At 59.9% G+C, this 45,927-nt stretch carries 44 protein-coding genes, 1 tRNA gene and 1 pseudogene (1 of these 46 only partly in view); 28 read left to right on the top strand and 18 right to left on the bottom strand.

What is annotated here, in order from left to right; genetic code table 11:
- The first annotated feature begins 526 nt into the window (after nt 1–526).
- The 6 genes from HMCN_RS0101240 to HMCN_RS17045 all read left to right on the top strand — a co-directional run bounded on the left by HMCN_RS0101240 (nt 527) and on the right by HMCN_RS17045 (nt 5,429).
- A complete protein-coding gene (locus tag HMCN_RS0101240; protein ID WP_025915660.1) occupies nt 527–1,720 on the top strand; it encodes a nitronate monooxygenase family protein in 1,194 nt (397 codons plus the stop codon).
- A gap of 169 nt (nt 1,721–1,889) precedes the next feature.
- On the top strand, nt 1,890–2,885 hold the full coding sequence (locus HMCN_RS0101235) for a peptidase U32 family protein (protein WP_051566665.1): 996 nt from the start codon (nt 1,890–1,892) through the stop codon (nt 2,883–2,885).
- Between the two features lie 34 nt (nt 2,886–2,919).
- The gene (locus tag HMCN_RS0101230) at nt 2,920–3,810 is read left to right on the top strand and encodes a U32 family peptidase (protein ID WP_025915658.1); all 891 of its coding nucleotides are present in this window, start codon (nt 2,920–2,922) and stop codon (nt 3,808–3,810) included.
- Between the two features lie 85 nt (nt 3,811–3,895).
- Nucleotides 3,896–4,513 carry a hemolysin III family protein gene (locus tag HMCN_RS0101225; RefSeq protein ID WP_025915657.1) on the top strand — a complete coding sequence of 206 codons (618 nt, stop codon included), beginning with the start codon at nt 3,896–3,898 and terminating at the stop codon, nt 4,511–4,513.
- 15 nt (nt 4,514–4,528) lie between these two features.
- Entirely contained in the window at nt 4,529–4,999 is a 471-nt protein-coding gene (locus HMCN_RS0101220; RefSeq protein WP_025915656.1) for an SCP2 sterol-binding domain-containing protein, read from the top strand.
- A gap of 46 nt (nt 5,000–5,045) precedes the next feature.
- Entirely contained in the window at nt 5,046–5,429 is a 384-nt protein-coding gene (locus HMCN_RS17045) for a putative zinc-binding protein (RefSeq protein WP_035625234.1), read from the top strand.
- Here HMCN_RS17045 and HMCN_RS17040 read toward each other — a convergent pair.
- From HMCN_RS17040 to HMCN_RS0101180, 7 genes are all read right to left on the bottom strand, one after another.
- Nucleotides 5,426–6,169 (bottom strand): anaerobic ribonucleoside-triphosphate reductase activating protein, encoded by a 744-nt coding sequence (locus HMCN_RS17040; RefSeq protein ID WP_081801358.1) that lies wholly within the window; start codon nt 6,167–6,169, stop codon nt 5,426–5,428. The genes HMCN_RS17045 and HMCN_RS17040 overlap by 4 nt on opposite strands.
- Nucleotides 6,123–6,317 carry an anaerobic ribonucleoside-triphosphate reductase gene (gene nrdD / locus HMCN_RS0101205; protein WP_025915655.1) on the bottom strand — a complete coding sequence of 65 codons (195 nt, stop codon included), beginning with the start codon at nt 6,315–6,317 and terminating at the stop codon, nt 6,123–6,125. Before nrdD ends, HMCN_RS17040 begins: the two co-directional genes overlap by 47 nt.
- Nucleotides 6,318–6,452: 135 nt before the next feature.
- Entirely contained in the window at nt 6,453–8,495 is a 2,043-nt protein-coding gene (locus HMCN_RS0101200; RefSeq protein ID WP_025915654.1) for a ribonucleoside triphosphate reductase, read from the bottom strand.
- Between the two features lie 231 nt (nt 8,496–8,726).
- Nucleotides 8,727–9,107 (bottom strand): SirB2 family protein, encoded by a 381-nt coding sequence (locus tag HMCN_RS0101195; RefSeq protein ID WP_025915653.1) that lies wholly within the window; start codon nt 9,105–9,107, stop codon nt 8,727–8,729.
- Between the two features lie 119 nt (nt 9,108–9,226).
- Complete coding sequence (locus tag HMCN_RS0101190; RefSeq protein ID WP_025915652.1) at nt 9,227–9,670, bottom strand: universal stress protein; 444 nt, start codon at nt 9,668–9,670, stop codon at nt 9,227–9,229.
- Nucleotides 9,671–9,875: 205 nt separating this feature from the next.
- Nucleotides 9,876–10,139, bottom strand: coding sequence for a DUF2249 domain-containing protein (locus tag HMCN_RS0101185; RefSeq protein ID WP_025915651.1), 264 nt, complete (start codon nt 10,137–10,139; stop codon nt 9,876–9,878).
- Between the two features lie 81 nt (nt 10,140–10,220).
- Complete coding sequence (locus tag HMCN_RS0101180) at nt 10,221–12,500, bottom strand: nitric-oxide reductase large subunit (RefSeq protein WP_025915650.1); 2,280 nt, start codon at nt 12,498–12,500, stop codon at nt 10,221–10,223.
- Nucleotides 12,501–12,865: 365 nt separating this feature from the next.
- On the opposite strand from HMCN_RS0101180, the gene HMCN_RS0101175 reads away from it, so the two are divergent.
- The gene (locus tag HMCN_RS0101175) at nt 12,866–13,339 is read left to right on the top strand and encodes an Rrf2 family transcriptional regulator (protein ID WP_025915649.1); all 474 of its coding nucleotides are present in this window, start codon (nt 12,866–12,868) and stop codon (nt 13,337–13,339) included.
- A gap of 114 nt (nt 13,340–13,453) precedes the next feature.
- Here the strand turns inward: HMCN_RS0101175 and HMCN_RS0101170 are convergent, their stop codons facing one another.
- Nucleotides 13,454–15,766, bottom strand: coding sequence for an NADP-dependent malic enzyme (locus HMCN_RS0101170; RefSeq protein ID WP_025915648.1), 2,313 nt, complete (start codon nt 15,764–15,766; stop codon nt 13,454–13,456).
- Nucleotides 15,767–16,219: 453 nt separating this feature from the next.
- Between HMCN_RS0101170 and thiL the strand changes: the two genes are divergently transcribed.
- The 3 genes from thiL to HMCN_RS0101155 are packed head-to-tail and all read left to right on the top strand — an operon-like array spanning nt 16,220 to nt 18,237.
- Nucleotides 16,220–17,188 (top strand): thiamine-phosphate kinase, encoded by a 969-nt coding sequence (gene thiL / locus HMCN_RS0101165; RefSeq protein ID WP_025915647.1) that lies wholly within the window; start codon nt 16,220–16,222, stop codon nt 17,186–17,188.
- Entirely contained in the window at nt 17,185–17,709 is a 525-nt protein-coding gene (locus HMCN_RS0101160) for a phosphatidylglycerophosphatase A (RefSeq protein ID WP_025915646.1), read from the top strand. The genes thiL and HMCN_RS0101160 overlap by 4 nt, the downstream gene beginning before the upstream one ends.
- A 39-nt stretch (nt 17,710–17,748) precedes the next feature.
- Complete coding sequence (locus HMCN_RS0101155) at nt 17,749–18,237, top strand: CinA family protein (protein WP_025915645.1); 489 nt, start codon at nt 17,749–17,751, stop codon at nt 18,235–18,237.
- A 75-nt stretch (nt 18,238–18,312) separates the two neighbouring features.
- On the opposite strand, the gene HMCN_RS0101150 is transcribed toward HMCN_RS0101155, so the two are convergent.
- Nucleotides 18,313–19,755 carry an aspartate aminotransferase family protein gene (locus HMCN_RS0101150; protein WP_035625231.1) on the bottom strand — a complete coding sequence of 481 codons (1,443 nt, stop codon included), beginning with the start codon at nt 19,753–19,755 and terminating at the stop codon, nt 18,313–18,315.
- 37 nt (nt 19,756–19,792) lie between these two features.
- Complete coding sequence (pyrF, locus tag HMCN_RS0101145; protein WP_025915643.1) at nt 19,793–20,608, bottom strand: orotidine-5'-phosphate decarboxylase; 816 nt, start codon at nt 20,606–20,608, stop codon at nt 19,793–19,795.
- Between the two features lie 193 nt (nt 20,609–20,801).
- Here pyrF and HMCN_RS0101135 point away from each other — a divergent pair, with 193 nt between their 5' ends.
- Genes HMCN_RS0101135 through HMCN_RS0101125 form a run of 3 tightly spaced genes read left to right on the top strand, consistent with a single transcriptional unit; the run spans nt 20,802 to nt 22,700 of the window.
- The gene (locus HMCN_RS0101135) at nt 20,802–21,395 is read left to right on the top strand and encodes a LemA family protein (protein WP_025915642.1); all 594 of its coding nucleotides are present in this window, start codon (nt 20,802–20,804) and stop codon (nt 21,393–21,395) included.
- Nucleotide 21,396: 1 nt separating this feature from the next.
- Complete coding sequence (locus HMCN_RS0101130; RefSeq protein WP_025915641.1) at nt 21,397–22,188, top strand: YgcG family protein; 792 nt, start codon at nt 21,397–21,399, stop codon at nt 22,186–22,188.
- Complete coding sequence (locus HMCN_RS0101125) at nt 22,188–22,700, top strand: TPM domain-containing protein (RefSeq protein WP_035625228.1); 513 nt, start codon at nt 22,188–22,190, stop codon at nt 22,698–22,700. The genes HMCN_RS0101130 and HMCN_RS0101125 overlap by 1 nt, the downstream gene beginning before the upstream one ends.
- A 93-nt stretch (nt 22,701–22,793) precedes the next feature.
- On the opposite strand, the gene dacB is transcribed toward HMCN_RS0101125, so the two are convergent.
- Nucleotides 22,794–24,224 (bottom strand): D-alanyl-D-alanine carboxypeptidase/D-alanyl-D-alanine-endopeptidase, encoded by a 1,431-nt coding sequence (gene dacB / locus HMCN_RS0101120; RefSeq protein ID WP_025915639.1) that lies wholly within the window; start codon nt 24,222–24,224, stop codon nt 22,794–22,796.
- A 79-nt stretch (nt 24,225–24,303) separates the two neighbouring features.
- Nucleotides 24,304–24,966 (bottom strand): tRNA-uridine aminocarboxypropyltransferase, encoded by a 663-nt coding sequence (locus HMCN_RS0101115; RefSeq protein ID WP_025915638.1) that lies wholly within the window; start codon nt 24,964–24,966, stop codon nt 24,304–24,306.
- Between the two features lie 217 nt (nt 24,967–25,183).
- Between HMCN_RS0101115 and HMCN_RS0101110 the strand changes: the two genes are divergently transcribed.
- A complete protein-coding gene (locus HMCN_RS0101110) occupies nt 25,184–25,705 on the top strand; it encodes a hypothetical protein (RefSeq protein WP_025915637.1) in 522 nt (173 codons plus the stop codon).
- Between the two features lie 226 nt (nt 25,706–25,931).
- On the opposite strand, the gene HMCN_RS0101105 is transcribed toward HMCN_RS0101110, so the two are convergent.
- Both HMCN_RS0101105 and HMCN_RS19715 read right to left on the bottom strand, forming a co-directional pair.
- Entirely contained in the window at nt 25,932–26,450 is a 519-nt protein-coding gene (locus HMCN_RS0101105) for a glycine zipper family protein (protein ID WP_025915636.1), read from the bottom strand.
- A gap of 14 nt (nt 26,451–26,464) precedes the next feature.
- On the bottom strand, nt 26,465–26,836 hold the full coding sequence (locus HMCN_RS19715; RefSeq protein ID WP_081801360.1) for a hypothetical protein: 372 nt from the start codon (nt 26,834–26,836) through the stop codon (nt 26,465–26,467).
- A gap of 304 nt (nt 26,837–27,140) precedes the next feature.
- On the opposite strand from HMCN_RS19715, the gene HMCN_RS0101100 reads away from it, so the two are divergent.
- The 7 genes and pseudogenes from HMCN_RS0101100 to HMCN_RS17035 all read left to right on the top strand — a co-directional run bounded on the left by HMCN_RS0101100 (nt 27,141) and on the right by HMCN_RS17035 (nt 33,370).
- Nucleotides 27,141–27,716, top strand: a complete 576-nt coding sequence (locus HMCN_RS0101100) for a chromate transporter (protein WP_025915635.1) — start codon at nt 27,141–27,143, stop codon at nt 27,714–27,716.
- Nucleotides 27,713–28,297, top strand: a complete 585-nt coding sequence (locus HMCN_RS0101095; RefSeq protein ID WP_025915634.1) for a chromate transporter — start codon at nt 27,713–27,715, stop codon at nt 28,295–28,297. The genes HMCN_RS0101100 and HMCN_RS0101095 overlap by 4 nt, the downstream gene beginning before the upstream one ends.
- Nucleotides 28,298–28,533: 236 nt before the next feature.
- Nucleotides 28,534–28,824: a co-chaperone GroES gene (gene groES / locus HMCN_RS0101090; protein ID WP_025915633.1), complete on the top strand. Its 291-nt coding sequence runs from the start codon at nt 28,534–28,536 to the stop codon at nt 28,822–28,824.
- A 107-nt stretch (nt 28,825–28,931) separates the two neighbouring features.
- On the top strand, nt 28,932–30,587 hold the full coding sequence (gene groL / locus HMCN_RS0101085) for a chaperonin GroEL (protein WP_025915632.1): 1,656 nt from the start codon (nt 28,932–28,934) through the stop codon (nt 30,585–30,587).
- A gap of 252 nt (nt 30,588–30,839) precedes the next feature.
- Entirely contained in the window at nt 30,840–31,889 is a 1,050-nt protein-coding gene (locus HMCN_RS0101080; protein WP_025915631.1) for a methionine ABC transporter ATP-binding protein, read from the top strand.
- A complete protein-coding gene (locus tag HMCN_RS0101075; RefSeq protein WP_025915630.1) occupies nt 31,879–32,532 on the top strand; it encodes a methionine ABC transporter permease in 654 nt (217 codons plus the stop codon). Before HMCN_RS0101080 ends, HMCN_RS0101075 begins: the two co-directional genes overlap by 11 nt.
- Before the next feature lie 36 nt (nt 32,533–32,568).
- A pseudogene (locus HMCN_RS17035) lies at nt 32,569–33,370 on the top strand (MetQ/NlpA family ABC transporter substrate-binding protein).
- Between the two features lie 236 nt (nt 33,371–33,606).
- On the opposite strand, the gene mutY reads toward HMCN_RS17035, so the two are convergent.
- The 3 genes from mutY to mutM are packed head-to-tail and all read right to left on the bottom strand — an operon-like array spanning nt 33,607 to nt 37,570.
- Nucleotides 33,607–34,749, bottom strand: coding sequence for an A/G-specific adenine glycosylase (mutY, locus tag HMCN_RS0101065; RefSeq protein WP_025915629.1), 1,143 nt, complete (start codon nt 34,747–34,749; stop codon nt 33,607–33,609).
- Nucleotides 34,750–34,762: 13 nt separating this feature from the next.
- On the bottom strand, nt 34,763–36,700 hold the full coding sequence (locus HMCN_RS0101060) for a dynamin family protein (RefSeq protein WP_025915628.1): 1,938 nt from the start codon (nt 36,698–36,700) through the stop codon (nt 34,763–34,765).
- Nucleotides 36,701–36,748: 48 nt separating this feature from the next.
- Nucleotides 36,749–37,570 (bottom strand): bifunctional DNA-formamidopyrimidine glycosylase/DNA-(apurinic or apyrimidinic site) lyase, encoded by an 822-nt coding sequence (gene mutM, locus HMCN_RS0101055; protein WP_025915627.1) that lies wholly within the window; start codon nt 37,568–37,570, stop codon nt 36,749–36,751.
- A gap of 121 nt (nt 37,571–37,691) precedes the next feature.
- Between mutM and HMCN_RS0101050 the strand changes: the two genes are divergently transcribed.
- The 7 genes from HMCN_RS0101050 (at nt 37,692) to pth (ending at nt 43,916) form a co-directional block, all read left to right on the top strand.
- On the top strand, nt 37,692–39,518 hold the full coding sequence (locus tag HMCN_RS0101050; protein WP_025915626.1) for a tetratricopeptide repeat protein: 1,827 nt from the start codon (nt 37,692–37,694) through the stop codon (nt 39,516–39,518).
- A 107-nt stretch (nt 39,519–39,625) separates the two neighbouring features.
- Nucleotides 39,626–40,261: an outer membrane lipoprotein LolB gene (locus HMCN_RS0101045; protein WP_025915625.1), complete on the top strand. Its 636-nt coding sequence runs from the start codon at nt 39,626–39,628 to the stop codon at nt 40,259–40,261.
- Nucleotides 40,258–41,130 carry a 4-(cytidine 5'-diphospho)-2-C-methyl-D-erythritol kinase gene (ispE, locus tag HMCN_RS0101040; RefSeq protein ID WP_025915624.1) on the top strand — a complete coding sequence of 291 codons (873 nt, stop codon included), beginning with the start codon at nt 40,258–40,260 and terminating at the stop codon, nt 41,128–41,130. Before HMCN_RS0101045 ends, ispE begins: the two co-directional genes overlap by 4 nt.
- A gap of 92 nt (nt 41,131–41,222) precedes the next feature.
- Nucleotides 41,223–41,299, top strand: a tRNA-Gln gene (locus HMCN_RS0101035).
- Between the two features lie 112 nt (nt 41,300–41,411).
- Entirely contained in the window at nt 41,412–42,362 is a 951-nt protein-coding gene (locus tag HMCN_RS0101030; RefSeq protein WP_025915623.1) for a ribose-phosphate pyrophosphokinase, read from the top strand.
- A 158-nt stretch (nt 42,363–42,520) separates the two neighbouring features.
- Nucleotides 42,521–43,114 carry a 50S ribosomal protein L25/general stress protein Ctc gene (locus HMCN_RS0101025; RefSeq protein ID WP_025915622.1) on the top strand — a complete coding sequence of 198 codons (594 nt, stop codon included), beginning with the start codon at nt 42,521–42,523 and terminating at the stop codon, nt 43,112–43,114.
- Nucleotides 43,115–43,328: 214 nt separating this feature from the next.
- Nucleotides 43,329–43,916, top strand: a complete 588-nt coding sequence (gene pth / locus HMCN_RS0101020) for an aminoacyl-tRNA hydrolase (RefSeq protein WP_025915621.1) — start codon at nt 43,329–43,331, stop codon at nt 43,914–43,916.
- 54 nt (nt 43,917–43,970) lie between these two features.
- Here pth and mgtA read toward each other — a convergent pair whose 3' ends face one another.
- Nucleotides 43,971–45,927, bottom strand: the 3' portion of a protein-coding gene (gene mgtA / locus HMCN_RS0101015) for a magnesium-translocating P-type ATPase (protein ID WP_025915620.1). The gene runs 755 nt beyond the window's last position; the window shows 1,957 of its 2,712 coding nt (coding positions 756–2,712); its start codon lies beyond the right edge, outside the window — the gene reads right to left on this strand; its stop codon occupies nt 43,971–43,973.

Raw genomic sequence — 45,927 nt, 5'->3', positions numbered from 1 at the left:
CCTGCTCCCAATCGCCCTGATCGACGCTGCGCTCGGCTACCGCAAACAGTTCATCGCACCGTTTATGATCAGTGCCCAAGTAATCGCTAATCGTTTTCATGACACGCACCCAAATGGACGATGGAACATTCTCACATCAAGCCCCACACCACATCATTGATCTACATTAAGGAATCACAGGGCAATGGTAGTTTAAAGTGGCAGGATAAATACAGAATTCCTCCGTTGCATCACCGCTCTGCCGCGCATCTTGCCTAACATAAACCAGGTGTATTTTGCAAATCGCCTTTAAATCATGTGCAAATCACATCGGTTTTAATGATACTCCCAGAAATTAATTTACATTGGAAGCTGTCAGGATAGACGAAACACGTCGAGTGCGGCCACCGGTGTCAGTGCGATGGAATTGTCATTCTAGTTTTAAGCGGTTACGGCGAGAACAGTCCGCCTTGCCGGGCATCGGTCTTTACGAAGCAGCCGTGCCAGCTCACATCATTCGTTCGGACCGGCGACAACAAGGAACATTGTGCTGCAGATTGCATTACCGTCACTAAAACTCAAAGATAAGCTGCTGTTGCCGATCGTCCAGGGAGGCATGGGTGTCGGCATCTCGGCGCACAGATTAGCCGGTACCGTAGCAAAATTCGGAGCAGTCGGCACTATCTCCAGCGTAGATCTGCGCCGCCACCACCCGGACTTGATGGCGCAAACACACCGTTCGCGCGACAAGGAATTGATCGATAGCATCAATCTGATTGCGCTGGATCGCGAAATCAAGGCGGCGCGCGCACTGGCCGGCAGCTGCGGCATGCTCGCCGTCAACGTCATGCGTGCGGTGTCAGAATATGCATCCTCAGTTCGCCAGGCATGCGCCAGCGGCATCGATGCAATCGTAGTTGGCGCTGGTTTGCCGCTGGATTTGCCGGAACTGACCGCCAATTATCCGAAAGTTGCGCTGATTCCGATTCTGTCCGACGTGCGCGGCATCGCGTTGATATTGAAAAAATGGATGCGCAAAAACCGTTTGCCCGACGCCATCGTGATTGAAAATCCGCGTTATGCAGGCGGACATCTGGGCGCGGCAAATCCGGAAGATGTATCCGATCCGCATTTCGCATTCCCTACCGTGCTTGAAGGCACGCTGGAGCTATTCAAGCAGCTTGGCCTTGAACGCGAACGGATTCCGCTGATTGCCGCCGGCGGCATCAATAGCCACCAGGAAGTACGCGAACTATTCGCGCTGGGCGCGAGTGCGATCCAGCTCGGCACGCCATTTGCGGTAACAGCAGAAGGCGACGCCCATCCCAACTTCAAAAAGGTCCTGGTAGAAGCCAGGCCGGAAGATATCGTGACCTTCATCAGCAACACCGGATTACCGGCGCGCGCGGTACGCACACCGTGGCTCGCGAACTATCTGGACAAGGAAGCCAAGCTGAAGAACATCGCCAAGGCCAAACCCTGCACGGTGGGCTTCGATTGCCTGCTCCAATGCGGCTGGCGCGACGGCATTGCCAAGGCGGGCCAGTTCTGCATCGACACCCAGCTCGCTTTCGCCATGAACGGCGACATCAAACGCGGCCTGTTTTTCCGTGGATCCGAGGAATTGCCATTCGGCAATGCGATCAGGTCGGTACGGGAATTGATTCAATACATGCTGACAGGCCACAGCCCGATCGAACCGCAGAGACAATCGCTGGAACAGCATCTGCTGCCGATATGATAAAAGGTAACGGATGACCGACTTACTGCAAACCCTCAAACCGGACGATTCAGCATGACTCGAATCGTGCCGTCACTATGCATTCACCGCCACTGATAATTTAACCATGACGAATACACCCGTTGATATCTTGTCCGAAACCGAAGCGGCGACCGCTGCCCTGGAAAAAATGGAATTGGTTTGCCCTGCCGGCAGTCTGCCGGCGCTGAAAGCCGCAGTCGACCACGGCGCCGATTGCGTCTACCTGGGGTTTCGCGATACCACCAATGCGCGCAACTTTGCCGGCCTGAATTTCGACGATGCCGCCATCGCCACCGGCATACGCTACGCCCATGAGCGTGGCTGCAAGGTGTTGCTGGCCCTGAATACCTATCCGCAGGCTTCGGGTTGGCAGCAATGGCGCACTGCGATTGACCGCGCCGCCGATGCCGGAGTGGATGCGGTGATTCTGGCCGATCCGGGATTGATGCAATACGCGGTCAAGCATCATCCGAATCTGCGGCTGCATCTCTCGGTGCAGGGCTCGGCCACCAATTTTGAAGCGATCAATTTTTATCACCAGCACTTCGGCATCGCACGCGCGGTGCTGCCGCGGGTGCTGTCGCTGGCGCAAGTGGAACAGGTCAGCAAGAAAACCCCGGTCGAAATCGAAGTGTTCGGTTTCGGCAGCCTATGCGTGATGGTGGAAGGCCGTTGCGCGCTGTCGTCTTATGTCACCGGCGAAGCACCGAACACGCACGGCGTGTGTTCGCCGGCCAAGTCGGTGCGCTGGCAACAAACGCCACAGGGACTGGAATCGCGCCTGAATGGCGTTCTTATTGACCGCTACGCCGATGGCGAAAACGCCGGCTATCCGACCTTGTGCAAGGGCCGCTTCGATGTCCGCGATGAGAACTATTATGCGATTGAAGAACCAACCAGCCTGAACACGCTGGAATTATTGCCGCAATTGATGCGCATGGGCGTAAGCGCGATCAAGATCGAAGGGCGCCAACGCAGCCCTGCCTATACTGCACAAGTCACCAAGGTCTGGCGCGAAGCGATCGACAGCTGCCGCGAAAACCTGCACCGCTATTCGGTCAAGCCGGCCTGGATGACGGACCTGGACAAGGTGGCCGAAGGGCAGCAACACACCTTGGGGGCGTACCACCGCCCATGGAAATAACTGCACAAACAAGCGCACAACAGGAGAATGCATTTTGAAACTCGCTTTAGGTCCGATACTGTATTACTGGCCTCGCGATGCGGTATTCAAGTTCTATGAAACCATCGCCAATTCCGCCGTCGATATCGTCTATCTGGGGGAAGTGGTGTGCTCGCGCCGCCACGAATTACGCCTGTCGGATTGGCTCACCATTGCCGAAAGCCTGCGCGCTGCCGGCAAGGAAGTGGTGTTGTCAACGCTGGTACTGATCGAGTCCGGCTCCGACACCGCCACCCTGCGCAAGATTACCGAAAACGGCAGCTTCACGGTCGAGGCCAACGACATGGGTGCGGTTCATTGCCTGACCGCCCAAACGCCCTTCGTTGCCGGGCAACACCTGAATTTATACAACGCCCCGTCGCTGGAACTGGTGGCCGGCCTGGGCGCCAAACGTTGGGTGATGCCGCTTGAAATGAACCGCGATGACCTGGCGCAGATGCAGGCCGGCCGGCCGGCCGGGCTGGAAACCGAAGTCTTCGCTTACGGCCGGATGCCGCTGGCATTCTCGGCGCGCTGCTTTACCGCGCGCCACCACAATCTGCCGAAAGACAATTGCCAGTTCGTCTGCATGAATTATGCAGACGGGTTGATGCTGCAAACCCGTGAAAGCAAGGATTTCCTGGTGCTCAACGGCATCCAGACCCAATCCGCGCTGGTCTACAATCTGATCAATGAACTCGCTCAGATGCGGGATCTGGGCGTGGATGTGGTACGGATCAGTCCACAGTCGCAGCACACCGGGGAAATCATCAATTTGTTCCATACTGTGCTCGCGCAGCAGGCATCCGCAGCCGATGCGATGGAATCAATGCGTGCCATAATGCCGGACCAACCCTGCAATGGCTACTGGTACGGAAAACCGGGCCTGGAGCAACTGGTTGCGTGATGCCGGATGAATGAACCAATGGGCTCTGCCCGAAATCACAGCCGGATGCACCGATGCGTGCGCAGCAGATTTCGAGAGGAATACCATGTATTACGGTGAGAGATTCAACAGCATCAGCCATCTGGCCGGGGCAATCCTGGCCGCGATCGGCACGACATTCCTGATTGTGCTGGCCGCGCGCCTGGGCGACCCGTGGAAGGTCGTCAGTTTCAGCATTTATGGCGCGATGCTACTGACGCTGTATATCGGCTCCACCCTGTACCACAGCGTGCGCGGGACGGCCAAGGATGTACTGCGCAAGCTCGACCATTGCGCGATTTACCTGCTGATTGCCGGCAGTTACACCCCTTTTGTGCTGGTGACGCTGCGCGGCCCTTGGGGCTGGTCCCTGTTCGGCGTAGTATGGGGCCTGGCCTTGCTGGGGATTGCGCAGGAAATCTGGTTCGCCAAAGGGGCGCGTCTGCTGTCGCTGGCAATTTACGTCTTGATGGGATGGCTGGCGCTGGTTGCGATCGCGCCGCTGGTATCGGCGCTGACACCGGCAGGATTTGCCTGGCTGGCGGCGGGCGGGTTGCTGTACACAATAGGCATCATCTTTTACGTGCGCGATGAAAAAATGCGCCACGGGCATGGCATCTGGCACCTGTTTGTGCTGTGTGGCAGCGCCTGCCATTATTTTGCCGTATTGCTCTACGTAGTATAAATCGAGGGAATATTCATGAATCAAAGCCGTTATGTGATACCAAAACCAGTCGGAAAATTGCTGTCGCTGTTGCCAGCTTACCCTGGCTCGCTACTATTCGTCACGGCGCTGAACATGGCGTTGCTGAAGAACCTGCCGGCCGATGTGCGCGCCTCGCTGGCCGACAAGAAATTGCGCATCACCGTCAACGATGCGCACTTGTCGTTCGACTTCAAATGGATGCAGAAAAGCTTTACCGCCTGCCGCAACATGGGCGAAGCCGATCTGACAATCAGCGCCAGCGCGCACGATTTCCTGTTGCTGGCACAACGCCAGGAAGATCCCGACACGCTGTTCTTCAGCCGCCGGCTGTCGATGGAAGGCGACACCGAACTGGGCTTGCTGGTGAAAAACACCATCGATGCGATCGAGCTGCCGGTTTTTCATCTGGGGCAAATCTCGCCCGAAAGCGTGCTGGCGCGCATGAAGGCAAAACTGAAAGTGTAGCAACAGCAGTGAAGGTTTTTAGAATGCCGGAAGCAGGGGTTTTCTCATGAGTACGAAGGATGCCGCGAAAAAGGCAGATCTACCGCTGGTTTACTCCTGCTCCGGCTGTTCGAGCGCAGCGCAACTGGCCAACCACGTCGCCTTGCAGCTCGACCGGCGCGGCGTGGCCGAAATGTCCTGCATCGCCGGCATCGGCGGCGACGTGCCGTATCTGCTGAAAATTGCACAATCGGGACGGCGCATCATCGCGCTCGACGGCTGCGCGCTGGCCTGCGCCAAAAATTGTCTGTCGCGGCACGACATTGCGCCGGACAGTTATCACCAACTGCAGCAATACGGCGTCAAGAAACGCCTGCATGAAGACTTCGATCCGCAGCAGGCCGAAGACGTGATCGCCCGCGTGACGGCCGACCTGAAGCCGCAACCCTAACTACGTCGCACGCTAAAGTGCGGAAACAGTTGCGCCACCTGGCGCAACAGCGTTTCACCCGGATATCCGGCCATTGCAGCCGCAGCCAGCGCATCGTCCTGACTGCCCTGCGCACGAAACACCTGCAACACATACTTCTGCGCGCCCATCTGCGCCAGGCTCTGCGCCAGCGCCAGCACCTCGGCCTCCGGCAGCAGGACCGGGTGGATGGTGGTGCGAAACTCGTAATCGACGCCGCTGGCCAGAATCGCTTCGGCCGCAGCCTGCGCCTGACTGCCGCTGCCGGCAATCTGCGTGATCCGGTCGTACTGGGCAAACGCTGCCTTGATATCGAGCCCGACCCAGTCCAGCAGCGGCAGTATCTCCACCAGCCGTTTCGGATAGGTGCCGGCAGTGTGCAAGCCGACCTCGAACCCCAGTGCGCGCACAGCGCCGATGGCGTCAGTTAGCGCGGCATCGATGGTCGGCTCGCCGCCGCTAAACACCACCGCATCGATCAGTCCGATGCGCCGCCGCAGCCAATCCAGCACCTGCGGCCATGGGACCGGGCTGTTCGCCAGGCGCGGCTGCAAATGCGGGTTATGGCAATAGCCGCAGCGCCACGGGCAGCCTTGCACAAAAATCACCGCTGCCAGTTTGCCCGGATAATCGGTGGCAGTGAACGGCGTTATGCCGCCCACTTTCAACGACCGTTCAGTGGGCAAGCCGGGCGCAGTCTTCATTGAAATAGGTGCGTTCATGGAACTCCCCTTTTTTACCGATGTTGAAGGACGACACCGGGCGGTGGTAGCCCATCACGCGAGTCCAGATTTCACAAGGCTGGCGTTCTGCATCGGTGAGGGTGATTGTTTGGCTGGCAAGGAAAGCCTGATTGCTGCGGTCGGTCATGGTTGTGTTCCTGGTGGGTTGAAAACAGTTACGCTGATATCTGCGATGCGGCCAAAATACTCCCAATTGAATATTGAAAATATGCCGTTTACCGCTTGTTTTTAATGCGGCTATTAAAATACTACTTGCAGTATATTATTCACATGCAAGCATTGCGCTTTCCGCACGCTGCTTGCGCGCGATGATGTCTGCATCGCATTTCGGGCAAAACGCGTGGCTGCCAGCCAAATAGCCATGTTTCGGGCAGATCGAAAAGGTCGGCGTGACGGTGATGTACGGCATCGAGAAACGGCTGAGTGCGCGCTTGACCAGTGTGCGGCAAGCGTTGGCGCTCGACAGCGGCTCGGTCATGTACAGATGCAGCACGGTGCCGCCGGTGTATTTGCGCTGCAGCGCATCCTGTCGCTCCATCGCCTCGAACGGATCGTCGGTGAAGCCGACCGGCAGTTGCGACGAATTAGTGTAGTACGGCATGTCGTCGGTGCCGGCCTGCAGGATGCCGGGGTAGCGCTTGCGGTCTTCCTTGCCGAACCGGTAGGTGGTGCCTTCGGCCGGGGTCGCTTCCAGGTTGTACATATTGCCGGTTTGTTCCTGAAACTCCAGCATCCGGGCCCGTACATGGTCGAGCAGGCGCAGCGCAAACGCATTGCCCCATTCGCTGGCGATGTCGTGCGCGCCATCGCTGAAGTTGCGGATCATTTCATTGATGCCGTTGACGCCGAGCGTGGAAAAATGGTTGCGCAAGGTGCCCAGATAGCGCTTGGTATACGGGAACAAGCCATTGTCCATATAGCGCTGGATCACTTTGCGCTTGATTTCCAGGCTGGTCTTGCCCAGTTCCAGCAATTCATCGATGCGCTGCAGCAGCGCTGCTTCATCGCCTTTGCACAGATGGCCCAAGCGGGCGCAATTGATCGTCACCACGCCGAGCGATCCGGTTTGCTCGGCCGAACCGAACAAGCCGTTGCCGCGCTTGAGCAACTCGCGCAAGTCCAACTGCAAGCGGCAGCACATCGAGCGGATCATGCTCGGCTTCAGCTCCGAATTGATGAAATTTTGGAAGTAAGGCAAGCCGTAGCGCGCAGTCATCTCGAACAGCAGATTGGCGTTCGGACTGTCCCAGTCGAAATCCGGCGTGATGTTGTAGGTCGGAATCGGGAAGGTAAACACCCGCCCCTTGGCGTCGCCGGCCATCATGACTTCGATGTAGGCGCGGTTGAGCATGTCCATCTCGAGCTGCAGATCGCCGTACGCGAACGGCATCTCTTCGCCGCCGATGACCGGTACCTGGGCCCGCAAGTCCTCCGGGCACACCCAGTCGAAGGTCAGGTTGGTAAACGGGGTCTGGGTGCCCCAGCGCGACGGCACGTTCAGGTTGTAGATCAGCTCCTGAATGTATTGCTTGACGCTGGCGTAGTCGAGTCGATCATGGCGCACATACGGCGCCATATAGGTATCGAATGAGCTGAAGGCCTGCGCGCCGGCCCACTCATTTTGCAGCGTACCGAGGAAATTGACGATTTGCCCGACTGCGCTCGACATGTGTTTCGGCGGCCCGGATTCGACCTTGCCCGGCACCCCGTTCAAGCCTTCATTGAGCAAGGTGCGCAGCGACCAGCCGGCGCAATAGCCGGACAGCATGTCGAGATCGTGGATGTGCAGATCGGCGTTGCGATGGGCGTCGCCCACGGCCGGCGGGTAGACATGGCTGAGCCAGTAATTGGCGATCACCTTGCCCGAGACATTCAGGATCAGGCCGCCCAACGAATAACCCTGATTGGCATTGGCGTTGACGCGCCAGTCGCGCTGCTCCAGGTATTCGTTGATCGAACTCTCGACATCGACCAGCGTCTTGCGGTCGGTGCGCAAGGTACTGTGCTGCTCGCGGTAGACGATGTAGGCGCGCAGCGTCTTGCGATGCCCGGCGTCGAACAGCACCGTCTCGACCGCATCCTGAATCTGCTCGATATGCGGCGCGGCGCCATCCAGCGCAATCTTTTGCAGTACCGCTTGCTGCGTCAGGCGCTCGGCCTCATCGCAACCGAATTCGCCGCTGGCTTGCCCGGCGCGCAACAGTGCAGATGCGATTTTGCCGGAATCGAACGGTTTTATACTGCTGTCACGCTTGATGACCTGAGTCAGAAATGAAATTGATTGCGCTGCCGTCTTTGCTGCCATTTCGCCCCCTTAAAACACAACATATTGTGGTTTAAAGAAGAATAATAACTAAATACAGATAGGTAAACCGGATTGAAGTGTTTTTTTGAATACCTTGATTTGGAATAATTTTCTGCCATACCGGTACTTTCCCGCAATGGATCGCGCGATAACCGCCGTCCCGGATCAGGTACAACAAGGAGTTTTTTTACCGCAACCGAGCGGCGGATGAATTAGCGAAACGCTGCGGCACTACCCGACAATCGTTGCCTGCCGGGTCACCGCCACGCCCGCGATGTACGCGAACACCAGCAGTGCGCTGATGAAGGCGGTCACCCGAACCGTCTTGGTTTTGCCGCGTTTCAACGCGATGGTGCCGAGTCCGATATAGGCAAGCAATGCGATGACCTTGGCGGTCAGCCAGTTCTGCACGAACGGATACTGGCCGCTCCAGAACACCATGATCAGTGCGCTGGCAAGCAGCAAGGTATCGATAACATGCGGCACGACCCTGACCCAGCGCCGCTGCAGTGCAGGCGACTGCCGCAGCATCCAGAACCCGCGCAACAGGAACAGGCTGCCGCTGAGCGCGGCGCAAGTGACATGGAGGTGTTTCAGAGCAAGATAACTCATGGGGGGTGATTTCGATTTTGCCGTCTTCGGAGGAATTTTTGCGCGCAGAAATAGCGCATGGTGGGTACGCGATGTTCACAGGCAGGCCCTGTGCGACAGGGCTTTTCTGCCGTATTCCGTCAATCCTGGCGGAATACCAGAACCGGAATCGTCGAATGCGCCAGTACTTTTTGCGTTTCGCTGCCGACAAACAACCGGCTCAGACCTTTGCGCCCATGCGATGCCATGAAAATGATGTCGCAATTGTAGTTATTGGCAACACTGATGATCTCTTCGAAAGGGCTGAACGATTGCCGCACGCATATTTCGCACGGGATATTCGCTGCTTGCGCCGCATCCGCTATTTTCTGCACGTGCGTTTGCGCCATTTCCCGCATTTTCGCTTCATAGCTTTGCGCGTCCACGGTAATCGAACCATCGGTCAGCGGGGCATACGGATAGGGCTCGGCGACCGACAGGCCGACAATTTTTCCGCCATTGGACTGCGCAAATTCGACTGCCGCCTTAATCGCCTTGTCAGCCAAAGGGGAGCCATCGGTTGGCACCAGAATCGACTTGAACATTTTTCACCTTTTCCGTGATGACATCGGTTATGTAGGCCGCATCTGCCGGCCTGAAATCCGCCAAGCGATGTGCCGCCAAAGATGCCTTCCTGCAGCGCAATCGTATGAAAGACTGCGCGCGCAGGAGCAATCGGCTACGCATCGCCAAGCGAATCCACTATAGCAGCAAAGAGTAGCCATTTTCAAATCCAGGCAGACTGTTGAATCAGCCCGTTACCTGAAAATCGATGACGATTTCACCCGGTTCGCGCGATACGTAGGCAATCTTGACGCCTGCGCCGTAATGCCCGTTGATTTGCGCCAGCAGCGGCAATGGGTCGTGATCGTTGCAAAAGCGCATGGTCTCGCCCGGCTGCAGGGCTTCCAGTGCGCCAAAAATCGCAGCGTGCCGGAAGCGCTTGGCGACGCCGCGTGCATCAAATGGATAAACTCCCGCAGCGGTGGTTGGATGTGAGCAATCGTGGGCCATGATAAAACTCCTTATAAAAACAATGAGTGAAAATATTGGAACAGGCCGCAAACTGCAGCGGCCTGTTCCGGACTGGAACGATCAACCTTTGATCGGACGTACTGGTGGCAACGCCTGTTCCTGAGGGCGCTTGGCTTTGGTAACCAGACGCCATGCAAAGGCCACCAGGAAAAACACGCCGATCGAAAACACGACATCGCCAGGCACCCGCATCCAGACGAATGTTTCCATCAGATGCGAATGCACCACTTCAGCCGAGCGCGCATACCAGACGCCCTTGGTAATGCTGGCCCAGGCTTGATAGATGCCGGCCGGCAGCAGCGAGATGAACACCATCATGCCAAGACCAATATTCAGCGACCAGAACATCGGTTGCAGCAGCTTGTCGGACCAGGCTGCACGGTCAGACAGACCACGCAGGCAGAACAGCAGCAAGCCGATGCCCAGCATTCCATATACGCCGAACAATGCGGCATGGGCATGGGCTGCCGTCAGGTTCATGCCTTGCATGTAATACAGTGCGATTGGGGTATTGACCGAAAAGCCCAGCAAGCCGGCGCCGACCACATTCCAGAAACCCACTGCAATAAAGAACAGGATCGGCCACTTATAGGCTTCCACCCATGGTGCCGCCTTGGAGCGCTGATAGTTGCGATACGCTTCAATGCCTATCATTGCCAACGGCACGACTTCCAGTGCAGAGAACATCGAGCCGATTGCGATCACCGAAGTCGGGGTACCGGTAAAGTACAGATGATGGAGGGTACCCAGAATGCCGGCGAACAAGAACACGATGGTCTCCAGCACAATCGCAGCATTTGCGGTCGCAGCGTTGATCAGTCCAAGACGCGTGAACAACAGCGCAATCACAGCAGTGGCAAACACTTCAAAGAAGCCCTCTACCCACAGATGGACCAACCACCAGCGCCAGTACTCGATGATCGCGTAGTGTGTGTGCTGCCCCCATACCAGCGACGTTGCATAAAAGAGGCCAATGCACAGCGCCGCCAGGAACACCATTGCAATCAAACCGCGGCTTTCGCCTGGTTTTTTCAGTGCCGGCAGCAAGCCGCGGCCCAATAACAAAACCCAGAACAACAAGCCAATGAACAGCAGGATTTGCCAGACGCGGCCCATGCTAGTGAATTCGAGCCCCTGATTGCCGAGCCAGAAGCCGAAATCGGTTCCCAGGTGTTGCAAAGTGCCGAGCCAGCCCCCTACAGTAGAGCCGACCACGATGAATAGCAATGCATAGAACAGGACATCGACGCCCAGTTTCTGGAACTTCGGCTCGTGACCGGAGATAGCCGGCGCGATGTACAAGCCGGTGGCTAGCCATGCAGTGGCAATCCACAATACGGCGAACCCGGTATGCATGGTCCGGCTCACGGTATAAGGCAGGATTTGACCTAATGGATACCCGAAAAAGCTGGTGCCTTCGACCGCATAATGCGCGGTAATCACGCCCATGCCGACCTGAGCCAGAATCAAACCGATCACCACATAAAAATATTTCTTGGTGGCCTTCATCGATGGCGTCGGCTTCAGGTTGAACAGCGGATCAGCCTTGGGCGGAACGGGATCACCCTCTTCCTTGCTAGTCGAGTGATAAAAAATCATCGCTGCAATCGCACCGATCATCAATATCACGCTGGCAATCGACCAGATGCCGGTACCGGCGGTCGGCGTATTGGCCACCAGCGGTTCGTGCGGCCAATTGCTGGTGTAACTCAGATCCGTTTCGCCGGGACGATCGGTGGTAGCCGACCAGGCGCTCCAGAAAAAGAATGCGGTCAACGCCTGCCGATCGGCAGGATCTTGCAGCGAATCAGGGTTCATTGCATATTGCTTGCGCAATGCATCCAGCGATTTGTCGTCGCCAAACAGGCCTGCATAGTGCTTCGCAACTTGTTGCACTGCTGCGGCCCGCTCCGGCGTGAGCGTAATCACGCCGTTTTGCGCATTGTAGGTATTACGCCGCATCTCGACCTTCAGCAAGCCGTTGAGCTGCCCTTGCTGCCCGGCATCGAGTTGTTCGAATGCCTTGCCGAAATCCCGCTGCGCCCATACTTCGCGCAACGCCAGCGCTTCGCGATGCAGCCAGTCGGCAGACCAGTCCGGCGCCAGATAACTGCCATGTCCCCATACCGTCCCCAATTGCTGGCCGCCCGCAGACAGCCATGCTTCCTGCCCGCGCTCCACCTGCCCTGCTGAGAATAGTACATCGCCCTTGGTACTGACGACTTGGTTGGGGATTGGCGGAGCCTTGACGTAAATCTCTGATCCTACCCAGCCTAATACGGCAAAGGAAAGAACACAGATTATGGCTAGCCAAGTCCAGAGTTTGCGCGTAGCGTGCATGGCAAATATCCTTTTTCGGTTGAGGTGATAATGGTTTTGGTTGAAAAATTATTGGGTTGGTCGCCCGATAAGATGTATTTTATGTGCATTTTTTAATAGATGCAATTCAAATACATCTTTTAGCTAGGTACTTAATGTGGATCAATTTTGCGGCAGCTATTGCCAGGGCGTCGAAAGAACCGGCTTTTGAATAGGAAAAACCGCGCGTCAAGACCGCATCGTTTCAACTGGCAGGAAAAGCATCATAATTGGCACCAACAACAGCTTACTTGCAGCTTCTAGGCCGGAATGCAGATAACATATATAATGAATACTGCATTACACGCCACATGTGGCACTCCTCTTGAACAATCCTGGATCCAGCGATGAGATTAACTGCTTATACTGACTACACGCTACGCACCCTGATGCACCTGGGTCTGAACCGGGATAAGCTGGTGACGATTCAGGATATTGCCGACATTCACGGCATCTCCAAGAACCATTTGATGAAGGTAGTGCATCAACTGGGCATGACCGGGATGGTGGAAACTGTACGCGGCCGCAACGGCGGATTGCGGCTCAACAAGGAGCCGGCGGATATCAATATCGGTGAAGTCGTACGCAATACCGAAACCGATTTTTTCATGGCAGAATGCTTTTCGCCCGAAAATTTCCAGTGCGGCTACGCATCCGACTGCACGTTAAAAGGCGTACTGCATGCTGCCACCACAGCATACCTGGATGTACTCGATGGCGTGACGCTGGAAAACCTGATCAGGAAGGATAGCCGCTACCCCAGCCAGGATGTCGCGCTCAGGCCGATGCGCATCCACTCCGTCAAGTCTCAGGCGCACTGAGGCCGCTTTGGCAAAGCGGCGATACGGTTGCCGCAATCAATCCCGGCACATAAGAAAGCCGTTTTTCCCATCGGGAGAAACGGCTTTTCTCTGTTGCGCAATCCGGCCGGTCTGCTAGCGTTCAGCTATCGCATCGACCACGCACAGCGCTGTCATATTGACGATCCGGCGCACGGTGGCCGACGGAGTCAGGATGTGCACCGGTTTGGCGCAACCAAGCAGGATCGGCCCAATCGCAACGCCGTTGCCTGATGCCGTTTTCAGCAGGTTATAGGCAATATTAGCGGCATCGATATTCGGCATCACCAGCAAATTGGCGTCGCCGGTCAAAGGGGAGTCCGGCATCATCGATGTGCGCAAAGCCGAATCCAGTGCAGTATCGCCATGCATCTCGCCGTCGATCTCCAGCTCGGGCGCATTCTTGTGAATGATAGCCAGTGCCGCCCGCATTTTTTGTGCCGACTCGCTGTTGCTGGAGCCGAAGTTCGAATGCGACAGCAGCGCAGCGCGTGGCTGCAGGCCGAAACGGCGCATCTCGTCCGCCGCCATGATGGTGATTTCCGCCACTTGCTCTGCATTCGGATTCTCGTTGACGTGGGTATCGACCAACACCACCTGCCGGTTGGGCAGGATCAGGCAGTTCATCGCCGCATACACATTCACGCCTTCGCGCTTGCCCAGGATCTGATCGATATAGTGCAGGTGCAAATTAGTGTTGCCATAGGTGCCGCAAATCATGCCGTCGGCATCGCCCTTGTGGATCATCATGGAACCGATCAGCGTGTGGCGGCGGCGCATTTCGAGCTTTGCGTACTGCTCGGTCACGCCCTTGCGCTTCGACATCTGATGAAAGGTTTGCCAGTAATCGCGATAGCGCTCGTCAAAGTTGGGATTGATGACTTCGAAATCGGCATCCAGTTTCAGGCGCAAGCCGAATTTCTCGATCCGTTGCGCCAATACCGATGGCCGGCCGACCAGGATCGGCTTGGCCAGCTTTTCATCGACGATGATCTGCACCGCGCGCAACACGCGCTCTTCTTCGCCCTCGGCAAAGACGATGCGCTTTCTGCCCGACGGGGCTTTTTTCGCAATCTGGAACAGCGGCTTCATGAAGGTGCCGCTGCGGTAGACGAATTGCTGCAGGCGATCGGCGTACGCCTGCATGTCCTGAATCGGCCGCGCGGCCACGCCGGAATCGGCCGCCGCCTGCGCCACTGCCGGCGCGATCTTCATCATCAGACGCGGATCGAACGGCATCGGAATCAGGTATTCGGGGCCGAAGGACAGATTGTGGATGCCGTAAGTGGTGGCCACCACATCCGATTGCTCGGCTTGCGCCAGTTCGGCAATCGCACGCACCACCGCGATCTCCATCGCGCGCGTGATGGTGGTCGCGCCGCAATCGAGCGCGCCGCGGAAGATGTACGGGAAGCACAGGACGTTGTTGACCTGGTTCGGATAGTCGGAACGTCCGGTAGCGATGATCGCATCGGGACGCACCGCCTTGGCTTCCTCCGGCAGGATTTCCGGGGTCGGATTCGCCAGCGCCAGCACTATCGGGCTGGCAGCCATGCCAGCCACCATTTCCGGCTTCAGCACGCCGCCGGCCGACAGGCCGAGGAAGATGTCCGCGCCCGGCATCACTTCAGCCAGCGTGCGGGCACTGGTGGGCTGGGCAAAACGGGCCTTGTCCGGATCCATCAGCTCGACCCGGCCCTGATACACCACGCCGGCCAGATCGGTTACGAAAATATTTTCGATCGGGAAACCCAGGTCCACGATCAAATCCAGGCAGGCCAGCGCCGCAGCGCCGGCGCCGGACACCACCAGCTTGGCCTGCTTGATATCCTTGCCGACCACTTTCAAGCCATTCAGGATGGCCGCGCCGACGATGATCGCGGTGCCGTGCTGATCGTCGTGAAAGACCGGGATTTTCATGCGCTCGCGCAGTTTGCGCTCGATGTAGAAGCACTCGGGCGCCTTGATGTCTTCCAGGTTAATGCCACCGAAAGTCGGCTCCAGCGAAGCGATGATATCGACCAGCTTGTCCGGATCGAGTTCATTGATCTCAATATCGAAGACGTCGACGCCGGCAAATTTCTTGAACAGCACGCCCTTGCCTTCCATCACCGGCTTCGATGCCAGCGGGCCGATATTGCCCAGGCCGAGCACTGCGGTGCCGTTGGTGATGACCGCTACCAGATTGCCGCGCGCGGTGTATTTGAATACATTGGCCGGATCCGCGACGATTTCTTCGCATGGGGATGCCACGCCGGGAGAATATGCCAGGGCCAGATCGCGCTGATTGGATAACTGCTTGGTCGGTATGACGCTGATCTTGCCGGGGGTTGGAAATTCATGATATTCAAGTGCCGCTTGGCGCAATTCCTGGCGCCGCTGCTCTTTTTGATCCGATGTAGATTCCATGCTCTACGGCCTTTCTGCTTTTTGGAGCTTACCGAAAGCCTACGATTTTAGCAGAGCGGGCGCGCAGACCTTATACGTATTTGTACTTGCGTTATGCGGCTTTGGCACAAATCAGCGCTATCGATTGCCGCCGCACCGTGAAATTCAGCAAGAGAGTAACTATTAATCACTAACAATCAATCTGTTTTATCTATGGGCTCTTCATGCGCATCACTTGCTTCGAATCGATCGGCATTCCAGCCGATTTCAAGGTCATCGGACTATCGACAACCACCAGACTCTCTCATTAAATTAAAATCAATGGAGTATATGAAAAAATACCGATATTTACGCTTATCTTATATGCGCATATTAAATATACATATATTAGTATAATTGTAATGCAAAAATCGCTGCTTTTGCCCTGCCGGTAAAAACCCCACAGCTTTTGCACGCCTTGAGTACAATCGCCGGATGATTTCCGAATTCGACCTGATCGCCCGCTTCTTCACCCGCGACCAATCCAGCCAGCCGCAGGTGGCACTGGGGATCGGCGACGACTGCGCGCTGCTGAATCCGACGCCCGGCATGATGATGGCCATTTCCAGCGACATGCTGGTCGAAGGGCGGCATTTCTTCCCCGGCGCCGATGCGCGCCAACTCGGCCACAAATGTCTGGCGGTGAACCTGTCCGACCTGGCAGCGATGGGCGCCCGGCCGCTCGGCTTTACGCTGGCGCTGTCCTTGCCCCAGGCTGACGAAGCATGGCTGGCGGGGTTTGCCGCCGGCCTGTTCGCGCTGGCCGACGCGCACGATTGCGCGCTGATCGGCGGCGACACCACCAGGGGGCCGCTGAACATCTGCATCACGATCTTCGGCGAAATCCCACCCGGGCTGGCGCTGCGGCGCGATGCAGCCGAGGTCGGCGACGACATCTGGGTCTCCGGCACGCTGGGCGACGCGCGCCTGGCGCTGGCCGGCTTGCGGCAGGACGTCGCGCTCGACCCGGCCAGCCAGGCCGCTGCCGCTGCGCGGCTGGATGCACCGACCCCGCGCGTGGCGCTCGGGCTGGCCTTGCGCGGCGTGGCCCATGCCGCCATCGATATCTCGGACGGCTTGAGCGGCGACCTCGGGCATATCCTGCAGCGCTCCGGCTGCGGCGCGCGCATCGACCTCGATGCGCTGCCGCTAGGCCCGGTGCTGGCACGCCAGCCGCAAGCGCTGCAGCGCGCCTTCGCGCTGGCTGGCGGCGACGATTACGAACTCTGCTTCACCGCCGCAACAACCCAACGCGCCGCAGTGCTGGCGGCGGCACAGGCTGCCGGCACCGCGGTCGCGCGCATCGGCAGTATCACACCGGCCGGCGGCCTGCAACTGGTCGATGCCAGCGGCGCGACGCTCGATTTGCACCCGTCTTCCTTCGACCACTTCGCTTCGCCATGAACGCACCCGAACCCGGCCGCAGCGCCCTGCCGATCAAGGCCAGCGCCCGCTTCATGCTGGCCCATCCGGCGCACCTGGTCGCGCAGGGTTTCGGCAGCGGCCTGTCGCCGATCATGCCGGGCACCGCCGGCACGCTGTACGGCTGGCTGTCGTTTGCGGTGCTGAGCCTGCGCTGGCCAGAGCTTTTCACCCCGGGCAACTGGGCCGTGATCATCGGACTCGGCTTCGCGCTCGGGATCTGGGCCTGCGAAATCACCGGCCGCAATCTCGGCGCGCCCGACCACGGCAGCATGGTGTGGGATGAGATCATCGCTATCTGGCTGGTGCTGCTGTTCATCACGCCAGCCGGCTTCGCCACCCAATGCTGGGCATTTCTCTGGTTCCGTTTTTTTGATATGGTTAAGCCGCCGCCAATTCGCTATTTCGACCGCCACATCAAAGGTGGCTTCGGCGTAATGTGGGACGACATCGTGGCCGCGTTTTACACCTTGCTGGTGTTCGCGTTGTGGCGCGCAGTATAAAAATTTGCAATAGTTGGCAACCCACAGGAGGAGAATAAAATGGAAGACATCATCAAATTAGCCGCGGAAGTCGGCCAGGTACTGCAACAAAAAAACCTGCTGCTAGCTACCGCAGAATCCTGCACCGGCGGCGGCGTGGCGCAGGCGATCACTGAAATTGCCGGCTGCTCGGAGTGGTACGACTGCGGCTTCATCACCTACTCGAACGATTCCAAGACCGAACTGCTGGACGTATCGGCCGTGCTGATCGCGCAACACGGTGCGGTCAGCGAGGAAATCGCCGCCGCGATGGCGCAAGGGGCTCTGGCGCACAGTGATGCACATGTAGCCATCGCCACTACCGGAATTGCCGGCCCCACCGGCGCAGTACCGGGCAAACCGGTTGGCACCATCTGTTTCGGCTGGGCCCAGGGCAAGCGGGTTCTGACCGAACGCAAAGTCTTCAGCGGCGACCGCCATGCGGTACGCGAACAGACCGTCGCGCATTGCCTGCAAGGTTTGCTGCGATTCCTGAAAACGCCGGCCTAGCCACACGCCTGATACCCACGAAAAAAACGCCAGGCACTGCGCCCGGCGTTTTTCGTTGGAGCATCGGCCCGGCACCTACAGCGGAGCCGTGTGACCCGCATCCCCCAGCCTGAGCACCGCGTCGAACAGCGCATCGATATCGCGCCGCTCGGTGCGATGGTTGACCACCGCCACCCGGATTGCCAGGCAGCCGTTGACCGTAGTGGCCGACGGCGCTGCGATGCCGGATTCGTGCAGATCGGCGATCAGGTCGGCGTTGACGCGGTCGCTGTCCTGGCTGCGATAGCGGAAACAGACGATATTGAGCGAAGCCGGCGACAGCAGTTCCAGCTTCGGCTCGGCCTCGATCTTTTGCTGCAGGTAGCGCGCCAGCGCGCAGGTGCCGGCGATCATCCGTCCCAGCTTGTCAGCGCCGTAGACCTTGATCGTAAACCAGGTTTTCAGGGCGCGGAAACCGCGCGACAGGTCGGGGCCGAAGTCGCACGGCCAGGGCGAACCGGCCGCCAGGCCGCGCGCTTCGCGCCGCAAATACGCCGCCGGCGAGGCAAAGGCGTCGTGATGCCGCGTGCCGTCGCGCACCAGAAAGAAGCCGGCGTCGTAAGGCACCTGCATCCATTTGTGGAAATCGAAGGCGATGCTGTCGGCACGCTCGATGCCTTGCAGGCGCGGCGCAAGCTCGGCCGACAGCATCGCCAGCGCGCCGTAGGCGCCGTCGATGTGGAACCACAGCCCCTCCCTGACGGCGATGTCGGCCAGCGCGTTCAGGTCGTCGATCGCGCCGTGGTTGACGGTGCCGGCCGAGCCGGCGATGAAGAACGGCGTGAAGCCCTGCTCCCGGTCGGCGGCAATCGCGCGCTGCAGCGCTTCCAGATCGATCTGATGCTGCGGATTCATCGGGATCACCCGCAAGGCATCGAAACCGAACCCGGACAAGTCGATCGCCTGCGCAATGCAACCGTGCGCGCCGGCCGAAGTGTAGGCGGTCAGCCGCTTGTTGCTGGCAGCCAGCCCCGTTTGCCGCACTTCCAGCCCGAGCGCCGCAGTGCGCGCCACCAGCACGCTCATCAGGTTCGCCATCGAACTGCCGGTGACGAACAGGCCGGTGGCGCTGTCCGGGAAATCGAACAGCTCGCGCACCCAGCGCAGCACCTGGCGCTCGACTTCCAGCGGCATCTGGTCGCGCGCACCGAGGTTGGCATTCAGGCCGGCCGCCAGCATTTCGGCCAGCATCCCAACCGGATTACCGCCGCCCTGCACCCAGCCCATGAAGCCGGGATGCGTATTGCCGGCCGCATACGGCAGGATGTCATGCATGAAGCGCTCATGCACCGCAGCCAGCTCAGTCGGCGCGGCCGGCAGCGCTTCGGTAAAGATGTCGCGCTTGTGCTGCGGGATCGGTTGCCAGACCGGGCGCTGGCGCAGGTTCGCCATGTAATCGATGATGTCGTCCAGCATCTGATGGCCCTGCGCGCGCAGCGCTTGCCAGTCGTCCGGGTCGAGGGAGTCTTTCGAAGTCATTTTTCCGCTTATTCCTGTTGAAATCGGCAATTGAGAATTATCTGCGATAGCGATTGATCGCATCGCGCGTGGCCAGCGCCACGGTGCGCGCAGCTGCGGCAAAATGCTCGTCGCCGCCCGCATACAGGATGGCGCGGGAAGAATTGATCATCATGCCGCAGCCGTCGGCGGTCCTGCCGGCCGCCACGGTGGCGGCAACGTCGCCGCCCTGGGCGCCGATGCCGGGCACCAGCAGCGGCATGTCGCCGACAATCGCGCGCACCTGCGCCAGTTCGGTGGGGAAAGTGGCGCCGACCACCAGCGCGCACTGGCCGTTGGTATTCCATTTCTCGGCCACCAGTTGCGCCACGTGCTGATACACCGGCTTGCCGCCGGCGTTCAGGAATTGCAGGTCGGAGCCGCCCGGGTTCGAGGTCCGGCACAGCACGATGGTGCCGCGATCCTGCCATTCCAGATACGGCGCGATCGAATCGGAGCCCATGTACGGGTTCACCGTCACCGCATCGGCGCCGTAGCGCTCGAACGCTTCGCGCGCATATTGCTCGGCGGTGGCGCCGATGTCGCCGCGCTTGGCGTCCAGAATCACCGGCAGTTGCGGGTAGCTGGCGCGCAGGTAGCGGCACAGCGCCTCCAACTGGTCCTCGGCCCGCAGCGCGGCAAAATACGCGATTTGCGGCTTGAACGCGCACGCGGTATCGGCAGTGGCGTCGATGATCGCCTTGCAGAAAGTGAAGATCGCATCCGGCTGTCCCTGCAGATGGGGCGGGAATTTGCTGCTGTCGGGATCCAGTCCGACGCACAGCAGGGAATCGTGCGCGGCCCAGGCAGCGGAGAGCTTTTCGATGAAGGTCATGGCATATCAGGAGTGAATCAGAGCCCTGCATTGTAACTCGCCCGATCTAACGCGCCCAATCGGGCTGCGGCGGCAATGACCGCAGCAGCGACGGCGGACAATTGAAATCCCGGCGCAACTCCCCAAAATATCGCTTCGAGCGTTAATATGATATTCATTGCATTTTCCCTCCAATTTTTCGGAAAGAACCACCATGAACAAATGGCTGAAACTGATAGCAATCGCGGTACTGGGCGCCACCCTGTCGGCCTGCGGCTATAACGACTTCCAGGCCAGGGACGAAAGCACCAAGGCGGCCTGGGGCGAAGTGGTCAACCAATACCAGCGCCGCTCCGACCTGATCCCGAACCTGGTCAATACCGTCAAGGGCTACGCCTCGCACGAGAAGGAAACGCTGGAAGCGGTGATCAAGGCGCGCGCCGCCGCCACCAGCTTCCAGATCACGCCGGAAGTGCTGAACAATCCGGAAGCCTTCAACAAGTTCCAGCAGGTCCAAGGCGAACTGTCCGGCGCGCTGTCGCGCCTGATGGCGGTGTCGGAGAATTATCCGAACCTGAAGGCCGACACCAGCTTCCGCGACCTGCAGTCGCAGCTGGAAGGCACCGAAAACCGCATCACGGTGGCGCGCCAGCGCTACATTGTTGCGGTACAGGAATACAACGTGCTGGCGCGCAGCTTCCCGACCAACCTGACTGCGATGATCTTCAGCTACAAGGTCAAGCCGTCGTTCTCGGTCGAGAATGAGAAAGCGATCTCGAATGCGCCGGCCGTGAATTTCGGCAAATAAAATGCACGCCCTGCGGATTCTGCTTGCCTGCACCCTGACGCTCTGGCTGACACTGGCCGGCGCGCAGGCTCAAGATTTTGTGCCGGTGCCGGCGCTGTCGGCCCATGTGATCGACCAGGCCGGCATGCTGACGCCGCAGCAGCGCAGCAATCTGGACAACGTGCTGAAAGAGTACGAAACCCGCAGCGGCAGCCAGATTGCGGTCCTGCTGGTCAGCAGCACCGCGCCGGAAGCCATCGAGCAATACGGCATCCGGGTCGCGGACGCCTGGAAACTGGGCCGCAAGGGCGTCGATGACGGCGTCATCCTGCTGGTAGCCAAGGACAACGACAAGGCCCTGCGCCGCCTGCGCATCGAAGCCGGGCGCGGCATCCAGGGCACCGTCACCGACGCCCAGTCGAAACGCATCCTGCAGGACGTGATCGCGCCGTATTTCCGCCAGAACGATTATTACGGCGGACTGGCCGCCGCCATCAGCGCACTGACCACGCTGATGGATCAGGAGCACCTGCCGGCACCGGCCGGCAAGCCGGCGGCAGAAGACGGGTTCTCCGGCTGGCTGCCGATCCTGTTCCTGCTATTCATGTTCGCCGCCATCATCTATCAGCGCTCGCGCAGCTCGTTCAAGTACGGCCCCAGAGGCCGCACTGCCGGCATGATCCTGGGCAGCGGCGGCTTGGGCGGGCTGGGCGGTTTCGGTGCCGGCGGCGGCTTCGAGCGACATTCCGGCGGCGGCGGTTTTTCCGGCGGCGGTGGCGGCTTTGATGGCGGTGGCGCGTCGGGGGATTGGTAATGACGCATTTTATTGCACTGCTGTCGCGCCTGAAACGGCATCTGCTGACGACTTCCGGCGCTAGCCGCCGCGCCTTCCCGGCCGCCGCCCTGAAAACGATCGAAGCCACCATAGCCACCGGCGAGGCGCTGCACCGGGCCGAAGTCTGCCTGATCATCGAGCCGGCGCTGACGCTGACCGAAGTGCTGCAGCAGGTGTCGGCGCGCGAGCGCGCGCGCGAACTGTTCGCGCTGCACCGGGTCTGGGATACCGAGGAGAACTGCGGGGTGCTGATCTACGTCAACCTGGCCGACCACAAGGTCGAGATCGTCGCCGACCGCGCGGTGGGCCGGCTGGTCGATGCCGGCGAATGGCAAGCGCTTTGCCACACCATGACGCACGGCTTTGCCCGCGGCGAGTTCCGCGACAGCGTCAATGCGGCGCTGCAAAAACTCAACGCCCTGCTGCAGCAGCATTACCCGGCACAAGGCGAACGCCGCAACCAGCTCGACAACCGGCCGGTGCTGCTCTGACCAGCGGCCCGGCGCGCGCCATATACTCATGGATGCGGCATCTATTCCAGCATTATTTACCTGCGGAAAATTGGTATACTCCGGCAAAAATCATTAACCAGCCTGGTAGATCCACTGCAGCAGCGCATCCTGCGCCTCGCGCGCCTTGGCGGCATTGCGGTCGTTGATCAGGCACACCACCACATAGCGCCGGCCGGACGCAGCCAGCACATAGCCTGCAATGGAACGCACCTGCTCCAGCGAGCCGGTCTTGATATGGGCATGGCCGGCAACATTTTCCGCCTGCAGCCGCTTGCGCATCGTTCCATCCAGACCCACCAGCGGCAATGATCCGATGAATTCCGGCATGGTCGGCGAGTGGTACGCCGCCACCAGCATGCGCCCCAAGGTGCGGGCCGAAATGCGCTCGGAGCGCGACAGGCCGGAACCGTTTTCAATCACCAGTTCCGGCGCATCGATGCCCTTGCCGGCCAGCCAGGCCTTGACTGCCTCAGCGCCGCGCCCGGTGCTGGCCGGCAGCGCCGGCTGTTCGGGTGCCAGGCTCAGCAAAACCTGGCGTGCCATCACGTTGTTGCTGAATTTATTGATGTCGCGGATGATTTCCGGCAGCGCCGGCGACGCCCACTCGGCAATCAAACGGGCGCCATCCGGCACCCGGCCGTCGACCACCTCGCCCCGGAAGGCCCCGCCCAGCTCCTGCCACAACTGGCGAAACATCTTGCCGAAAAACTGCGCATGACTGATCCGGTAAGGGTTGAGATACCAGGTCTTGTCGCCGCAGGCAGCCGGAAATGTGCCGCTGAAAACGATGCCGTCGGCACCGAATTCCGCTCCCAGCTTGTCCTGCCAGTTGCCGCAACTGCCGTTCGAGAGCGCCGGCGCGGCGACCCGAAAACCGGCAAACGGCAGATCGACCGCCACCCGCACCGTGGCGCTGCCCGCATCCGGCGAGAAGCGCACCCCGAGCGTCTTGTAATTCAGCAGCAAGGCGTCCGGCCCGACGTTGTACGGCTTGCCGGGTTCGCCATCGAAAGCGGCCGCATCCTGCGGGCCATTATCGGCAAAGGCGCTGCGGTCGAGCACCAGATTGCCGCTGATTTCACGAATGCCCTGGGCGCGGATGCGGCGCAGGAACAGCCAGAAATTCTCCAGCACCAGCTTCGGGTCGCCGCCGCCCTGAATGACCAGATCGCCCTGCAGCACATCGCCGCGCTGCGGCCCGGCGGCATAGGCGCGGGTTTTCCAGGCGTAGGTTGGGCCAAGCAACTCCAGCGCCGCATCGGTAGTCACCAGCTTCATCACCGAGGCCGGACTGAATGCAGTCGCCGCGTTCAGCTCCAGCAGCGCCGCGCCAGCCGACACTTCCCGCACATAAATTCCGACCCCGGCGGCGGGAATTTCGGCGCGCTGCAGCGCGCCTTCGACCGCGGGCGGCAACGCCTGGGCCCAGCTGGCGGCGGCCCAGGCCAGCACGCCGCAGCCGGCGGCGGATCGTGCAAGTTTTTTAATGGTCAAGAAATGCATCGTATTCCTGTGGGCAATTTGCTCGGCTCGAAGGTAGATATGATACCCAACGCCGGCATGCGCCACCCTGGCTGCGGCGTTAATTGCGGCGAATTGCATCCGCCCGATACCCAAGCTGCTGCGCCACGAAACCGTCGAACGCAGCCAGCAGGGGCCGGCACTGTGCGGCGCGGCCTTCCAGCTGCATCAGGGCCGCGCAGGTCGCCTCCAGCGTGGACAGCTGATCCGGCCGATGCGCCTTGCGGATCAGGTAATGCGAGGCCGGAACGTCGCGCAGCGGCAGGCGCGGCAACTGTTGCAGCAGCGGATTGAGGTAGAGCATCTTGCGGCTCTTGCGCCAGGTGCCGTCCAGCACGATCAGGCGCAACTGCGCTGGATCGCGCAACAAACCCGGCGCAGGAACAGGCGGCGCCGGCATTCCCAGCGCCTTGTCCGCGATTGTCTCCGGATACAGCAAGATGGCTTGCTTCGAAATCTGCACCGGCTCAGGCTCGAACGGCGCAGTCAACAGCGCCTGCAATTCCTGCTCGGCAAACACCTCGCCCGTCGCCATCCGGCTGCGCGGCAGGCTCAGATGCAGCAGACGCGCACTGCCCTTGGCGTTAGCCACCTCCAGCGGGTGCTGCAGGATCACCACCTCGACCGTGTGCGCTATCGGTCTGACCCAGCGGCAGATGCAAGTGCTTTGCGGGCGCTGGCAGGTGGCGCAGATCGGGCGTTTGGCGCTGGGGGCAAGGATCATCGGAGAATTTTACCGGAATACCGGCATGCAGTTTCCCGACGCATTGCGCCGAAACGAAATTTGACCCGGTGTCCCGCACATGTTTTTACCGATAGATACATTTGCGGCCTGCCGCTGCTGTACGGCTGTGGTATAAAAATGCCGGGTGCGTTCGTTTTTCATCGGACCGACGCACTTGCGCGCACAGCGGCAATTAACTGACACAAGGACCCTCGATATGAAACGTTTCCTATTCGCGACCGCGGTAGCAGTAACCGCAGTCACTGCTCCGGCGCTTGCTGCCGATGTTGGCGTTTCGGTCAGCGTCGGCCAGCCCGGCTTTTACGGCCAAATCAACATCGGCAACGTGCCGCCGCCGCAGCTGATCTACCCGCAGCCACTCATCATCCAGCCGGCACCGACAGGCGTGAGGCCCCGGCCGATCTACCTGCACGTACCGCCGGGTCATGCCAAGAACTGGCGCAAGCATTGCCGCAGGTACAACGCCTGCGGCCAGCCGGTCTATTTCGTGCAGGACAACTGGTATAACGATGTGTACGTTCCACGTTATCGCGATACCCACCGCAGCGACCAGGGCGAACGCGACGGCGGCCGGGGATACGATCGCAACAACGGACACGACAGGGGTAACGACAGAGGCAACAACGGCCACAACCGTGGTAACGACAGAGGCAACAACGGCCACAATCGGGGTAACGACAGGGGCAACGACAAGCATCGCAACAACGACCGGGGATAGTTGCTCATGCAGGCCGCTCGTGCCTGCATGAGCAACTTAATACAGATCCGGAACGAATAAAGTTAGAACCGGATCCCCTCACTTGCAGTGCGCGTATCCGCTTGCAAGCGGATACCGTGACGCAGGCGGATGGCATGCCATCCGAAATCCCTGCGTCACCTCCAACCTTCCCAGAGGGAGAGGGGGAGAACGGGGCACGATGAAGTCAAGACTTCATCGTGCCGGATCAATAGGATGAGGGCGGCGGCGTGTTCGGCGGCGGAACAGCGTAGCCTTTGCCCGGCGTGTGGACTTCGTTGCGCATTTCATTACTAAAACGGCCGGACACCGGTACCCGGTGTCCCTTTGCGTACATGCATTGCAGGTAAGCGAAATCGTAGCGCTGCTGCGCGCCATAGCCGGAGCTGTTGGCTGCGCCGGTTCCCGCTAGCCCGCCATACAGCAGACCGACACCCGCGCCGGTGCCGGCGCCGCTCCGTCCATTGATGGCAGCGCCCGCCGCGGCCCCCAGCACGGTACCGAGGGCGGCACTGCGCACGCCGCTATCTACCGCAGCCTGATCGGCAGTGGCGCCGCCCATCTGGTACTGCGCATATTGCCGGCACGAACCCTCATCGGCACGGAACTGGTCAAAATTCTTGCCCGCCCCCGGCAGCACCAGCATGCTCGGCCCCGACGGCATCGAAACGCAGGCGCTCAGCAACAGCAGGGCAAACAGCGGGGTATATCGCAAGGTATTGGACATAATCTCGGCTCCGATCAATTGCGTGGAGGTTGCGGCACGACCTGCTGCCAACCTGATGGACATTGTTTCACGTAAGGGTAGTATCCCTGCGGGCTATTGCAGAAATACCAGTACTGTTGCGGCGGCAATTGTTGTTCCTGCTCGATATACACCGGGGGCGATGACGGCACCGCAATGACCGACGGGTACGGATAGTAATAAGGTTGCGAGTAGTAGGACGGGTAATAGGGCCAGAACAGCGGCGCGCCAATCACAACCCCGACATGCGCCCGCCCCCCGACATGCGCCCGCTCCCCGCCATGACGGACGCGCTGCGCCCAGACGGGCTCGCCAGCAACCGCCCCGCACAGAGTAACGAACAGCAACGCAGACTTGAACCATTGCATGATAACCACCTCTTCGGGCAAAACATCGGCACCTTGATGCCTTTTAGTGCAGCCCTGCCGCTACGCGATCCGCGCTGAACGCATAGCGGAGAACCCATGATATCCAAATACTATTATTAGCCGCGCATGGCAGGAATGAAAGCCGTGGAAACAATTCTTAACAAAATAGATTTTCGGGTGCCGAGCGCAATGAATCTATGCGGCAAATGCAATTAAGATGACGAGACCGGCGCGCGCTTTTCGCGGCCAAGGGCGCATTCTCGGCGAAGCAACTCTTCGGCGCGATGGCTGCGATAATGGCGGGATGAATCATTCTTCCACGCCCGGGCGGCCCCGCCCCAATTCATTGACTGATCTATTTGTCTCATTCACCCTGCTTGCGCTGCAGGGATTTGGCGGCGTCCTGACGGTCGTTCAGCGTGAACTGGTCGAAAAAAAACAGTGGATGACGCAGGAAGAGTTTGTCGAGGATTGGGCTGTTGCGCAAATCATGCCCGGCCCCAACGTCGTCAACCTGGCGCTCATGATCGGCGGACGCCACTTCGGCCTGCCGGGCGCGATGGCTGCGCTGGCCGGCATGCTGGCCGTGCCCCTGATTCTGGTGCTGCTGCTGGCGCTGCTCCATGACCACTATGCAAACCATCCAGGCGTGGTCGGCGCCTTGCGCGGGATGGCTGCAGTGTCTGCGGGTTTGATTATGGCAACCGGCTTCAAGCTGTCCGGCACCCTCGCGGCAAACCCGTTGCCGATGCGCTGGTGCATTACCTTTTGCATACTCGGCTTCATCTGCATCGCACTCTTGCACTGGCCGCTCGTTTACGTGCTGCCGGGGCTGGGCGGCGCGGCCTGCGTCATGGCCTATAGTCGGCTGAAATCATGAACCCTCCTCTGCATATCGCGCTCGATTACCGCGACTGGATCGACCTCTTTTCGCACTACCTTTTGCTGTCGCTGATGTCGATTGGGGGCGCCATCTCGACCACGTCCGAAATGCATCGTTACCTGGTTGAACAGCATCACTGGCTCACGCCGTCGCAGTTCAATGCCTCGATTGCGATCGCCCAGGCAGCGCCGGGGCCGAATGTATTGTTTGTTGCATTGATGGGATGGAATGTCGGCATCAACGCCGGCAGCATCCCGGCCGCCCTGACGGGAGTTCTGGTGACGATGGTCGGCATTATGCTGCCAAGCACCACCATCACTTATCTGACGGCGCAATGGGGACACCGGAATCGCGAATTGCTTGCGGTGCGCGCCTTTAAACAGGGGATGGCTCCGATCGTGATCGCGCTGCTCATATCGACCGGCTGGATTCTGGCCAGCGCCAATCACAATGCGCCAACAGATTGGCCGCTATGGCTGCTCAGCGTATTTAGCGGACTGATCATCTGGCGCACTAGAGTACATTTGCTCTGGCTGCTGGCGCTCGGCGCCGTGCTCGGATGGTTTCAACTGCTGTAGCAGCCGGTCCGACAGGGGAATACAGGATTATTCGCTTTTGCATATTTTTGATGCCTTGAAAAAGCCAAAAAGCCCCCATATAATTAGCACTCGTTAGGGGAGAGTGCTAACAGTTTCTCCTGGCCTTAGAGATTTTGCGGCAAAGCCTGGTTCCGACACAAGGCTGCGCAGTAAGAATGCGTTGCGGCAGAGATGTCGCAAAAATACAATAAACTATTGATAATTAAGGAGTTTTTATGAATCTTCGTCCTTTGCATGACCGCGTTATCGTAAAGCGTCTGGATCAGGAAACAAAAACCGCATCCGGCATCGTTCTGCCTGAAACAGCAGCCGAAAAACCGGATCAGGGTGAAATCCTGGCAGTAGGTAACGGCAAGATTCTGGAAAACGGCTCGGTCCGCGCTTTGGCTGTGAAAGTCGGCGACCGCGTCTTGTTCGGCAAATACTCGGGCCAAACGGTCAAGGTTGACGGCAATGAACTGCTGGTCATGCGCGAAGAAGACATCATGGCTGTAGTTGAGAAGTAATCAACGCACCTGCCGTCAGGCATCAATAATTTAGTCATATCACATTCCCAGGCGGGCAAGACTTTTTCAAGCATTGCACGCCCCGAAAATCAATTCAGGAGATTCACATGGCAGCTAAAGACGTAGTATTTGGCGATTCAGCACGTTCCAAAATGGTTGAAGGCGTCAACATTCTGGCCAACGCAGTTAAAGTCACTCTGGGCCCTAAAGGCCGCAATGTCGTTATCGAGCGCTCCTACGGCGCGCCGACCATCACCAAGGACGGTGTATCGGTAGCCAAGGAAATCGAACTCAAAGACAAGCTCATGAACATGGGCGCGCAAATGGTCAAGGAAGTTGCTTCCCGCACCAGCGACAACGCCGGCGACGGCACCACGACCGCAACCGTGCTGACCCAGGCTATCGTGCGCGAAGGCATGAAATACGTTGCTGCCGGCATGAACCCGATGGACCTGAAGCGCGGCATCGACAAGGCAGTTGCTGCAACTGTCATCGAACTGGCAAAAATCGCCAAGCCATGCACCACCACCAAGGAAATCGCGCAAGTCGGCTCGATCTCGGCCAACAGCGATACATCCATCGGCGACCGTATCGCCGAAGCGATGGACAAAGTCGGCAAGGAAGGCGTGATCACTGTCGAAGACGGCAAGTCCCTGAACGACGAGCTCGACATCGTTGAAGGCATGCAGTTCGACCGCGGTTATCTGTCGCCGTACTTCATCAACAATCCGGACAAACAGGTTGTGCTGCTGGAAAACCCGTTCATCCTGCTGTGCGACAAGAAAATCTCCAACATCCGCGACCTGCTGCCGGTACTGGAACAAGTCGCCAAGGCTGGCCGTCCGCTGCTGATCATCGCCGAAGACATCGAAGGCGAAGCACTGGCAACTCTGGTGGTCAACAACATCCGCGGCATCCTGAAAACGTGCGCAGTCAAGGCGCCAGGCTTCGGCGACCGCCGCAAGGCCATGCTGGAAGACATCGCGATCCTGACCGGCGGTCAGGTAGTTGCGGAAGAAGTCGGCATGACGCTGGAAAAAGTCACGCTGGAAGAACTCGGCCAAGCCAAGCGCGTTGAAATCGGCAAGGAAAACACCATCGTCATCGACGGCGCCGGCCAGGCAAATGCGATCGAAGCACGCGTCAAGCAAGTGCGCGTACAGATCGAAGAAGCGACTTCCGACTACGACCGCGAAAAACTGCAGGAACGCGTTGCCAAGCTGGCAGGCGGCGTTGCAGTGATCAAGGTCGGCGCAGCCACCGAAGTCGAAATGAAAGAGAAAAAAGCCCGCGTTGAAGATGCATTGCACGCAACCCGTGCTGCGGTCGAAGAAGGCATCGTTCCTGGCGGCGGCGTTGCATTGCTGCGCGCACGCGCCAACATCCATGTCAAAGGCGACAATCCTGATCAGGAAGCCGGCATCAAGATCGTTCTGCGCGCAATGGAAGAGCCGCTGCGCATGATCGTGCAAAACGCCGGTGACGAAGCATCGGTTGTCGTTGCCAAAGTACTGGCCGGCACTGGCAACTTCGGTTACAACGCCGCCAACGGCACTTACGGCGACATGGTCGAAATGGGCGTGCTGGATCCAGCGAAAGTAACCCGTTCCGCACTGCAAAACGCAGCGTCTATCGCATCCCTGATGTTGACTACCGATTGCATGGTTGCTGAGTCGGTTGATGATAAAGCAGGCGGCGGCATGCCTGACATGGGCGGCATGGGTGGTATGGGCGGCATGGGTGGCATGGGCGGCATGATGTAAGAACCGGCTTCCGGTCACTATATGCCAGCAAGCTGAGCTGCTGCCAATAAAAAACCCGCACAGTTTGCGCTGTGCGGGTTTTTTCATGGGCGGGCGATTAAACATACGCAATGGTAATATCAACATGCGATTTAAATCGTTTCTCTTATAAATCGCCTCCCGTAGAATCACTATATTGAGTACAGCGACAGAGTGTCGTTCACAAAACGGCCTGTCGCTTTTTCATTTGCAGAAAGACACAATTTTATTCAAATGATAGAACTACAAGCGATACACCAGCGGTTCAAGGGCGCCGGCGGCGACGTCGAAGCGGTGCGCGACGTCAGCCTGTCGATTCGCAAGGGCGAGATTTTCGGCATCATCGGCCGCAGCGGCGCCGGCAAGAGCTCGCTGGTGCGCACCATCAACCTGTTGAATCGCCCGACCTCGGGCCGGGTGCTGGTCGATGGCCGCGACCTGACCGGCCTGGATGCAGGGCAACTGCGCACTGCGCGGCATGACATCGGCATGATTTTCCAGCACTTCAATTTGCTGTCGTCGCGCAGCGTGTACGACAACGTCGCCTTGCCGCTGGAACTGGCGGGTCTGCCCAAGACCGAGATCCACGCCAAGGTCATGCCGCTGCTGGAACTGGTGGGCCTGACCGAGTTGAAGGATCGTTATCCGGCCCACATCAGCGGCGGCCAGAAGCAGCGCGTCGGCATCGCCCGCGCGCTGGCGAACGCCCCGAAAGTCTTGCTGTCGGACGAAGCGACTTCGGCGCTGGACCCGGAAACCACCCGCTCGATCCTTGAATTGCTGCGCCGCATCAACCGCGAGCTCGGGCTGACCATCGTGCTGATCACGCATCAGATGGAAGTCATCAAGGCCATCTGCGACCGCATGGCCGTAATGGAGGCCGGGGAAATCATCGAACAGGGCGAAGTCATCGCGGTGTTCCGCGAACCCAGGCATGAGGTCACCAAGGCCCTGATCGGCGACGTGATTGCGCAGGAATTGCCGGAGGGCGTGCTGCAACGGGTGCGCGCCAAACTGGCGCAAACCGAGGCCGGCAGCGGCCGGGACCATTTGTTCCGGTTTGCCTTCACCGGCGCCAGCGTGGACCAGCCGCTGCTGTCGGAGGCGATTCGCCGCTACAACATGGATTTCACCATCCTGCACGGCCAGATCGATGAAATCCAGGGTCAGGCCTTCGGCTCGCTGGCGGTGCTGGCCAGCGGCGCCGCCAGCGACATCGGCGCCGCCGTAGCCTACCTGCGCTCCCGGGACGTAGTCGTCGAGGAATTGAACCATGTCATTTGAACTGCTGGATTTATTCGTTTCGTCGTTTGGCGAAACCCTGCTGATGGTCGCCGTCTCCGGGATTTTGGGGGCGCTGCTCGGGATTCCGCTCGGCATCGCCTTGCACCTGACCGACCGCAACGGCGTATTGCCCCACCCGCTGTTCAATCGCGTAGCCGGCATGCTGGTCAATGCGGTACGCTCGACGCCGTTCATCATCTTGCTGGTGGCGGTGATTCCGCTGACGCGCTTTTTCGTCGGTTCCTCGATCGGCACCGCAGCGGCGATCGTGCCGCTGACGCTGGCGGCCGCGCCGTTCGTCGCCCGCCTGGTCGAAACCGCGCTGCGCGAAGTCGACCCCGGCCTGATCGAGGCGGCGCAGGCGATGGGCGCAACCACTTCCCAGATCGTCTGCAAGGTGCTGGTGCCGGAAGCGTTTGCCGGCATCGTGGCCGGCCTGACCATCACCTTCGTCAGCCTGGTCGGCTATTCGGCGATGGCCGGGGCGATCGGCGGCGGCGGCCTGGGTGACTTGGGGATTCGCTACGGCTATCAGCGTTTCCAGCCGGATGTGATGCTGGCGGTGGTGCTGATTCTGATCGTATTCGTGCAAATCGTGCAATCCATGGGCGACCTGCTGGTGCGCCGCCTCAGCCACCGCTAATATTTTTTGCTTTTCTCAACATCGACAAGGATCATCATGCAACGTCGTCATCTACTGCAATTATTCAGCGGCCTGAGCCTGCTTGCCGGCCTCGCTATCGCTCCTGCCCAAGCCCAGGACAAGCCGATCAGGATCGGCGTCACCGGCGGCCCGCACGCCGAAATCATGGAAGTGGTGAAAAAAATCGCCGCCAAGGATGGCCTGAAAATTCAAGTGGTCGAATTCAGCGATTACATTCAACCGAACGCGGCACTGGCCGCCGGCGACCTGGACGCAAACAGCTTCCAGCATCTGCCGTACATGGAAGCGCAAGTCAAGGACCGCGGCTACAAGTTCGCCAATGCCGGCTACACCATCACCGAGCCGATGGGCGTGTACTCGAAAAGCGTGAAATCGCTGGGCAACCTGAAAACGGGCGCCCGGGTCGGCGTTCCGAACGACCCCACCAACGGCGGCCGCGCGCTGCTGCTACTGCAATCTAAAGGCTTGTTCAAGCTGAAAGCCGATGCCGGCCTGCAGGCGACCCCGCTCGACATCGTCAGCAATCCGAAAAAAAATCAAGATCGTCGAACTCGATGCAGCGCAATTGCCGCGCTCACTGGCGGATTTCGATGCCGCCGTCATCAACGGCAATTATGCCGAACAGGCCGGGCTGAACCCAACCACCGACTCGATCGCGATCGAAGGCCCGACAGGCCCGTACGCCAACATGATCGCCGTGCGCGAACAAGACAAGAGCAAACCCTGGGTGGCAAAGTTGATCAAGGCTTACCACAGCCCGGAAGTCAAACAATTCGTGCAGCAAAAATACAAGAAGTCGGTCATCGTAGCCTGGTAAGTCCATTTCACCGTCAATCACGGCCCGCAGCCAGATAAGTCGACAGTTGACGTATTGATGCGGTCCGATCAAGTTCCGACTTCATCGGGCCGCATCGATACTCATGTGATTGGTTAATGACAAGCAGTATAAGTAAAAATACCGCATTTATCTCCCGCATTTATTGCGCTACCAGAAATACGGCTGGCAGTATATTTTCCATTCAGCCAATGGCTGCAGGTCTGGAATATCGCCGCTCAGCCGGTTTGCGGCGACGTCCCGGTCGCTTCGAACAGCGCCAGCAGCAGCTTCTTGACCGGTGCCGGCAGCGCGGCATCGGCCAACTGGCTTTGCGCATGCCAGACGTGGCCGCCCTGCCCGGCCGGCGTCAAACGGCGCTCCAGCCTGACCCGATACGGCGTGACCTGCAGCTTGAAGTGGGTAAAGCCGTGGGAAAACGACGGCAATTGCTCGCACGATCCGATGCTGCCGAACGGCGCGACGATGCGGGCCACCGATTGCGCAAACTGCGCCGGATCCGGACTGTGCGCCGGGTTCAGTGCGGTTTGCCCATCCACCTCCGGCAACGACAGCAAGCCGCCCCAGATTCCGTTATCCGGGCGCTGCTGCAGCAGCACCTGATCGCGGTCGGTAATGACCAGCATCGCGCTCTGCTTGTGCGGCACCGCCGGCTTCGGTTTGCGCATCGGCAATAATGCAACCCGGTCGCTGGCATGGGCGACACAGCGCGCCACCAATGGACATCTGCCGCAGGCAGGCTTGCTGCGCGTGCATAGCGTCGCCCCCAAGTCCATCAAGCCCTGGGTGTAAGCCTCGATGCCGTCATGCGGCAGCAAGGCTTGCGCGCGCAGCCAGAGCGCGTCTTCCACCGCCTTGGCGCCCGGATAGCCGTCGATCCCGAACGCGCGCGTCAGCACGCGCTTGACGTTGGCATCCAGGATCGCGGCCCGCACGCCCTGCGAAAACGCGGCAATGGCGGCGGCGGTGGAGCGGCCGATGCCGGGCAATTCGGCCAGCAGCGCGGGGTCGGCCGGAAAAGTCCCGCCGTATTCGGCCACCACCCGTTGCGCGCAGCGGTGCAAATTGCGCGCGCGCGAATAGTAGCCGAGGCCGCTCCAGTGCGACATCACCGCCTCGGCAGGCGCGGCGGCAAGCGAAAGCACGTCGGGGAAGCGCGCCAGGAAGCGGCCGTAATAGGGAATCACCGCAGCCACCTGGGTCTGCTGCAACATGATTTCCGACAGCCAGATGCGGTAGGCATCGCGCGTGTTTTGCCACGGCAGCACATGGCGGCCGTGTTCTTTCTGCCATTCGATGACGCTGGCGGAAAAACCCGGATCGATGAAATCGTCGATCCGCTGCTGTCGATGTTTATGCAACTTACTGTGCAATTTATGCGGCCTCGAGCAGCGGTGCGGCTTCGGCAGCCAGGGCCGCCATCAATCCGCGCTGCAATTGCAGCATGGTGTCCTTATGGGCCTGCAATTCAGCCTGGAGCGTCTCGATGGCCTGAATTTTTTCTTCCAGGCTATCGGTCGCCAGATGGATGCGCTGCATCGACTGCAGGCGCCGTTTCAGCTGGCTCTTGTGCTCGCGGATCTGGGCCTCGAGCGGCGCCATGATGACTTTCAGCCAGGCTTCGACATCGCGGTTGGCCTGCAAGAAACAGTGCTTGACGCGCGAGACGATCGAGTCGAAAAATTTCTGCATCAGCACCACTTGCGGCGTGGTCAGAATGGCGGCGGTGCCGAACTGCTTGTGATACACCGCTTCGATCAGTGCGATTTCATTGCTGTATTTTTCCAGCGAGAACGGCATCGGCATCGACACCGCCAGTCCGTGTTCGGTCGAAAATTTGCGGTACATGACCGTCATCATTTCGGTGATTTCGTCGGTTTTTCGCCCTGACAATACCAAATGATGTTGGACCCGGTCGAAAAACACGCGCACCGCCTGGCGCAGGCCGACGGAAAAATTGCTGCGCTGCATCGCTTCGCGCGCATTCAAAATATCTTCCTTCAGGATTTCCATGCCGAGGCTGGTAAACACTTCCATCGACAGGCGCGTGAAAACCCCGCGCGTACCCTGCAGTTTCAGCAGGCTTTCATCGAATTCCTGTTTTTCGACGTCGATGCGCTGCATCATGTGCTCGATCACCTTGTGATTCTTGCCGCGCAGGCTGTTCAGCTCCACCAGCTGCTCTGTGATATTGCGCCCGCGCGACAACAGCACCGCCAGGTGAGTCGCAGTCAGCGCTTCGATGTCGGCTGCCAACTGGCCCCGTATGATGTCCTTTTTTGCGGGAATCAGCGCATTCGACAATGCATCTTCCAGCGCCGGCAAACGGCTCCTGGCCAGCAATTGCGAATCGCGGTTGATCTTGCCGACCAGCCCTTTTTGCGCCGATACCGGGAAAACCTGCCGGTCCGGCAATCCCAGCATGTGCGCAACGCTGCCGATCTGCCGCTCGATTTGCGCTTCCACCTCTACCGGGCTGCGCAATTCGTCCCACATGCTGTCGATCTTGTTGAGCACCACCATGCGCCCGGGGCCGGAGCCGATATGGTTGCGCCAGACCTCGATGTCGCTCTTGGTCACGCCGGTATCGGCTGCCAGCACGAACAGCACCGCATGGGCGTTCGGGATCAGGTTCAGCGTCAGTTCAGGCTCGGTGCCGATTGCATTCAGACCCGGCGTGTCGACGATGATCAAGCCCTGTTTCAGCAACGGATGCGGAAAATTCACGATCGCGTGCCGCCATTGGGAAATCTCGACCTTCCCCTCGGCATCGACCGTCATGCCGTCATCCGGATTGTCGGCATCGAACAGGCCGTAGCTGATCGCTTCCTCGACCGCCACGCGCTTGGTCAGGCTGACCTGCTTGAACGCCTCCAGCATGCCGTCGGCAGAAGAAATATCCAGCGGCAGCACGGTCCAGACATGGCTTTGGGCCCTGAAATCGCTGGTGGAATGGATCTCGGCCCGGGTTTCGATCGGCAACAGGCGGATCGACGGCGGAAAAGTTTCGTCGTACAGCAGTTCGGTCGGGCACATGGTGGTGCGGCCAGCTGCGGACGGCAGGATGCGCTGGCCGTAATCGGCAAAGAAAATCGCATTGATCAGTTCCGACTTGCCGCGCGAGAATTCGGCCACAAAGGCGATCGTCAACTTGTCGTCGGCCAGCTTGCCCAACAACTGGGCGATGCGCTGTTCGCTGGCGGCATCCGACAATTGCGACTGTCCGGTCCATTGGCGGTAGCGCACCAATGCCGCCGCAACGCAGCAGCGCCACTCGCTATACGCTTCGAATTTCCTGACCAGATTGCTCATGTTGCTCCAAATAAATGTATTTGAATGCCCTCAATCTAGCATCCGCGCTCATTTTTGACAATTTACACAGTAAAACGTCGAGCGCTGCCCCTGCCTGATCTGCCGGATCGTCCCGCCGCAGACCCGGCAGGCAGCACCGGCGCGATCATAGACGAAATACGACTGCTGGAAATAGCCGCTTTGGCCATCGGCGCCGACAAAGTCGCGCAGAGTGCTGCCGCCCTGCGTGATCGCGGCGGACAGTATCGCGCGGATCGCTTGCGCCAGTTTTTCAAAGCGGGCCGGGCCGATGCGGTGGGCCGGGGTTTTGGGATTGATGCCGGCCTGAAACAGGCTCTCGGAAGCGTAGATATTGCCGACACCCACCACGATATCGCCGGCCAGCAACACTTGCTTGATCGCCGCGCGCCGCAGGCGGGTCTGCAGGTACAGCATCCGGCCTGAAAAGTCCGGGCCGAAAGGTTCCACCCCCAGGCCGCGCAACAACAAGTGCTGTTCGACACTACCATCCTGGGCCGGGTGCCACAATACCGCGCCAAAGCGGCGCGGATCGGTCAGGCGCAGCAACCGGCTGCCGGCCTGCAGATCGAAATGGTCGTGCTTTTGCGGTGCGCTGCCCAAGGGCAGGATACGCAGGTGGCCGGACATGCCGAGGTGGATGATCAGCGTCCCATGCTCGAAACCGATCAGCAGATATTTGCCGCGCCGTCCGGTCAGGCCGATCGCGCGCCCGCACAGCAGGGCCGGCAGGTCAGCAGGGAATGGCCAGCGCAAGCCGCTCCGGCGCACTACCACGCCTGTGACGATTTGCCCTTCCAGATACGGAGCGACGCCGCGGCGGGTGACTTCAACTTCTGGCAATTCTGGCATGATGGAACTCGATACAAATAAGTTCGCACAATACACAAATTACGGTGACAATGCTCAACCCGCGAGAAAGCGGTTGAGCGTAAAATCGTCGCTCGCGCTCTACCCTTGCCAGGATTATCACTTGAAAAAAGCTCTCGCCATTGCAAGCCTGTCGCTCATGCTGGCCGCATGCTCGACTTTGCAGCCTGAAACCGCGCCGCTGCCGCAACCAGCCGCAGCTGAAGCTGCTGCCGAACCGGACGCCAGCGGCCTGCCGCCTGACCATCCGGCCATTGGCAAAGCCGGTGCCGGACCGGGCCGGGCGGTCATTGAAGACCCGCTGCCGGCGGCGGCGCTGACCAATGAAATCCTGTTCAAGCTGGTAGCGGCCGAAATCGCCTTTCAGCGCGGCCAATGGCAAACCGCCTACATCACCGCCTTGGGCGTGGCCCAGGGGACGCGCGACCCGCGCATCGCCCGGCGCGCAACAGAAATTGCGATGAGCGCAAGCCAGCCGGCCGAAGCACTCGCGGCAGTCCGGCTGTGGCGCGAACTGGCGCCGCACTCGGAAGTGGCAGCACAGTACTACCTCGGCCTGGTGATCCTGTCCGACAATCCGGCCGAGGCGCAACCATTGCTGGCGCAGCGACTGGCAACCGCCAGCCCGCAAGAACGCAATGAACTGATTAATCAGATCCAGCGCCTGTTGCTGCGCGCCAGGGACAAGGCAATCGCCTTCGACATGCTGGAGCAACTGCTGCTGCCTTATGCCGACTTGCCGCAGACGCCGCTGGCGCTGGCGCAGGGCGCGCTTGCCAAGGGCGACCGTGCACGCGCCTTCCGGGAGGCCGGCAACGCACTCAGGGCCGAACCGGATTCCGAACTGGCGGCGCTGACGCTGGCCCAGATGAGCGTCGACCAGGCCGCAACGGTTGCCGTGCTCACGCAATTCCTGGACAGCCACCCGCAAGCGCGCGAAGTCCGCATGGCGTATGCGCGCATCCTGGTCGAACAAAAGCAATTCGAACCGGCGCGCAGACAGTTTGAAATCCTGCTCAACGCACAACCGCAGGATCTGGGGGCAATGTACGCGCTCGGCATTTTGGGGTTGCAGGCCAACGACCTGGACAGCGCCGAAAAATACCTCGACGCCTACGTCGCGGTACTGGAAAAAACACCGCGCGAACAACGCGACCCGACCCAGGCGCTGATGATCCTGGCCCAGATCGCCGAAGACCGCAAAGACGTCCCTGCCGCGCTGCACTGGCTGGAAAAAATCGCACCGGGCGAACTGCAAAGTCCGACCTATTTCAGCGCATTGCTGAAACGGGCGCAACTGGTTGCCAAACAGGGCGACTTGCCGGCGGCGCAAAAATTGTTGCAGGGATATGCCGGCGACAACCTCCAGCAGCAAGCGCAGATCGTCCTGGCGCAAGCGCTGATCCTGCGCGAAGCGGGCCTGGACCGCAATGCATTCTCGGTGCTGGCCGCCGGACGCAAGCGCTTCCCGGACAATACCGAGCTGCTGTACGACTACGCGATGGCCGCCGAAAAACTGCAGCAGCACGAGCAAATGGAAGCAGCACTGCGCCGCATCATCAAGCAGGAACCGCAGAAACCGCACGCCTACAATGCGCTCGGCTACTCGCTGGCGGACCGCAATCTGCGCCTGCCGGAAGCCCGCGCGCTGATCGCCCGCGCGCTGGAACTGGCGCCGGAAGACCCTTTCATCATGGACAGCATGGGCTGGGTCGAATTTCGGCTCGGCAAGCTCAAGCAAGCAGAGGCTCTGCTGCGGCGCTCGTACGCGCTGCGGCCGGACGTTGAAATCGCCACCCACCTGGGCGAAGTGCTGTGGGCCAGCGGCAAAAAAGACGAAGCGCAACAACTATGGCGCGCTGCGCTTGCCAAGGAGCCGGGCAACGCAGCGCTGAAAAGCACGCTGGCCCGGCTCAAGGTGCAGCTCTAGCACTGCTTTCATGAAAAACAGATACTGCGTACCGTATTTTTCAACAGCGCTCTTCAACCATGATTGAAATGCATTATTTATTGTCATACCCTAATAAAAATACAATCATGCCAAAGAAATCCGGAAGCCCGGTGCGTCAGCGTGCGCTGGCCGGCTTGCTGACGGCACTGCTGCTCGGCGGCTGCGCCAGTCCGCCCGTCCTGCCGGACAACACTGTGGCCGGCGCTGCCGCCCGGCGCTACCACGCCGCCATCGAACTCGACGGCCGGCTCTCGGTACGCTACCAGCGCAACGACCGGGAGGAAGCGCTGCATGGCAGTTTTGCATGGTCGCAAACCGCTGCGCGCACCCTCGTCACGCTGAACTCGCCGCTCGGCCAAACCCTCGCCACCATCGAATTGACGCCGCAAGGCGCCACCCTGATCCAGCCCGGCCAGCCTGCGCGCAATGCCGCCGATGCCGACGCGCTGGCCGCCGACGCCCTAGGCTGGCCGCTGCCGGTGGCCAACCTGGGCAACTGGCTGCAAGGCTATGCGCTCGATGCGCACGGCCGTCGCATCGCGGCTGCGGGCAGCGCCGACCCGATCAGCACGCCCGACGGCTGGCAGATCCGCTACCCGGCCTGGCAGCAGGCCGGCAGCGCAGCCGGCCATCCGAAACGCATCGACCTTGCGCGTCGCAGCGCCGCGGCCGGCGAGATCGCGATTCGCATCGTCATCGACAACTGGCAGCCGCTGCCATGATCCGCACACTGAACAACTGCCCTGCCCCGGCCAAGCTGAACCTGTTTTTGCATGTCACCGGACGCCGTCCGGACGGCTACCATTTGCTGCAAACCGCGTTCCAGCTGCTCGACTTCGGCGACACGCTGCATTTTGCGTTGCGCGACGACGACCGCATCGAGCGCAGCAGCGCACTGCCAGGCGTGCCGCAAGACGCCGACCTGACCGTGCGCGCGGCACGCCTGCTGCAGGCAGCAGGCAGCAAAAAACTCGGCAAGCCGCTGCCCGGCGCCAACATCGCGCTGGAAAAACGCTTGCCGATGGGCGGTGGTCTGGGCGGCGGCTCGTCGGACGCCGCCACCACCCTGATGGCGCTGAACCATCTGTGGAGTACCGGCTTCAACCGCGTCGAACTGATGGCGCTGGGCCTGCAACTCGGTGCCGACGTGCCGTTTTTCCTGTTCGGACAAAACGCCTTTGCCGAAGGCGTGGGCGAAGTACTGAGCCCGATCGAAACGCCCGCTTGCTGGTATCTGGTGATCGAACCGGGCGTGTCGATTCCTACCGCGGAAATCTTTAACGCAAAAGATTTGACAAGGGATACAAATCTGGTCAAAATATCGAACTTTTCCAAAGCGCCAAATAACTTTGGGAGAAACGATCTGCAAGCGGTAGCAACCAGGCTGTTTCCTGAAGTTTTTAACGCCATAGAGTGGCTAAAAAAATTCGGAGATGCTAGAATGACCGGCTCCGGTTCCTGCGTATTTTGCCCGGTTGAACAAGAGCAGCAGGCCAGCGAAGTACTGAAGCAGGTACCGCCGCACTGGAAGGCATGGAAAGCTAAAGCGATCGCGCAACATCCGCTGACGGATTTGCTTGCAGTGCAGTAAAAAATTAGTTTGACGTTAAATACAATGAAGAATATTGCAAATGCGATTGCACATGCAGATTCACATGTGAGACGGCAAGCAAACGGTTGTGTAGGGGAGTCGCCAAGTCGGTTAAGGCACTGGATTTTGATTCCAGCATTCGAAGGTTCGAATCCTTCCTCCCCTGCCAGTAGGTCACATAGAGCAAAATACGCATATAGTGTAGAAGCCGCCGACGTAAGACTGATCCAGTCCTGCGTCGGCGGCTTTTAATCCTTTTAACGACTGCAATCAGGCATCCCATGGCACTCGAAAACTTGATGGTATTTGCCGGCAACGCCACGCCGGATCTCGCTGTTGACGTATGCAAGCAGCTCGGCCTTTCCCTTGGCAAAGCCAACGTCGACAAGTTTTCCGACGGCGAAGTGATGGTCGAGATCAACGAAAACGTGCGCGGCAAGGATGTCTTCGTGCTGCAATCGACCTGCGCGCCGACCAACGACAACCTGATGGAACTGATCCTGATGGTCGATGCGTTGAAGCGCGCATCGGCCGGCCGCATCACTGCCGCCATCCCGTATTTCGGCTACGCCCGCCAGGATCGCCGCCCGCGCTCGGCGCGGGTTGCGATTTCGGCCAAGGTGGTGGCCAACATGCTGCAGCAAGCCGGCGTCGACCGGGTCCTGATCATGGATTTGCACGCGGATCAGATCCAGGGCTTCTTCGACATCCCGGTCGATAACATCTACGCCTCCCCGATCCTGCTGGGCGACCTGGTGAAGAAGAATTACGAGGACCTGCTGGTGGTGTCGCCCGACATCGGCGGCGTGGTGCGCGCCCGCGCATTGGCCAAGCGCCTCAACTGCGACCTCGCCATCATCGACAAGCGCCGCCCGAAACACAACGTGTCCGAAGTCATGAACATCATCGGCGAAGTCGAAGGCCGCAACTGCGTGATCATGGACGACATGGTCGATACCGCAGGCACGCTGACCAAGGCGGCCGAAGTGCTGAAGGCACGCGGCGCCAAGAAAGTGCTGGCCTACTGCACCCATGCGGTGCTGTCCGGCCCGGCCATCGAGCGCATCGCAAGCTCGTCGATCGATGAAGTAGTCGTTACCGACACCATCCCGCTGTCGGACGCGGCCAAGGCCTGCAGCAAGATCCGTCAGCTCTCGAGCGCTGCGCTGCTGGCGGAAACTTTCCGCCGCATCACCAAGGGCGATTCGGTGATGTCGCTATTCATGGAATAGACAGCGCACAAGCGACCGGCCGCAGATCAAATCCGGCCCGTTCGAAACGGGCCAATACCGTATCCGGGCATGGCAAATGCCGTGCCCACACCTGAAATCCCCTGGTCGCGGGGGATTTATACCGCAAGGCACTGCCTTGCATAATCTGGAGCTTCAAAATGAAAGTTATTGCATTCAAACGCACTTTGCAGGGGACCGGAGCGAGCCGCCGCCTGCGTAATTCCGGCCAGACGCCTGGTATCGTCTACGGCGGCACCGAGCCGGCCGTCAGCATCACGCTGGACCACAATGCGCTGTACCACGCGCTGAAAAAGGAAGCGTTTCACGCCTCGATCCTGGATCTGGAAATCGACGGCAAAGTCGAAAAAGTCCTGCTGCGCGACTTCCAGGTCCACGCGTTCAAGCAATTGGTGCTGCATGCCGATTTCCAGCGCGTCGACCCGAACCAGAAGATTCACGTCAAGGTTCCGCTGCATTTCATCAATGCCGACATTTCCCCAGTGGTCAAACTGTCCGGCGGCATCATCAGCCACGTCATGACGGAACTGGAAGTTGCCTGCCTGCCAGGCCAACTGCCTGAATTCATCGCGGTCGATCTGGCCACCCTGGAAGCCGGTCAATCGATCCATCTGTCGTCCGTCACTTTGCCGGAAGGCGTAACTGCCATCGCGCACGGCGACAATCCAACCATCGCTACCGGCACCATTCCTGCCGGCGCAGCCGCCGCCAGCGCCGAAACACCGGCAGCCTAAGCTGCTGCACGCTCCGGCAGCTTGCGCCGGAGACAAAAAACCCGCCTTTCAGTGGTCGGGTTTTTTATTGCCAGAATGAAGGGGGATGGCAAAAAATACATTACCTTCCACAATGAAATTAAGCAACTTTTAAAATACTAGTCGCACTATCCGGCGCACCCGCCCCGAACAAGCTGCTGTCGTTATAATCGCTGTTTTTCTTTGATACCACATCATGTCCATCCGCCTCATCGTCGGCCTCGGCAACCCTGGGCCGGAATACGAACAAACGCGCCACAACGCCGGCTTCTGGCTGGTCGACAACCTGGCCAACGGAGTGGCGCGCTGCAAGCTGCAGCGCGAATCCCGCTTCAACGCACTGGTGGCAAAAACCAGCATCGGCGGCCAGGAAGTCTGGCTGCTGGAACCGCAGACCTTCATGAACCGTTCCGGCCAGTCGGTCGGCACCCTGGCGCGCTTCTACAAGATCCTGCCGGACGAGGTGCTGGTGGTGCATGACGAGCTCGACCTTGCGCCGGGCGCGGCCAAGCTCAAGAAGGGCGGCTCGTCCGGCGGCCACAACGGCCTGAAAGACATCACGGCCGCGCTCGGCACCCAGGATTACTGGCGCGTGCGGATCGGCATCGGCCATCCGCGCGCGCTGAACCTGCAGCAGGCGGTGGTCGATTTCGTGCTGCACCGGCCGCGCAAGGACGAGCAGATGCTGATCGACGAAGCCATCGCCCGCAGCATCGACATCATCCCGCAGCTGTGCGAAGGCAAATTCGAAGCGGCCACCATGCAACTGCACACCATCAAGTAAGGCCTTCCAAGGCGCGCAGCACCGATCTGCCAGCGAGCCTAGCCGTGCTGGCAATCATTGCCAGCCGTAGCGTCGTGCATAGATGCCTTTCATCGCCTGCGTCAGCCCGACATAGCACAGCAGGATCGCGATCAGCCACGGAAAGTAACTCAGCGGCAGCGCCTGCAGCTTGAAGTAATGCGCCAGCGGCCCCATCGGCAGGAAAATCCCGATCGATCCGATCAGCAGCGTCATCGCCAAGAGCGGCCAGGCGGCGCGGCTCTGGAGGAACGGGATCTTGCGGGTGCGGATCATGTGCACGATCAGCGTCTGCGACAGCAGGCCTTCGATGAACCAGCCGGACTGGAACAGGGTCTGGTGCTCCGGCGTATTGGCGCCGAACACGAACCACATCAGGGCAAAGGTGCCAATGTCGAATACCGAGCTGATCGGACCGAAGAACACCATGAAGCGGCTCAGTTCGTCCGGATTCCACTTCTGCGGCGTGCTCAGCGCTTCCGCGTCGACGTTGTCGAATGGGATCGTGATCTGCGAGATGTCGTACAGCAGGTTCTGTACCAGCAGATGCAGCGGCAGCATCGGCAGGAACGGGATGAAGGCCGACGCCACCAGCACCGAGAACACGTTGCCGAAGTTCGAGCTGGCCGTCATCTTGATGTACTTGAGCATGTTGGCGAAGGTCTTGCGGCCTTCGATCACGCCCTCCTCCAGCACCATCAGGCTCTTTTCCAGCAGGATGATGTCGGCCGCCTCCTTGGCGATATCGACCGCCGAATCGACCGAGATGCCGATGTCGGCGGCGCGCAGCGCCGGCGCGTCGTTAATGCCGTCGCCCATGAAGCCGACCACGTGGCCGTTGCCGCGCAACACCCGCACGATGCGCTCCTTGTGCGACGGCGTCAGCTTGGCGAACACGGTGGTGGTTTCGCTGGCGGCCGACAGTTCGGCGTCGCTCATGCCCTCGATGGCGGCGCCCAGCAGTACGCCCTTGACCGCCAGGCCGACTTCCTTGCAGACCCGCAGCGTGACCAGATCGTTGTCGCCGGTCAGCACCTTGACCTCGACTCCGTTGGCCTTCAGCGCTTTCAGCGCCGGCGCGGTGCTTTCCTTCGGCGGATCGAGGAAGGCGATGTAGCCGATCAGGGTCAGCTCGCCCTCGTCCGCCACGCCATACACATCGCGTGCCGGCGGCAGCTCCTTGCCGGCCACCGCAACCACCCGCAAGCCCTCCTGATTCAGCTCGGCGGTAACGGCGCGAATGCGCGCCAGCAGCTGCGGCGTCAGCGCCTCGATCCGGTTGCCGTTACGCACCCGGGTGCAGACCGCCAGCACTTCTTCCAGTGCGCCCTTGCAGATCAGTTCGTGGTGATCCTCGCGCTCGCTGACCACCACCGACATGCGGCGGCGATTGAAGTCGAATGGAATTTCGTCGACCTTGCGGTAGTTGCTGGCGATGCCGAGTTCGATGTTCAGTTCGCCATGCTCCAGCACCGCCACGTCCAGCAGGTTTTTCAGGCCGGTCTGGTAATAGCTGTTCAGGTACGCCATCGCCAGCACTTCCTGGCTGGTCGCGCCGAACACGTCGGTATGGCGCGCCAGCACGATCTTGTCCTGGGTCAGGGTGCCGGTCTTATCGGTACACAGGATGTCCATCGCGCCGAAGTTCTGGATCGCATCGAGCCGCTTGACCACCACTTTCTTGCGGCTGAGGATGACCGCGCCCTTGGCCAGGGTCGAAGTCACGATCATCGGCAGCATCTCGGGCGTCAGGCCGACCGCGATCGAGAGCGCGAACAGCGCCGCCTCCACCCAGTCGCCCTTGGTGAAGCCGTTGATGAACAGCACCAGCGGCGCCATCACGAACATGAAGCGGATCAGCACCCAGCTGACCTTGTTGACGCCGCTCTGGAACTGGGTCGGAGTGCGGTCGGCGGCCGTCACGCGTTCGGCCAGCGCGCCGAAGTAGGTGCGGTTGCCGGTGCCGATCACGACCGCGGTGGCGGCGCCGCTG

The sequence above is a fragment of the Herminiimonas sp. CN genome, from assembly GCF_000622895.1.
Classification (GTDB): Bacteria; Pseudomonadota; Gammaproteobacteria; order Burkholderiales; family Burkholderiaceae_D; genus AVCC01.
Note: the sequence above shows the minus strand (reverse complement) of the source record. Positions and strands in the feature narration are given on the sequence as shown.

Excerpts from the sequence above, each read along its gene's own strand:
- HMCN_RS0101235 (WP_051566665.1), top strand. The coding sequence starts at position 1,890 with ATGGAATTGGTTTGCCCTGCCGGCAGTCTGCCGGCGCTGAAAGCCGCA.
- HMCN_RS0101225 (WP_025915657.1), top strand. The coding sequence starts at position 3,896 with ATGTATTACGGTGAGAGATTCAACAGCATCAGCCATCTGGCCGGGGCA.
- HMCN_RS0101220 (WP_025915656.1), top strand. The coding sequence starts at position 4,529 with ATGAATCAAAGCCGTTATGTGATACCAAAACCAGTCGGAAAATTGCTG.
- HMCN_RS17045 (WP_035625234.1), top strand. The coding sequence starts at position 5,046 with ATGAGTACGAAGGATGCCGCGAAAAAGGCAGATCTACCGCTGGTTTAC.
- HMCN_RS17040 (WP_081801358.1), bottom strand. The coding sequence starts at position 6,169 with ATGAACGCACCTATTTCAATGAAGACTGCGCCCGGCTTGCCCACTGAA.
- nrdD (WP_025915655.1), bottom strand. The coding sequence starts at position 6,317 with ATGACCGACCGCAGCAATCAGGCTTTCCTTGCCAGCCAAACAATCACC.
- HMCN_RS0101200 (WP_025915654.1), bottom strand. The coding sequence starts at position 8,495 with ATGGCAGCAAAGACGGCAGCGCAATCAATTTCATTTCTGACTCAGGTC.
- HMCN_RS0101195 (WP_025915653.1), bottom strand. The coding sequence starts at position 9,107 with ATGAGTTATCTTGCTCTGAAACACCTCCATGTCACTTGCGCCGCGCTC.
- HMCN_RS0101190 (WP_025915652.1), bottom strand. The coding sequence starts at position 9,670 with ATGTTCAAGTCGATTCTGGTGCCAACCGATGGCTCCCCTTTGGCTGAC.
- HMCN_RS0101185 (WP_025915651.1), bottom strand. The coding sequence starts at position 10,139 with ATGGCCCACGATTGCTCACATCCAACCACCGCTGCGGGAGTTTATCCA.
- HMCN_RS0101180 (WP_025915650.1), bottom strand. The coding sequence starts at position 12,500 with ATGCACGCTACGCGCAAACTCTGGACTTGGCTAGCCATAATCTGTGTT.
- HMCN_RS0101175 (WP_025915649.1), top strand. The coding sequence starts at position 12,866 with ATGAGATTAACTGCTTATACTGACTACACGCTACGCACCCTGATGCAC.
- HMCN_RS0101170 (WP_025915648.1), bottom strand. The coding sequence starts at position 15,766 with ATGGAATCTACATCGGATCAAAAAGAGCAGCGGCGCCAGGAATTGCGC.
- thiL (WP_025915647.1), top strand. The coding sequence starts at position 16,220 with ATGATTTCCGAATTCGACCTGATCGCCCGCTTCTTCACCCGCGACCAA.
- HMCN_RS0101160 (WP_025915646.1), top strand. The coding sequence starts at position 17,185 with ATGAACGCACCCGAACCCGGCCGCAGCGCCCTGCCGATCAAGGCCAGC.
- HMCN_RS0101155 (WP_025915645.1), top strand. The coding sequence starts at position 17,749 with ATGGAAGACATCATCAAATTAGCCGCGGAAGTCGGCCAGGTACTGCAA.
- HMCN_RS0101150 (WP_035625231.1), bottom strand. The coding sequence starts at position 19,755 with ATGACTTCGAAAGACTCCCTCGACCCGGACGACTGGCAAGCGCTGCGC.
- pyrF (WP_025915643.1), bottom strand. The coding sequence starts at position 20,608 with ATGACCTTCATCGAAAAGCTCTCCGCTGCCTGGGCCGCGCACGATTCC.
- HMCN_RS0101135 (WP_025915642.1), top strand. The coding sequence starts at position 20,802 with ATGAACAAATGGCTGAAACTGATAGCAATCGCGGTACTGGGCGCCACC.
- HMCN_RS0101130 (WP_025915641.1), top strand. The coding sequence starts at position 21,397 with ATGCACGCCCTGCGGATTCTGCTTGCCTGCACCCTGACGCTCTGGCTG.
- HMCN_RS0101125 (WP_035625228.1), top strand. The coding sequence starts at position 22,188 with ATGACGCATTTTATTGCACTGCTGTCGCGCCTGAAACGGCATCTGCTG.
- dacB (WP_025915639.1), bottom strand. The coding sequence starts at position 24,224 with ATGCATTTCTTGACCATTAAAAAACTTGCACGATCCGCCGCCGGCTGC.
- HMCN_RS0101115 (WP_025915638.1), bottom strand. The coding sequence starts at position 24,966 with ATGATCCTTGCCCCCAGCGCCAAACGCCCGATCTGCGCCACCTGCCAG.
- HMCN_RS0101110 (WP_025915637.1), top strand. The coding sequence starts at position 25,184 with ATGAAACGTTTCCTATTCGCGACCGCGGTAGCAGTAACCGCAGTCACT.
- HMCN_RS0101105 (WP_025915636.1), bottom strand. The coding sequence starts at position 26,450 with ATGTCCAATACCTTGCGATATACCCCGCTGTTTGCCCTGCTGTTGCTG.
- HMCN_RS19715 (WP_081801360.1), bottom strand. The coding sequence starts at position 26,836 with ATGCAATGGTTCAAGTCTGCGTTGCTGTTCGTTACTCTGTGCGGGGCG.
- HMCN_RS0101100 (WP_025915635.1), top strand. The coding sequence starts at position 27,141 with ATGAATCATTCTTCCACGCCCGGGCGGCCCCGCCCCAATTCATTGACT.
- HMCN_RS0101095 (WP_025915634.1), top strand. The coding sequence starts at position 27,713 with ATGAACCCTCCTCTGCATATCGCGCTCGATTACCGCGACTGGATCGAC.
- groES (WP_025915633.1), top strand. The coding sequence starts at position 28,534 with ATGAATCTTCGTCCTTTGCATGACCGCGTTATCGTAAAGCGTCTGGAT.
- groL (WP_025915632.1), top strand. The coding sequence starts at position 28,932 with ATGGCAGCTAAAGACGTAGTATTTGGCGATTCAGCACGTTCCAAAATG.
- HMCN_RS0101080 (WP_025915631.1), top strand. The coding sequence starts at position 30,840 with ATGATAGAACTACAAGCGATACACCAGCGGTTCAAGGGCGCCGGCGGC.
- HMCN_RS0101075 (WP_025915630.1), top strand. The coding sequence starts at position 31,879 with ATGTCATTTGAACTGCTGGATTTATTCGTTTCGTCGTTTGGCGAAACC.
- HMCN_RS0101060 (WP_025915628.1), bottom strand. The coding sequence starts at position 36,700 with ATGAGCAATCTGGTCAGGAAATTCGAAGCGTATAGCGAGTGGCGCTGC.
- mutM (WP_025915627.1), bottom strand. The coding sequence starts at position 37,570 with ATGCCAGAATTGCCAGAAGTTGAAGTCACCCGCCGCGGCGTCGCTCCG.
- HMCN_RS0101045 (WP_025915625.1), top strand. The coding sequence starts at position 39,626 with ATGCCAAAGAAATCCGGAAGCCCGGTGCGTCAGCGTGCGCTGGCCGGC.
- ispE (WP_025915624.1), top strand. The coding sequence starts at position 40,258 with ATGATCCGCACACTGAACAACTGCCCTGCCCCGGCCAAGCTGAACCTG.
- HMCN_RS0101030 (WP_025915623.1), top strand. The coding sequence starts at position 41,412 with ATGGCACTCGAAAACTTGATGGTATTTGCCGGCAACGCCACGCCGGAT.
- HMCN_RS0101025 (WP_025915622.1), top strand. The coding sequence starts at position 42,521 with ATGAAAGTTATTGCATTCAAACGCACTTTGCAGGGGACCGGAGCGAGC.
- pth (WP_025915621.1), top strand. The coding sequence starts at position 43,329 with ATGTCCATCCGCCTCATCGTCGGCCTCGGCAACCCTGGGCCGGAATAC.